The following is a 54930-nucleotide window of genomic DNA, read 5'->3' as shown; positions in this document are numbered from 1 at the left end:
GTCTTGATGAGGCCACCCTTGAGGCCTTTGGTCTGGGCTATGCCCCGGAGCGATGGGATGGTCTGCTGAGCCATCTCCAACAGGTGGAGGGACTCAGTCCTGAGCTATTGGAGGCGGCCGGGCTGGTGGTGCCACGCCGCGGCGGGGATGGCTTCTATGACCGCTTCCGCCATCGGGTGATGGTTCCGATCGCGGATCGCCAGGGCCGAATCATTGGCTTTGGTGGCCGCAGCCTCGATGGCGGTGAGCCGAAGTACCTGAACTCTCCGGAGACGGAGGTGTTTGAGAAGGGCAAACACCTCTTTGGCCTCGATAAGGCTGTCAATGCGATCCGCAAGGCCGATCGCGCGGTCGTGGTGGAGGGCTATTTCGATGTCATCGCCCTCCATGCCGCGGGCATCACCAATGCGGTTGCGGCCCTCGGGACAGCCCTGAGCAATCAGCAGATCACCCAGCTCTGTCGCTGCTGCGACGGCAAACGGCTGATCCTGAACTTTGATGCCGATGGCGCTGGTGTCCGGGCCGCCCAGCGCGCCATTGGCGAGGTGGAGCAGTTGGCCCTGCAGGGGCAGCTGGAGTTGCGGGTTCTCCACCTGCCGAGCGGCAAGGACCCCGATGAATTCCTCAAGCAGCACGGCGCAGGGGACTACCGCTCCCTGCTGGATCAATCCCCCCTCTGGCTCGATTGGCAGATCGACCAGGTCCTGCACGGCTGCGACCTCAGCAAGGCCGACCAGTTCCAAAAGGCGGTCACGGATCTGGTGGCGCTGCTGGGCAAGCTGCCCGCCAGCGCCGTTCGCTCCCGCTACCTCCAGCAGGTGGCCGAGCGCCTCAGTGGTGGCCAGGCGCGGCTCGCTCTGCAGTTGGAGGACGACCTGCGCCAGCAGGTCAAAGGTCAGCGCTGGCATGGGCGCTCCCGCCGCTGGGAGCAGCCCGGTGAGGCGGGCCTGCGGGAGCGGGCCGAGGCCGAGGTCCTGCGCCTCTATCTCCACTGCCCGGCCTATCGCGGTCCGATCCGCGCTGAGTTGCGCCGCCGCGAGCTCGATGACTTCGCCATCGCCCATCACCGTCAGCTCTGGGCGGTGATCAGCTCCCTCGAGGAAGACAACCTCGGTGTTGGCCGGCTGGAGGCGATCAACCGTGGCAGTGAGGCCGGTTCCGATCTCGCGGACCTCGATCTGCCGCGGTTACTGAGCGATCAGCTGCTCTTGGCGGATGATCCCGACTCAGGACTGCCAACGGAATTGCTCGCCCGCCTGACTCCCCTGCTGGAGCCCAGCGACGTTCAGCGACTCGCCCTCAGCAACCCACCCTTGCAATTGCGTGGTGCCACGGCAGCCCTCGAGCGGCAGCGCAGCGTCAAACGCTGTCGTCACCTTCTGGATGCCTGGAGCAGTCAACGACTGGAGACCCTCGAGCGCTGTATCGCCCGTCTGCTCGATGACAGCCAGCAGCCGGATCCTGTTCCCCAGGGCGCCAGCCAGGACATGGAGGCCCGCATTGAGGCCATGTTCGCTGAACTCAACAGCGATGCCCTGCGCTTTCAGGACCTCTATTACAACGAGCGCAAACACATCGATCACCTCGATTCCCAGCGTCGCGCCAGTTTTGAGGACGTGATCGTCCAGGACGCCCAACCGGCCTAGGGCCGCCTGTTCTTTCCCTACAGCTCTGCCATTTCCGCTTCAGCGCTGCTATCACCAATCTGAACCGTTCCGGCTCTTCCCCTGACTGACGCCCGTTTGCTCGTGACACGCGCTGCTGGTGTGGCCGTTTTGAGCGGCAGCACCCTGCTTTTTGCTGCGCCTGCTTCGGCGCAAAACATGGTCGTTCAGATCATTCAGAACCAGTGCGCCAGGGCGATGAATGCGGACTTCAAGGCCGCTGGCAAATCCCCGCCGCCGGGCATGGTTCAAGACACCTGCAACTGTGTGGCCCAACGCATCGAGCAGCGCGATTCCATTGAGGAGGCCAAAGCCTTCTGTGTGAAGCAGAGCACCGCCAAATACGGCGCCGTTTGACGGCCTAGCGAGCCCAGACGGTGGGCAGGTCGCTGAGTCGCGTGGTGGCGGCCCTGGAGAGCTGTTCCCGTCGCATCAGCCAAGCCGGCTGCAGGCCGCAGGCGGCCCATTGCACCGTTCCGCGGCCATGGCGGCGATTGAGCCGATCGATGCTGGCCATGAGCGCCTCCCGCCGCTGTTGCTCGGCGCCACTGAGCGGTTGCAGCAGGTGGTGTTGCAACTGCGCCTCGGGCTGCAGCTCCTGCAGCAAAATTCCCGCCTTGGCGAAGCGCTTGTAGGGCCGGTAGAGGCTGGAGATCATCTGGCTGGCGGCCCGCAGTAGAACCCCGGTGTCGTTGCTGGCGAGGGGCAGGCTGACGCTGGCGGCCTGGCTGTAGAAGCCTGGGGCAAAGGGACTGGTTCGTGCGAAGACCGTGAGCCGTCCGGCCCGTTGCCGTTGCCGCCTCAACTTCTCGGCGCCGCGGCTGACATAACTGGCGATGGCCTGGCGCAGTTCCTCTTCGGTGGTGACGGGCCGGCTGAAGCTGCGGCTGACGCAGGTTTCCTGTTTGTCCGCTGGTTGCTGCTCCAGCGGCAGGCAGCTGATGCCCTGCAGTTCCAATTGCAGGCGCAGACCCACCACCCCGGCTTTGGCCCGCAGTTCTCCGCTGGGCATGTCCCTGAGTTGCTGCGCCGTGCTGACACCCCGTAGCCGGCACCAGCGGCTCAGGCGTCGGCCGACCCCCCAGATCTCCTCCACCGGGGTTTGCTCCAGCCAGGCGGTGGTCTCCTCGGGTGGACTGAGGTCAAAGACACCAGCGTGTTGCCGTTCTCCCTTGGCGATGTGGTTCGCCACTTTCGCCAGCACCTTGCTGTTGGCCAGGCCGATGGCAATGGGCAGCCCCAGGTTGTGGCGGATCCGGCTGCGCAGGGCACTGGCCCAGGGAAGGAGGTCACCGCTTTTGGGCCTCGGCAGACGAACGAAGGCCTCATCGATCGAGTACACCTCCAGCTCGGCGACGAAGGGCTCCAGGCTGCTCATCAGCCGTTGGCTCATGTCGCCGTAGAGGGCGTAGTTGGAACTGCGCACGACCACGCCGTGCTGTTCCAGTTGCTCCGCGATCTGGAAGTAGGGCTTGCCCATGCCAATGCCGAGTTGCCGGGCCTCGCTGCTGCGGGAGACCACGCAGCCGTCGTTGTTGGAGAGCACCACGACGGGGCGCCCCAGGAGCGCGGGATCGAAGGCCTGCTCACAGCTGGCATAGAAGTTGTTGGCATCGATCAGCCCGAGGGCGTCAGCCATGGGTGGCGAGGCTGTGAATGGCGTGGATGGCGACACCCCAGATCTGCACATCGCCGCAGTGGTGCAGCTCCAAGGGGGGGTAGGCGCTGTTGGCGGCTTCGAGCCGCAGCCGCCCTTGGTGGCGGGCCAGGCGCTTCAAGGTGAAGGCGCCGTCGAGCACGGCCACCACGACATGGCCCGGTCGGGCCTCGAGGCTGCGGTCCACCACCAGCAGGTCGCCGTGCTGGATCCCGGCCTCGACCATCGAATCACCGCTCACCCGCAGAAAAAAGGTGCTGCTGGGGTGCCGGATCAGGGTCTCGTTCAGGTCGATGCCGACATCGATGTAGTCGTCGGCGGGGCTGGGGAAGCCGGCGGCCACGGTGCTGCTGGCCAAGGGAAGCGGCCGCCGCGGGCGCTCGTCCCGCAGCCCGCCGATCAGAACAACAGGGACCGACACGCACGCACCCGACACACCCCTGCAGGATAGTTCAGGTGTACCACTGGGGTCGATGTTGCCGTCTCCGTCCGGGATGGTCAGGGTGGTGGTTGTGCCTGTCCCTGGATCGATGGAGCGATGGATTCGCCGCCTGCGCCGGCCGGCTCACTCGCTCGTCGCCGCTCTGGCGGCTGCGGGACTGGGCGGGCTGACGGCTTCGCCTCTGCGGGCGTGCACCAGCTTTGTGCTGCGCGGATCCGATGGCGGTCGGGTCTATGCGCGCACGATGGAATTCGGCCAGCCGCTCAACAGCCAGGCCGTGCTGATTCAGCGGGGTACGCCACTGCGGGGCAATGGCCCCGATGGAGGGCAGGGCAATGGTCTGGCCTGGACCAGCCGCTACGCCGTGGTGGGCCTGAATGCCCTGGGACTCAAGGATGTCGTCCCCGATGGGATGAATGAAAAGGGCCTCGCCGGCGGACTGCTGTATTTCGCGGGCTACGCCAAGTTTCAAACGGTCCCGCCGGGGCAGACCCAGCGCTCAATCAACAGCGCGCAGCTGCTGACCTATGTGCTGACGAACTTCGCGAGCATCGCGGAGGTCAAGCGCGGCTTGCCCAAGATTTTGGTGAACGGCGCCAGCGTCCCGGCTTTCGGTGGACCGCTGCCGATTCACATGACCCTGCACGATCGCAGCGGCCAGAGCCTTTCGGTGGAATACATCGACGGGGCGCTCAACCTGATGGACAACCCCACGGGCACCTATACCAACGATCCGCCCTTCCCGTATCACCTGGCGGCAGCAGGGAACTACGCCAATTTGAGCGCGATGCCACCGCCGGAGATGCGCATCAACGGCTTGGCCTTGCCCCCGGCCAGTACGGGCGCAGGTCTGCATGGCCTACCCGGAGATTTTCTGGCGACCTCCCGCTTCATCCGGGCCCTGACACTGAGTCGTTTCGCGCCCACCAACCTGAGCAGCCAGCAGCAGGTGGGGACGGCCTTCCGAATTCTGGGTCAGTTTGATTTGCCGCCGGGAAGCGTGCAGTTACCGCCCGGGGGCGCCTTTGGGGGCGCCGGTGCCACGAGCACCTATGAGATCACCGAGTGGAGTGTTGCCGCTGATCAGCAGAACCTCGTCTATTACATCCAGACCTACGACAATCCAGATCTGCGCAGCCTTCGCTTTGATCGCCTGCCCTTGGATGGGGGAACGATTCAGGTGATGGCTTTGGATCAGCGCCCTCAGATCACTGAGCTCCGTCCCTGAGTCCCAGGGGTTGGTCTCAGCTCTCCTCGTCCCCTTCCAGCAGAAACTGCTGGAAGGCCACATAGAGATCCTGTTCTTCGCTGTTGGCGGGGCGCCGGCGCTGCTGATTGGGCCGGAGTTCCTGGGGTTTGCCCTGGGCTTGCAGGCCACCAGGGCTGCGGTTGGTTTGGCCTTGTAGGGATTGCAGCTGCTCCCGTTGGGCGGCTTGCCGTTTGCGCTCTTGATCGGCTTCCGCCTGGCGCAGGCGATCCATCAGATGGGGGGGGACCGTCCCGTCTTGGCTGGCCTTCATCAATTCCCCGAATAGCGCCTGGGGATCGGTCTCGGTCTCAACGCGATGGCGTTTGGCGGAGGCCCGCTTCGGCTCGACGCTGGTCTCGGGTTTGGGAAGGGGCTTGGGGAGGGAGCGGCCGAGTTCTTGCAGGCGCTCCAGGCTGCGGGCATCGAAGCTCATCAGCTGCACTCAAGGGTGTCTTTGGTGACGCGACCGGTCACGGGGTTCGTGCCGCTGGCACTGGCGCAGAGGGTTTTCAGGACATCACCGCGGAAGGGCACGTTGGTGAAGTCCGCCCCATCGATCAGGACGTCCTTGAAGCGGGTGTTGAAGGCAAAGGCGTTCTCAAGGACCGCATTGCGCAGGTCCGTTCCCTCGAGGACGGCCGAGTCGAGGGTGGCGTCGCTGAGGTCCGCTCCGGCGAGGTTGGCGTCCTGGAGCTTGGCGCCGTAGAGGCTGGCGCCGCGCAGGTCGGCCCCGTGGAAGTCCGCTTCCCGCAGGTTCGTCAGATTGAAGGTCGCGCCATGCAGGTCGACTCCGGCGAAGTCGTGGCCGATCAACACCTGCTTGGCGTAGTCCATCGCCGCCTGTGCGGGTTGCGCCACAAGGAGGATCAGCGCAAGCAGCGCTGAGGACAGCAGGGACCGGAAGAAGCGACGCATGGAGGAGAGCCGGTGCCTGGCAACCCTAGGCAGGCTGTTTGGGTGGGGACGGTTGGTTGTTCTCCTAACCTCACGACCCTCTCGTTTTTGGTTCACTGAGCGGAACGGGTCGAGCGATCGACCGCCAGTGCAGGCCCATGGGCAACCCGATCGACCGCGATACGTTTTTGGCCCGGGCCAGGGCGCGCTTCGGGGAGCGCTACGACTACAGCGGCATCCAATACAGAAGTTTTAAGTCGCCGATCAAGATCCGCTGCCGGGAGCATCCGGTCCGTCAGATCTCGATCACGCCCGAGCGTCACCTGGTGACCACGGGCGGCTGCAAGTACTGCCTGCGGCAGCTGCGCGGTCAGCTGCCATCCGCAGGGGAATCCTGAGGGGCAGTGCTGGCTGCAGGCGATCGGACGTTCTCCTTCACAACGGCAGGGCCACTGGGCTGAGCAGCGGGCGCTGCGGCTGCTGCAGGCCGCTGGCTGGCGCTTGCTTGAGCAGCGCTGGTGTTGCCGTTGGGGTGAGCTCGATTTGCTGCTCCACAAACCTGGGCGCCTGCTGCTGGTGGAGGTCAAGGGCCGATCCCGCTCGGGTCCGGACGCCTGGGGGATGGCGGCCCTGAAGCGGCCCAAGCGGTTGCGGCTGGAGAGCAGCTTGATGCTCTGGTTGCAGCGGCATCCGCAGTATCAGGACTGCCACTGGGAATGGATCTGTGCCTTGGTCCCACTGCCCCCAAGCCGCCGGCCTGTGCGTTGGTTGCCTTGGCGCTGAGTGAAGCAATGTGGACGTAGGCCTGCGCCCGTCCTCTGATGTCCTTCGCGGCCCATCGCGCCCGCAAACGTTTTGGCCAGCACTGGCTGAAGGACCAGTCCGTGCTCGATCGGATTCTTCAGGCCGCTGCGTTGACCGCCGCTGACACGGTCCTCGAGGTGGGCCCGGGTCGAGGAGCCCTCACCGAGCGGCTCTTGGAGTCCTCCGCCCGCGCGGTCTGCGCCGTTGAGCTGGACCGTGATCTGGTGTCGGGCCTGCAGGAGCGCTTTGGTGCGAATCCGCGCTTCTCGTTGACCGAAGGGGATGTGTTGGCGGTGGAGCTGCCGGAGGCCACCGCCGTGGTCGCCAACATTCCGTACAACATCACAGGGCCCCTGTTGGAGCGCCTGGTCGGACGTCTTGATCGCCCAGCGCTGCAGCCCTATCGCCGTTTGGTGCTGTTGGTGCAGCAGGAGGTGGGTGAGCGGATTCGGGCCCGTCCCGGCAGTAGTGCCTATTCCGCCCTGAGTGTGCGGATGCAGCTCTTGGCGCGCTGCAGCACGGTCTGTCCTGTGCCCCCTCGCTGCTTCCAACCGCCGCCGAAGGTCATGAGTGAGGTGGTGGCCCTGGATCCCTTAGCGCTCGAGCAGCGACTGGATCCAGCCCTGGCCAAAACGGTGGAGATGCTGCTGCGACGCTGTTTCGCTGCCCGCCGCAAGATGCTGCGCAACACCCTCTCGGGCCTGGTGGAGGCTGAGCAGTTGCAGAGCCTGACCGAGGCCGCGGAGATCGGTCTGCAGCAGCGTCCCCAGGAGGTGGCACCAGAGCGTTGGGTGAGCCTGGCGGCGGGCTTGAATCGGCTCATCCCGGACTCGACGCAATCTCGCCATGGCTGAGCTGCAGGTCAGCGCCCCCGCCAAGATCAACCTGCATCTCGAGGTGCTGGGCCTTCGCCCTGACGGCTTTCACGAGCTGGCGATGGTGATGCAGACCCTGGATTTGGCCGACACGATCAGCCTCATCCCGACGGCTGATGGAGCGGTGAGCCTGCGCTGTGATCGCTCGGACCTGCCGACCGATGGCAACAACCTGATCGTCAAGGCGGCTGAGTTGCTGAAGCAGCGGGTGGGGCTGCCCGAGCTCGGTGTGGCAATGCACCTGACCAAACGCATCCCCATTGGGGCAGGGCTGGCGGGGGGCTCGAGCAATGGTGCGGCGGCTCTGGTGGGTCTGAACACGCTTTGGGGCTGTGGGTTCAGCGCTGAGCAGCTCTTGGCGATGGCCGCTGAGCTCGGCTCGGACATGCCGTTCTGCCTGGATGGCGGCACCCAGCTGTGCTTTGGCCGGGGCGAGGTTCTGGAGTCCGCAGGCCTGCCGGAGCCCCCTGCACTGGGGGTGCTGCTGATCAAGCATCCAGAGTCCAGCGTCTCCACCCCCTGGGCCTACAGGCAGTGCCGGGAGCAATTTGGAGCGGACTACCTCTCGACTGAGGCCGACTTTGAGCAGCGGCGCCAGGCCCTACGTGAGGCAGCGTTGTTGCAGGGATTGAGCGGCGGAGCGCCCCTGCCGGCGATCCGCAATGACCTCCAGAGGGTGGTGGAGCCGGAGGTGGCGAGCGTTCGGGAGGGATTGTCGATCCTGCGGCGGGCTGAGGCGGCCGCTGCGGTGGCCATGAGCGGCTCAGGGCCAAGCCTGTTCGCCTTGTTCGTCGACCGGGACGCCGCCGAAGCGGCGCAGCAGCAGTTGGCCGCTCCCCTGGCAGCCGCTGGCTTTGAGTCCTGGGTGTGCCGCTGCACGGGCTCTGGTGCCACGCTGGTCTGAACGCAGCACCATCCACCCCGCGTGAGTGAGACCCAAAGCGACAGCAAAGACCTCGCCAGCGCCAAGCAGAAACCGCGCAAGGGGCCGATCAGCTTCTTGAGCGGCTCCCTGACGAGCTTTGGCTTCGGCTGGCTTGCGCTGCAATTGGCCGGGAAGGTGGTGGGCTACTACGCCGACCATCCGCCCCAGTACGAGGCCCGCTTTGCCCAGAGCATTGCGGTCTTTATGAAGACCCTGGTGGTGGGGATGACCTTTCTGGCCACCTTCACCTTTGCCTTCATTGGATTGGGCCTGTTCCTGACATTTATCCGCAGCCTCTTACCGGGCTGGGAACAGGCGGAAGAAACCCCCTAGCCTTCGGCCACGGGCAGCCTGACGACGACATGACCGGCCACGACCTACAGCTGCTGGTGCTGCTCCTCTCACCCGGAATGCTGTTGTCAGTGTTGTTGTTGCTGACCTTCGCCGCAGGCGGTTGAGATAGGTTGGCCCCACCCCGGTCCAGTGCCGGACCCGCTTTTCAACCGTGGCAGAGACCCTTCTCTTCAACGCCCTGCGTGAGGCCATCGACGAAGAGATGGCGCGTGATCCCCATGTCTGCGTGATGGGGGAAGACGTCGGTCAGTACGGCGGTTCCTACAAGGTCACGAAGGATCTCTACGACAAGTACGGCGAACTGCGGGTCCTGGACACCCCGATTGCTGAGAACGCCTTCACGGGCATGGCCGTTGGTGCGGCGATGACGGGCCTTCGCCCGATCGTTGAGGGCATGAACATGGGCTTCCTGCTGCTCGCCTTCAACCAGATCTCCAACAACATGGGGATGCTCCGCTACACCAGCGGTGGCAACTTCACGATTCCCACCGTGGTGCGCGGCCCTGGTGGTGTGGGCCGTCAGCTGGGCGCGGAGCACAGCCAGCGTCTCGAGGCCTATTTCCACGCGGTTCCCGGCATCAAGATCGTTGCCGTCAGCACCCCGACGAATGCCAAGGGCCTGATGAAGGCGGCGATTCGCGACAACAACCCCGTGCTCTTCTTCGAGCACGTGTTGCTCTACAACCTCTCTGAGGACATCCCCGAGGGCGACTACACCTGCGCCCTGGACCAGGCCGATCTGGTCAAGGAAGGAAGCGATGTCACGATCCTCACCTACTCCCGCATGCGTCACCACTGCCTGAAGGCCGTGGAACAGCTGGAGAAGGAGGGTGTGAGCGTGGAGCTGATCGACCTGATCAGCCTGAAGCCCTTCGACATGGAGACGATCTCCCGCTCCATCCGCAAGACCCACAAGGTCCTGGTGGTTGAGGAGTGCATGAAGACCGGCGGCATTGGCGCCGAGTTGATCGCCTTGATCACCGAGCACTGCTTTGACGACCTGGACGCCCGCCCGATCCGTCTCTCCTCCCAGGACATCCCCACGCCCTACAACGGCACCCTGGAAAACCTGACCATCATTCAGCCGCATCAGATCGTTGAAGCGGCCAAAGCCCTCAAGGCTGGCCAGGTCTGAAATGGCACGTCAACAGGGGTGGTTTGCCCTGATCTTGGCCCTGGCCTTCGCAGCCGGGGCTGTTCTTGCTTCGTTCCCACTGCAGTTGGGTCTCGACCTGCGCGGGGGCAGTCAACTGACCCTTCAAGTCCTGCCGGCTGGTGCGATTCAGCGCGTGCAGAGCGAGCAACTGGAGGCCGTTAAGGACGTCCTGGACCGGCGCATCAATGGCCTGGGGGTGAGTGAATCCACCCTTCAGACCATTGGCGACGATCAACTCCTGCTGCAGCTGCCGGGTGAACAGGACCCCAGCCGTGCCGCCAAGGTCTTGGGCACCACGGCCCTTCTGGAGTTCCGCGCGCAGAAGCCAGGCACTGAACAGCAGATGAGCGGCCTGCTCAAGCTCAAGCGCCAGGCCCAAGCGGTTCTCAACCTGCGCCGCTCCAAGGATCAAGGTCAAACCCAAGCGGTCGACCTTGATGCCGATGGCCTGGCACAGCTCCTCAAGGACGCCGGCGTCAGTGCCCCTGCCGGCAGCACGGAGACCGAGCAGCTGGAGTTGTTGCTGGCGGCGGTCAACACCAAGATCGTCGACCTCTACGAGCCGGCCGCCCTCACCGGTAAGGACCTCACGGGTGCCGGGCGTCAGCAGAACCAGGCCGGCAGCGCCTGGGATGTCACCTTGAGTTTCAACACCGAGGGGGGCCGTAAGTTCGCCCAACTCACCCAGAGCATTGCCGGTAGCGGACGCCTCCTTGGCATCGTTCTCGACGGCCGCTCCATCAGCGAAGCGAGTGTGGGGCCGGAGTTCAAACCCGCCGGCATCAGCGGCGGTGCCGCAAGCATCACGGGCAACTTCAGCGCCGAAGAGGCCCGCGACCTGGAGGTTCAGCTCCGCGGTGGCTCACTGCCCTTGCCGGTGGAGGTGATCGAGCAGCGCACCATTGGCGCCACTCTCGGTAGCGAGAACGTCCAACGCAGCCTTCAGGCTGCCCTGCTGGGCTTGGCCTTGGTCGCCGTCTTCATGGTCGTCGTCTACCGCTTGCCCGGCGTTGTGGCCGTGGTTGCTCTGGCGCTCTATGCCCTGTTCAACCTGGCCATGTATGCCCTGATCCCCGTCACCTTGACCCTGCCAGGGATCGCAGGCTTCATCCTCTCGATCGGGATCGCTGTCGACGCGAACGTTCTGATTTTTGAGCGGGTCAAAGAGGAGTTGCGACGCGGGAACACCCTGATCCGCTCGATTGATGCGGGTTTCTCGCTGGCCTTCTCATCCATCCTTGATGGCCACATCACCGGTTTGATTAGCTGCGTGGCGCTCTTTGCGCTTGGCACTGGCTTGGTGAAGGGCTTTGCCGTCACCTTGGGCATCGGCTTGGTGCTCAGCCTGTTCACGGCTTTGACCTGCACCCGCACCCTGCTGCGTCTCTTGATGGGGTATCCCGCCCTGCGCCGCTCCAGCTACTTCTTGCCCCAGTCCCAGCTGCCAGCCCAGGCCTCCTGATGTCCGATTCCTCGACCTCCGTGGCCGCCACCGCGCCCCGCTTTCGCATCAGCCGCATCCGCCGCCAGGGCTGGCTTGCTTCTGGTTTGGCTGTCCTGCTCAGTCTGGTGGGGATGGCCTTGTGTTGGAGCAACCCCCGCATCGCCGCTCCCTTGAAGCCCGGTTTGGATTTCACCGGTGGAACCCAGGTGGAGATTCAGCGCAGCTGCAGCGGAGCGGACTGTGCGGGACTCAAAGCCGCTGAGGTGCGTCAGCAGTTGCGCATGCTCACGCTGCCGGAGGTCGGTGGTCAAGCGGCTCCCCAGCTGGTCAATGCTGGAGTGCAGGTGCTCGACCGCGGTCGTTCGGTGGATCTGCGCCTGCCGGACCTTGAGCCCGAGCAGACCCGGGCCCTGATCGAAGGTTTGGCCCCGGTGATTGGCACGGTGAATCCCCAACAGGTTGCGATCAACACCATTGGACCCACCCTTGGCTCCCAGCTGCTCAAAGGAAGCCTGATTTCCCTGTTGGTCAGCTTTGCTGCGATCGCGCTCTACATCAGCTTTCGCTACGACGGGGTGTTTGCAGGCTTGGCCCTGCTCTGCCTGGCCCACGACATCGTCATTACTTGCGGGGTCTTCGCCTGGTTGGGACTGATCAGCGGCATTGAGGTCAATTCCCTGTTTGCCGTGGCGTTGATCACCGTCGCGGGTTATTCGGTCAATGACACGGTGGTTGTCTTCGACCGCATTCGCGAGCAAAAAAGGGCTCTTCAGGGCATGAGCTTGCAGGAACAGGTTGATGTGGCGGTGGATGCCACCTTGACCCGCTCGCTCTACACGTCCTTCACCACCCTGCTGCCGTTGGTCTCGTTGCTGCTCTTTGGCGGCAGCAGCTTGTTCTGGTTCGCCGTGGCCCTGACCGTTGGCATTGGCGTTGGCAGCTGGTCCAGCATCGGTATTGCACCCACACTCTTGCCCGTTCTCTCGCGTCGATGACGCGATCCAGGCGGTTCTCTGTGCCATGGGCCCCGGTGGCGTTGGCACTCCTTGCCCTCTGGGATCTGCGCGCTGAGCTTCAGCTCCTAGCCGAGCACTTCACCTGGATCAGCTTGTTGATGATTCCCCGCTATCACTTGCTTGCGGTCACGGTCTTGATCTTGACCCCGAGCTTGATCCGCCAGCGGCGATAGCCCTAGGTCCACCGGTCCATGACCTGCTCCACCAGCACCCGTTGAGAGAAGACCTGGAGGACGACGACAAGCGGTAGGGCCAGCAGTACACCGGGTAGGCCCAGCAGTGCCCCCAGGCTGAGCTGCGCCATCAGCGCGACGGTGGGCAGCAGATTGACCGTTCGACTCAGGAGCAGGGGCGTGAGTAGGAACGCCTCGCCGTTCTGCAGCACCAGGCGAAGCACGATCACCTGAACGGCCAGGGTCGGCGAGATCAACAGCGACACAGCCACCGGTAGCAGGCTCGCCAGGGTGGGGCCGATGGTGGGCACAAAGGTCAGAAGGCCGCAGATCAGTCCGCTCAACAGGGCCAAGGGGACCTTCAAGGCGGCCAGGCCGGCCCAGGTCAGGAGGAACACCACCGAGGCCGAGAGCGTCATTCCCGCCAGCCAGCCCCCGAGGGCTTGGCGGCTTTCTGTCAGGAGGTTCTGCACCAGCGGCCGGCTGTGGGCTGGCGTCAAGGCCAACACCAGGCGTTGGTGACTGCGCGGATCGAGGACCAACAGGATCGCCAGCAGCCCCATCAACAGCAGCAGCACGGTGCCGCTGGCCGCTCCCCCGGCGAACCCAATCAGTTGGGCTCCAATGGGTTGCAACTTGTCGAGTGTGATCAGATCGGCGAGTCGACCTTCCAGACCCTCCAGGACGCTGACACCGCCCAGCAATTCCGAAAGGCGTGCAATCAGCGCCGGCACCAGCTGGGTCAACTGGTTGAGCTGCTCGAGCAATTCAGGCAGGAGTAAGTCCGTGAGTTGCCAGCTCAGAAGAGCCAGCACCATCAGCACCAGCAGGAGTGCCAGTGGCCGGCTGAGCCTCAGGCCTCGGCGCAACCAGCTCACGGGCACGTCGAGGGCGACAGCGAGGACGACGGCACCGAAGAGCACCATCAGGACCCAGCGCAGTTCCCAGGCCAAGAGCCCAAGAACCACAAGGGACAGCAGCAACAGCAAACTGCGTGGTGTCATCAGCGCTCAGCCATCGGGAGTTCCCAGCCGTTCAGAACGTCTTGGATCAGCACCTCGCGAACCAGGACCTGGAGGCAGACCGCCAGTGGCAGCGCCAACAGCAGTCCCAAGGGACCAAAGATCACCGTGAAGAAGAATTGGGCAATCAAGGTCAATCCAGGCAGCAACTTCACCTGGTGATGCATCACCGAAGGGGTGATCAGGTAGCTCTCGATGTGCTGAATCACCACATAAAGCAGCAGCACCAGCAGCGCTTTGACCGGTGAATCGAGCAACGCCACGGACATTGGAAAGACCGTGCTCAAGGTCGGTCCGATGTTGGGAATGATGTTCAGCAGGCCAGCCAATAGCGCGTTGGCGGCCACCAGCTTCACCCCCAGTAGTGACAGGCCGATGGCGGCCAAGACGCCGACGCAGAGCGAGCTGATCAGCACGCCGGCCATCCAACTGCTGAGGGCCTCACCGCAGAGCGTGAGAACGTCCCGGAAGCGTCGCCGATAAAACGATGGGACCAGCAGGATCGCGATTTCCCGGTAGGCCTGGGGTTGGATCGCCACCATCAGGCTGACAGCGACCACAAACAGCAGCTCCACAAGCCCGCTGCCCAGGTTCCCTGCAATCCCAAGCAGCTTCAGGAACCCCTCGGTCGGGTCAAGGCTGCCGGACCCCTGGCTGAGCCAGCTCTTCTGCAACCACTGCAGCGCCTCGCGGCCATAGAGCATCTGACTGCTCTGATCCAGGGTGCGGCGTAGCAGCTGCATCGCCAACTGCAGGGCTGCTGGAAGCTGCCGCAGCAGTTCTTGGAACTGGGCAACAAACGGTGGGACCACGACGGCGGTGGTCAGCACCACCACCACAAGCAAGCCCCCCAGGCTGATGAAGAGCGCCAGCGGACGGTTGCAGCGCAAGCGCTCTTGGGTCACACCCACCAGGGTGCAGATCGCCATGGCGAGCACCACGGCAGCAAAGACGAGGACGAGGACCTCCCGCAGGGACCACAGCAGCACCAGCGCCGCTGCTGTGGCAATCAATCCGAGCCACTGGCCGAATCGCAAAGGGGGAGGCCAACTCGTGTTGTTTTAGCGCCGATTGCGGCGATTGAATTCAGTTGGCGTCCTCTTCGCCAGCTTCGTCCTTTTTGTTCTGGGCAAAGCCGAGGTCATTGGCCTGGGCATAGCGCTCGGCAAAGCGCATGAACCGCTCGAAATCCTCGGTGGTTTTCCAGGTGTAGGTGGCCTCCAGGGCCGAAGGCTTGCCGTTGACGAACTTGGCGTTGACGTCGCGGGTCACCATCTGACCCTCTTCATCGAGCATGTACATGCCGCCGATGTCAGCCATGGTCTCGGGGGAGAGGGCCTGGGGCTGATCGAACACGAAGATCGCCTGACCGGTGCGACCATCCCGCGAACGGGTCATACGGATATCGGGCACGACCGGCTCATCCACACCGGGGAAAAACTGGATCGCGGCCATCGCCCGTTATCGCAAAGGCTGATCCTAGTGATGCTGCCCGGCGGATCTGGTTGCCGCTCCGCTTTCGATCAGTTGCTCGGCGGCTCCCTGCGCAGTGAGCCCCGCACAGTCGAGTCGCTCCCGTGGGCTTGGCTCTTCGGTTTGACCATGGCGCTCGAGCTCGTGGTCGTAGCAGCGGTCGTAGTAGTCCAGCATCTGCGCACAGGCGCCATGCCAATCCGCTTGCTCGATCGCCTCGAGGGCGGTTTTGGTGCGTTGGGGACCCAGGCGTCTGGCGATCCGTTGGGTGGCATCGGCAAGGGCCAGGGGGTCCTGGATCCCGTAGACCGCCACCAGCTGCTCCAGTCGCTCCTCAACCGGTCTTGTGATTTCCAGCAGCGGAGCCCCCTGCATCTGCTGCCAGAGCCCCGAGGGAATCCGGCAGCGGCCCACCTGCACGCTTTCGGCTTCAACCCAAATCTCTTGGGCCGAGCGGTGCTGCTGCAGCACTTCAGCGATTTTGTTTTCGAAGTGCTCCGTGGTCGGCTGGGCCGGCAAACCCAAGCCGCCAAAGCTGCTGCCGCGGTGATTCGCCAGTCCTTCGAGGTCCAGCACCGCCACGCCTTGTTCCGCCAGGGCCACCAGAAGGTCGGTCTTCCCCGTCCCTGTCCGTCCGCCGAGAAGGCGAATGGGCCAGGGCTGCTCCATCAGCGCGAGGACCCACTGGCGATAGCTCTTGTATCCACCCTCCAGCAGCAGAACCTCAAGATCGAGGGTTTCGGCTAGCCAGGCGATGCTCCCCGAGCGCATTCCGCCGCGCCAGCAGTGAATTTTCAGGGGTTGCCCTGGATGGCTTTTGCTGAGTGTCTGCAGCTTTTCCCCTAGGAAGGCCAGCTTTGGCCCCACCAGCGAGAGGCCGAGCTGCACCGCCGCAGTGCGCCCCTGCTGCTTGTAGCTCGTTCCGACCTCTGCACGCTCCTGGTCGCTGAACAGAGGCAAGTTCTGGGCCCCAGGGATATGGCCCTTTTCGAATTCAGCCGGGGCGCGGACATCCACCACCGGACCCGGGCCCTGCAGGAAAGCCTCAATCGATTGGCGCTCAGCCATGGCGATGATCCTGGGTGGGCTTCTTGCCGCTATGGGACTGCAATGCCTGACATAGTGGGCCAACGCTGTCGCACCAGCGTCAGGTCAGCCCGTCTCCATGCTCTCCGGACCACCCGTCACCACCACGGTCAGCGCTGACCAGTTGATCGAGCGCTTTCTGACGAGCGCTCCACGCCAACGGCGCTCCCTTCTGCCGCAAGTGCTGCAGCGCAGCAGTGAGTGCCGTCCTCTGATCGCCGATCAAATCGACCGCTGGGATGCCACTGGAGATGACTGGGCCTGCGGGACCCTGATCCAGTTGTTGGTCTCCGAGGACGACGCGCTCTCCCAGGCTTTTTGGACCCGTTTCCCAGAGGGCTGGCTCGCCGTGACCAGTGGCCAGGGCCTGGATTACGGCCCCCTGCAGTTGGCCTTGATTCGTCAGGACTTCGAGGAAGCCGACCGTCTAACGAGCGAGCACCTGCGCCAGTTGGCCGGACCGGCAGCCGAAAAACGCGGCTACGTCTATTACTCCGAGGTCCCGCCGATGGCCTCCGTGGATCTTGAGAGTCTGGATCGCCTTTGGGTGACCTTCTCCCAGGCTCGTTTTGGTTTCTCCGTTCAACTGCGTTTGCTGCGCAGCCTGGGCAACCGCTGGGAGCAGCTTTGGCCGCGGATTGGCTGGAAGCAAGCGGGGATCTGGACCCGTTACCCCAAGGCCTTCACCTGGACCCTCGAAGCCCCGGAGGGGCACATGCCCCTGGTGAATCAGTTGCGGGGGGTCCGTCTGATGGATGCCTTGCTCTCCCACCCAGGGGTGCAACAACGCGTGGCGTCCTGAAGCACGGCGCTTCACTCGGCGGTAGGGTCAATCCGTTCGCTGTTCCCCTCTCCGGGGCTCTATGGCGCTGCGTTGGGCTGACTACATCACCCCATCGACCCTGCATCTCGCTCCGCTGCTGGAGCTGTTGCTGGAGCCGATTCAATGCGCCGAACAACAGGCCACGCTGCAGTTGGGCCTCCAGGAGGTCCTGGTCAATGCCGTGCGCCACGGCAATGGCAACGACCCCCTGAAGTGCGTTCGGATTCGCCGCATCCTCTCCCCCAGGTGGTGTGTGTTTCAGGTTCAAGATGAGGGACCTGGCCTGCCGGCCCAAGCCCGCGTCGCTGCGCTTCCGGATCGCCTGGATGCTGCGAGTGGCCGGGGCCTGTTCCTGATCCACCAGTGCTTCGAAGATGTGCGCTGGAGCCGCAGGGGCAACCGCGTCCAAGTGGCGATGCGCAGGGCCTAGTGGCCGTGTGTTGGGCAGCCGGGGTCCTTCAGCTCACCCTTGAGCCAGCCGAGGGCATGCTCCACCAGGGCCGTCGCCTGTTGCCTCTGTGCGCTCACGCCGGCTGAGGCCGGGCCGTTGGCTGGATCCAGCAGCAGCACCAGTGCTGCTGTCAGTTGCTCGGCTGCCCGCCGTTGGGGCTGTGCCTTGAGCGCATGCCAGTCCTGGTTGCTGATGGCCAGCTTCTGATGCAATGCCTGCGCCAACTGCTGGCTCTCCAGGGGCCACTCCCGCGGATTTTGCTTCGCCTGTTGAGCCTGCACTGGACGGATCCGTTGGGACCAGGCCATCCTGACGCCATGCAACAGCGACCGCGCTCCCCCTACCAGCCGATCCGCTGGCTGCATCAACTGGCCAACCTGCTGGCCACCGTGTCGGCCGCTGAGCGCCTGGAACCCTCCGACGACAGCCTCCAGGCCCGTCGTTTGCGACAGCGGCTCTCAGCAGCCCAGCGACTGTTGGATCCGCTCCCAAGTCCGCTTCAGGCCACTCTCTGGAGTGAGCGGGTTGTTTGGCAATTCCTGCGTTGGGGCGGCGTGGGCGCCCTCATGGCCGTCCTGTTGAAGCGTTGAACCGTCACGTTCAGGCGGCGACGCGAATCAGCGAACGTCCGGTGGGGCTAGGAGCCTGTTCTTGACTGCTGCCCTCAGGAGTCAGGCCATCTGGACGATTCGCCTTGAGTCGCTCTCCCCTGAGCCAGGCGGCATGCAGGGCACGGCGGCGCCGGTCCTCTGCCAGAACCAGGCGATCAGCGGCTGCCGTCGGGCTCTCGCCAGCTCGCACCGGAGTCCGCAGACAGATTCCGAAGCCTCGTGCTTCCACTTGAACTGCCCCCTCCATCAGCACGGTCTGGAAGGACCAGCCGTTGAGCCAGCGCACGTGAAAGGGGTTGCTCATCAGCAGACCCTATGGAGCGAGCGAGTAGTGGCAAGCCCTGTGTCAGGGCTTGGTGGCAGTCCAGACCCGGGTCATCAGATGGGATTGGGCACGAATTCCGCTGAATCCTGCTGCGCTCAGGCGAGCGTCGATGTCATCGCCGATGTAGTCGCGGTAGTACGGCTCATGGAACATCCGGCGGAAGTTGTCCATGGCGACTTCAAATTGCGGTGAGTCAGCCAGCTGGACGGAATCCGCAAGCACCAGGACACCACCAGGTTCCAGAACCCTGAAGCAGTCTTCGATCACGGCCTGACGCGCTTCGCCTGGCAGTTCGTGCATTAAGAAGACGCAGGTCACCCCCTGCATGCTCCCTTCTGCAAAGGGCATCGACTCGGCGTTGCCCTGGACCAGCTGGGGTAGTTCCGATGGACGTTGCGAGAGCCAGCGATTGGCCTGGCGCAGGTAGGCCGATGACAGATCCAGGCCCACGAGCTGCGCCTGGGGCAGGGCTGCTCGCAGTTGATGCAGGGTCCGGCCCGTACCGGTGGCGACGTCCAGAACCCGAAGGGAGCTGCTGGGTCTGTCACCGAAGGCGCGAAGGCCTTGGACCAACGGCTTGATCACCCGCCGGCGCATGGGATCGGCCGTGCCGTTGAACAGGATCTCGACCTGCAGGTCGTAGAGGGTCGCCGAGTGATCGCTCAGATAGCCATCGGTCTGATGGTGGAAGTTCTGCAGGTAGTAGTCGGGGTAGTTCTCGGTCTCGACGTTGGTGGGAAGGTCACGGACGTTGCGCTCGGAGCGCCTGGTCCAGGTGCTGGGCATGTCCAGCCAGACCAGGGGGTAGCGCGCGGCCCAATCGCCCCAGGGGGCATCAAAGAGCAAGTTGGTGGGATACAGCCCCGCTTCTGCTTCTTGCCAATCCAGGTCCAGCAGGGCCTTGTGGGAGGCCTGCAGGTCCCGCAGCATCTGGGGCGGAATGGGCAGGGTTTTGGGCGCTCCATCGGGCGCCACAAATTCCATCAGGCGTGTGCTGATCTCCTTGTGGGCGACCCCGACCAGGCTCTTGCCCTGCTGTAGGGCCTCGTAGGCGAGCTTGGTGACGGCGTCAGCCATGGGCGGGATGCCACTGATCTCATGTGGCACCTATTTCAGCCGATGGGATGCAGTCGCCGTGGACTTGTATCGGCTTGAACTCTGATCAAGATTGATGGAGATGCGCGCAAATTGGTAGCAACAGCTACAGAATGAATCTGTGAAACAGGAAGGAGGAAGTCAATGATCGATACCACCCCCTCTGCTCGTTTGAATGAGCCGCACTATGTCGCTTGGGTGCGAGAGCGCCAGCGTGCTGCCCGTCGGCTGAGCGGCTGGCTGTCTCAGCGCCGGGCCAAGCCCGACCTGGATCATGAGGAGCGGGTCGACGCTCAGACCTTGGTTTGGGCCCAGCGCCATGCCCATGAGCAACGGCTGCATGACAGCGCCATCGAGCAGCTGCGTCACAGCTGACTCGCCATCAAAAAGCCCCGGCCGAAGCCGGGGCTGCCATGAACGAGACCCTGATCAGGCGTCGTAGTACATGGTGAATTCGTGGGGGTGGGGCCGCTGGCGCAGCTGCTGCACCTCCTCGTACTTCAGGGCGATCCAGTTGTCGATGAAGTCTTCGGTGAAGACGCCACCGGCCAACAGGTATTCGTGATCAGCCTTGAGGGCTTCCAGTGAGCCGTTGAGGGACGCGGGAACGGTCGAGATCTTCGCCAGCTCCTCGGCGGGCAGTTCGAACAGGTCGACGTCGGTGCCATTGCCCGGATCGATCTGGTTCTTGATGCCGTCGATGCCGGCCATGAGCATGGCGGCAAAGCCCAGATAGGGGTTTGCCAGAGCGTCGCCTGAGCGGAATTCCAGGCGCTTGGCCTTGGGATTCATGCCGGTCAGCGGGATGCGGACGGCGGCGGAACGGTTGCCCTGGGAGTACACCAGGTTCACCGGTGCTTCAAAACCGGGCACCAGGCGCTTGTAGCTGTTGGTGGTCGGGTTGGTGAAGGCCAGGAAGCTGGGGGCATGCTTCAGCAGGCCACCGATGTACCAACGGGCCGTTTGGGACAGGTTGGCGTAGGTGCCATCGCCCCACATCAGGGTGTCGCCGTTCTTCCAGATGCTCTGGTGAACGTGCATGCCGCTGCCGTTGTCGGCAAAGATCGGCTTGGGCATGAACGTGGCGGTCTTGCCGTACTTCTTGGCAACGTTGCGCACGACGTATTTGTAGATCATCACGTTGTCCGCCGCGGTGATCAGCTCGGCGAACTTCATGCCCAGCTCATGCTGGGAGGTGGCGACCTCGTGGTGGTGCTTCTCGATGGGCACACCCAGGGAGCCCATGGTGAGGAGCATCTCGGTCCTCATGTCCTGAAGGGTGTCGTTCGGGGCGACGGGGAAGTAGCCCTCCTTCAGTTGAATTTTGTTGGCGAGGTTGCCGCCTTCTTCAACGCGATCGGTATTCCAGGGGTTCTCGATCGAGTCGACGCTGTAGAAGCTCGAGCCATTGGCGCTCTTGTAGCGGACGTCGTCGAAAACGAAGAACTCGGGCTCGGGTCCGAAGTAGGCCGTGTCGGCCAGGCCGCTGGAGCTCAGGTAGTCCAGGGCCTTCTGGGCCAGGGCACGGGGGCAGCGGGAGTAGGGCTTGCCACTACGGGGCTCCTGAATGGAGCAAATCAGGCTGAGGGTTTTGTGGCCGTAGAAGGGGTCGATCCAGGCGGTGTTCGGGTCGGGCACCATGGCCATGTCCGACTCGTTGATGGCCTTCCAGCCGCGGATGGAGGAGCCGTCAAAGGCAACGCCCTCGGTGAAGGCTTCCTCTTCAACCAGATCAGGGGTGACGGTGAGGTGCTGCCACTTGCCGTGGAGGTCAATGAACTTGAGGTCAATCAGTTCAATGCCTTCGTCCTTGATCTGACGGAGGACGTCCTGGGCGGTCTTGGCCATGACGCGTTGAGAATGGCTTGGTGGGTGCCGGCCTGTACCGGACGGCTCAGACCGTAGTGATCGGCGTTGACCCCGCTTTGTATCGCCCGTAACCAAATAGAGGACTGATCGGCCTGTTTTGGACTCCTCCGCTGGTTTGAGTAACCGTTTCTGTCAACTTCTTCAAAACCTCGATCCAGCAAGGGATCTGGACGTTTGCCGGTGCTACGGTCCAACCCAGGTGCGTCGATCTCACACCCCCAATGCGTGATGCCATCACCGGTCTGATCGGCCGTTACGACCAGCTCGGCCGTTATCTCGACGGCTCGGCCATTGACCGAATCGCCACCTATTTCTCTGAATCGTCGTTGCGTCTCGCTGCGGTTGAGCTGATCAACTGCGAAGCCGCTGAAATCGTCCGCGAGGCCAGCCAGCGCCTCTGGCAGTCGGATCCCGAGCTGTTGCTACCCGGCGGCAACGCCTACACCACGCGCCGCTGGGCTGCCTGCCTGCGGGACATGGATTACTTCCTTCGCTACGCCAGCTACGCCTTGGTGGCTGACGACAGCACAATCCTGAACGAGCGGGTCCTGAACGGCCTCGATGACACCTATAAGAGCCTCGGTGTCCCCACTGGTCCCACCGTTCGCAGCATCGCCCTGATGGCCGATGTGATTAGCGAGAAATTGCTCGATTCCGGTGCCGCTAATGCGGAGCTCATCAACAGTGTTGTGCGTGCTCCTTTTGAGCACCTTTGCCGCGGCTTGGCTGATACCAACGTGCGCGCCCGCTGATTCGCTCGCACCTGCGACTGCGTAGTCTCAACCCATCCAGCCCCCTCCCAGGCCTTGGCTTCCATCTCATCAACCGTGTCAGATCGACATCGGCTGTCGCTTGCTCCGATTGATACTCCGGAGCGCTTGCTGCTGGGACCTGGCCCCTCCAATGCCCACCCGACGGTTCTTGAGGCCCTCAGCCGCTCGCCGATCGGCCATTTGGACCCCCTGTATGTCGCCCTGATGGGCGAAGTGCAGGAGCTCCTCCGCTACGTCTGGCAAACCGATAACCGCCTGACCCTGCCGATGAGTGGCACGGGATCGGCGGCCATGGAAGCCACGATCGCCAACATCGTTGAGCCTGGCGACACCGTCCTCGTGGCGGTTAAGGGCTACTTCGGCTTGCGTCTTCAGGACATGGCGGGCCGTTACCGCGCCAATGTCCAGACCATTGAGAAGCCCTGGGGCGAAGCCTTCAGTCTTGCTGAGATCGAAGCGGGCTTGAAGCAGCACAAGCCCAAGGTCCTGGCGATGGTCCATGCCGAGACCTCAACGGGTGTCTGCCAGCCCATGGAGGGCATCGGTGACCTCTGCCGTCAGCACGACTGTCTCCTGCTGCTCGACACGGTGACCTCTTTAGGTGCAGTGCCCCTGTATCTCGATGAATGGAAGGTTGATCTGGCCTACAGCTGCAGCCAAAAGGGCCTGAGCTGCCCTCCCGGCCTCGGTCCCTTCTCGATGGGTCCCCGCGCCGAGGAGAAGCTGGCTGCCCGCAGCGGCAAGGTGCCCAACTGGTACCTCGACGTCAGCTTGCTGAATCAGTACTGGGGCAGTGACCGGGTGTATCACCACACCGCACCGGTCAACATGAACTTCGGCATGCGCGAGGCCCTGCGCCTGATCGCAGAAGAAGGTCTTGCGAACGTCTGGGCGCGCCACCGCCGCAATGCTGAGCGCCTTTGGTCAGGTCTTGAGAGGCTTGGGCTTGAACCCCACGTTCCCCTGGAGCTGCGTCTCCCCACCTTGACCACTGTTCGCATTCCAGAAGGTGTCGATGGCAAGGCCTTCACGACTCACCTGCTGAACAAGCACGGCATTGAAGTGGGCGGAGGCCTGGGTGCCCTCGCAGGCAAGGTCTGGCGCATCGGGCTGATGGGCTACAACAGCCGCGAAGAGAACGTGGATCTCCTGCTCAACCTGCTTGAGCAAGAGCTTCCGGCCTTCCGCTCTTCTGCGCCTGCCGCTGCTGCCGCCGCTGCTTGAACCAGGCCTCGAGCCTGCTCTTGCATTCCAGCTCCAGCACTCCGCCCATCACTGTCATGTGGTGATGGGCGCTCGGATCCGTCGCCAAGTTCAGACAGCCGCCGAGAGCACCGCGCTTGGGGTCATGGGCCCCAAAGATCACCTGTCCCATGCGCGCTTGCACCAGGGCGCCTGCACACATTGGGCAGGGCTCCAGCGTCACGATCAGGCTGCAGTCGTTAAAGCGCCAGTCGCCCCTCAGGCGTGCGGCTTGCTCCAAGGCCATTAACTCCGCATGCCCCAGGGGCCTTTGCTCCCGTTGCCTGCGGTTGACCCCCCAGCCCAGGGCCCGTCCATGGCCATCCAGCACGACGGCCGCCACAGGGATTTCACCCTTCTCTCCAACGGCCTCTGCCCGGCGCAGCAGCCGCCTCATCCAGAGTTCATGGCGCTGAGCTTCGTTCAACCCCGAGGTCGATTCGCAGGCTTCTTCAACCATGCCAGCACGGCGGGTCCGATGACACGGGACAATGGGCGCTGAACGCTCAGGGCCATTGGCTCAAGCCCAACCGAGCCAGCCGCAGCGCAGCGTTGCCTGCTTCCCGGATCCCCTGCGGGAGGATCCCGCGTTGGAAGCCTTCTTGAGCTCGGCCAGCACGCGTCTCTGCCAGTGGTGGTCCAGTGCCGCTGAGCGCTCGCCCTTGCCCCTGCTGAGCGTTCTTCCCGAGCCGGCTCCACTGCAACAGGGCCTGTCTGCTGAGGCGTTGCTTGAGGATCTGCAGCTGGTGATGGATGGGGCCTACAACCCCGTCCACCCCGGTGCGATGGCCCACTTGGATCCCCCACCGCTCACCGCATCGGTGGCGGCTGATCTCGTCTGCGCCGGCCTCAACAACAATTTGTTGGCCGAGGAGCTCTCGCCAAGCCTGTCGCGGCTCGAGCGCAGCTTGACCCACTGGATGGCTGAACAACTGGGCCTCGGAGAGACGGCCGGTGGTGTCGCAGCCAGTGGCGGCAGCCTCAGCAATCTGATGGCCTTGGTCGTGGCTCGCCATCAGCTCGCCCATGGCGAGACCTCCGACTTGACGGTGTTCTGCAGCGCAGATGCCCACGTCTCCATCGGCAAGGCCCTGATGGTGATGGGCTTACCGAAGCAGAGTCTCCAGACCATCCAGACGGACGGCGCCGGCTGTCTCTGCCCCACGGCTCTTGCCGCTGCTTTGCAGTCGGCCGAGCAAGAGGGACGTCCTGTCCTTGCCGTTGTGGCCACCGCCGGAACCACGGTGCGGGGTGCCGTCGATCCCCTGGCGGCCATTTCTGATCTGTGCCACCGCCACGGGGTCTGGCTGCACGTGGACGGCGCGATTGGTGCGGTGTTTGGCCTCAGCCAACGGCACAAACACCTGGTCCCCGATCTGGACCGGGCCGACTCCCTCACGGTGAATCCCCAGAAGCTCCTGGGCATCACCAAGACCTCCTCCCTGCTGCTGCTGAAGCGTCCTGAACTGCTGGCCTCCTGCTTTGGCACTGGCCTGCCCTACATGGAGCCCAGTTGGCTGGATGCCCATGGCGGTGAATGCGGCCTTCAGGGAACGCGGCCGGCCGAGATCCTCAAGCTCTGGCTGGGACTGCGCCAATTGGGTTTGGATGGAATCGATGCGTTGCTCCAGGGGGCCCTCCAACGGCGCGCTGCGCTGGAGCAGCACCTCTGCGGGCTGCCCTTGCAGATGCGCAGCGGCCCATTGCATCTATTGGCCTTCACCCCGAGTGCGATGGGGGCCAGCGAATCGGAGCGATGGTCGAGCCAGACCCGGCAGCAGTTGCTCGAACAGCAGTTGATGCTCTCCCGTCCCTTCTATGCGGGGAGGCATCACCTCAAGGCCGTACTCGGCAATCCCCACACCCGATCCACTGACCTGGCTGCCGTGGCCTCGGTCGTTCAGCGGTCGTTGACTTGCGTTTGAGATGAATCAACCGAACCCCCAAGGCCGCTGGGTCGCCATCGTGACCGGTGCCATCTCGATTCTGATCGCGGTGGCCTATCTGGCCTTCATCACCGTCCTGGATGCCCGTGGACCGATGCAGCCACCGCCGCCGGAGGCCTTCAGCGACGCTCGGGCCGTGGCGGCAGTTGCCCCTGCTTCCCCTGACGCTGCAGCGGTTCCACCACACGCTTCATCGCTGCCGACAGAAATGCATTGAGGGCGGATTCACGGCGGTTCAGGTCGTACTGACGCTGCACGACGTCCTGGATTCCGCCATCCCCCCAATCCTGATCCTGCTGGAAGTAGGTGATGAAACTGCGTCCGGCGATTCGAGTCAGCCAGCCTGCACCCACCGCCTGCACGGCACGGCTCAGCAGCAGCGCCGGAAGGTTCAGGCTGAGCGCGGCCCCGACCAGGCTGATGCCGCCCTTGATCAAGCCCAAGCTGGCCAGGGTTCGTCCAACGGAAACAGCCAGTTCCTGGGCCGAGGTTTTCGACAGGCTGACCCCATAGACGCGGCCGATTTCCATCACCATCTGGGCATTGACGGCGGCGGCCCCGAGCAAATCGATGCCCGGAAGCGGAGTGGCCGCGAGCACCCCGGCGCTGATCCAGCTGTAGCGATCGACGATCGACTCCGCATCCTGTTGCCGCTGCTCCCCCAGCAGACGGCGTCCCGCGTCGCTGAGCCTGCTGCTCTGCATCAGGATGTTGTCGGCAATCAGCTCCTCCCCGTCGCTGTGCAAGACCTGCGCGATCCTCCGCAGGAGCCGATCGATCTCCGGTGCTGGTTGCAGCGGTTGACCACCCGGCATCGGAACCGATTGGGGTGATGCACTGGCCGTCAGCACGTCCTCCAGTGCAATGCGGCCCTGGGTTCTGCGTCGAAGCAGCTCGAGGAGGCGTTTCTCTTCTTCTTCACCCCGCAGATCGCACTTGTTGAGGACCAGCAGCAGCCGTTTGCCCAAGCTGGCGAGCGCCGCAAACACCTCGAGCTCAGCGGCCCGAAGATCCCCATCGACAACAAGCAGTAGGAGATCGGCATTCGAGGCCTGATCGCGGGCAATCTGCTCGCGCTTCTGCCCCTCGATGCCCGCTTCCAAAATCCCCGGCGTGTCAACCAGTCGGATGCCTCGCTGCAGGTTGCGCAGGCGGAGGCGATAGCTCGTGGTTGTCGTCGTTGAACCCATGGCTGCTCCGACCTCGCCCACGACGTCGCGCAGCAGCGCCCGGATTAGGGATGTTTTCCCGGCGGAGCCGGTGCCAAACACCACGATCACTAAATCGCCGCGTTCCAGCTCTGCTGCAACCCTCTCTCGTTCTTGCCTGAGGGCCTCACGTTGGACCTCGTCCCGGATGCCCTGCAGGAGCGTCTCGATCCCTGCAAGGTTCTTTTGAGCTGCTTCCTTGCGGTTGACGGGAGCCTCAATCGGCGCACTGGTGCGCGAACCGGGCTCTTGAAAGACCTTCCAGCCTGAGCGCCGGATGCTGTTGAACCAGGGCCAAGCAAAGCGAGCGATCAGCAGTGCTGCCCCGCCGAAGAGCAGCAGGCTGAAGGGGCCAACAAGCCAGCTCGGAAGCAGGTAGCTCAGCTGCCAGAGCAGATTGTTGACGGCCTGGAGCACGGCGGTGACGACCACCAAGACCCCGAGGGCCAGACCAAGCCAAAGCCAGATTCGACCAGGAGGTTTCACGCCAGCATCCCTTGGTGGAGGTCAAGGGCTCCTTGACCACGCGCTCCGATGATCCCCTTGATTAGTGCCTGCGCCAAGCGGGAAAGAGCGAGAGCGCTAGGCAAAGAACCGCGAGGTTGATGGCGACATCCGCGAGGTTGAAGATCGGGAAGGAGATCGGCACAAACTCCAGGAAGTCCACCACCCGCCCCAAGCGCCAGCGGTCGATTCCATTGCCAACGGCTCCCCCCAGCAAGAACCCCAGGCCCATGGCCTGCCAGCGATCCAGTGGACCGCTCGTCTGGATCCAGAACACAAGCCCCACGGCGACCGCGAGGCTGACCACTCCCAACAGGTTGGCGTTTCCCTCCAGCATGCTGAAGGCCGCACCGCTGTTGAAGACCAGCTGCAGTTGGAGCAGTCCTGGAAGCAGCGGACGAACGCCCACTCCGGCCAGATGGTCCACGGCCCAGGCCTTGCTGATCTGGTCCATCAGCACAACGGCGATGGCGATCCAGTAGCTCCGCTTCATCAACGGTCCAGCAACAACAGGCGTCGGGTCGGCCAGGCGAGAACGGCCACCGCACAACAGAGGAGCAGTTGGGGGAGCAGCGGCCCAAGGCTGTAGGTCAGCACCAACTGGGGCAGCTGTCCGCCCCAGCGCTGGAACAGCCCGCCGAGCAGGAGGTTGGCCAGGCCGCAACCCTGAAGGATCAACAGCCCCAGGACCGCTGCAGCCACAAGATTCAGCAGGTCATCCATGTCCTGCTGCTGGGCGAGGCGGCCGGTCAGCCAGGCAGCTGGTAGGAACCCAGCCAGATAGCCAAAAGCGGGATCGCTGAGGTAGCTCAACCCGCCGCCACCCTGAAAAACCGGGAGCTGGAAGAGCCCCAGGCTGATGTAGGCCATGCCGGCCAACATGGCCGGACGATGTCCGCAGACCAAGGCCGTAAAGAGCAGGGCTGGCACCTGCAAGGTCATGGGCAGGGGCACGAACGAGACGCCCTGGCTGCCTGGCCAAGGGATCGCGGCCTGAATCAACCCTCCACAGAGGATCAGCAGCAATCCAGCGAGGGCACCACTCCAGTTGGCAAGGGCGCGCACAGTTGGCCTCTCAGTGGGACCATCCTGCAGGAGAGTGGTGGTCTTGCAACGACCGATGTCCCAGGAATCCATCAGCGTTGGCACTCAGGTGCGTCTGCTGGCTCAACCCAGCTATCTCAAGACAGCCGACGCGATGTCGATGCTGCGCCCGCCTGATTTGATCGACGCCGACGAGGTTGGCCAGGTGGTAGCCCTCAAGGCCTTGGATCAAGTCGCCGTCCGTTTCCGTCGCGGCACCTTTTTGCTGGAGCTCAAGCAACTGGAACCGGTTTAAGACCGGTTCAGTGGATGCCCCGTCCAGACCGCCGTTGCTGCCTCAATCGCGTCCTGCGGTCCGCAGAGGCTCAAGGACGGTCCCTGCAGCAGCGCCTGCGCTGCTTGGTGGAGATCGCTCGGCGTCAGCGCTTCAGCTTCGAGAAGACAGCGATCGGCAAAGTCGAAGGGCAGGCCATGGCCGAGGACCAGGGCGTGGCGATCGGCCACTTGGCTGCAGGTTTGGCGCCCTAAGGCCTCCTGACCTTTGAACTTCGCCTTGGCCAGCTGGAGTTGTGCATCACTGATGGGCTCCTCGAGCAGGCGCAGCCATTCATTGAGCAGCTCGCGGGTGGCGTCCTCAGCGCGATCGCTCGAGCTGGAGAGATGGAACACGAAGGGGGCATCCCCGAGGCGCGCGGGGTAGTGCACCCCCACGTCGTAGGCCAGGCCGTGTTCCTCCCGTAGGGCCACAAAGAGGCGGCTGGACATGCCGATGCCCAGGTGGCAATGCAGCAGCCGTAGGGCCAGGGCCTGCTCACTGCCAAGGGGAGCTGTGGTGGTCCCCAGCATCAAGACCAACTGCTCAGTCTCATCGACGTTGCTCGCCAGTGAGACCTGCTTGAGCCCGGAGGCGCCGGCCAGGCGCTTTGGTGCCTGGGTCCTCCAGCTCTGGCCCTCGAGCTGATGCAGCAACAGTTGCTCGGGCTCCGCTGGGATCTGGCCCGCCAGGACCATCACGGCACCCTCTTGCCCGAGCTGGTGGGTCATCTGCTCGAGTTGCGGGCGAGCCAGTGCGCAGAGTTCGGCCTCAACACCCAGGGGGTCGTGGCCGTAGGGCCCTGAGCCGTAGAGCTGCTGACGCAGTTGATCGTGGGCGACCTGGAAGGGGTCCTCCTTCTGCCGCTGCAGGGTTTGCAGATTGAGTTGACGCTCGAGGGTCACCTGGTCCTCGACCAGCCACGGGCTGGTGACCATCTGCAGGACCAGCGGCAGCAAGAGAGCCGCGTCATCACTGGCGCACTTCAGGCTGATCAAGGTGCCGTCTTCGGCGGCCTCACAGCGCAGTCCTGCGCCCCGGCCTTCAACGAGATCAGCCAGGGCGTCGCCACTGAACGGCCCGCAGCCCCGGCTCAGCACCCCCGCGAGCAGTTGGGAAGCCCCCCGCTGGCCAGAGGGGTCGGCGCTGCTTCCGCCGCGGATCCAGAGCTTGGCCGAGAGGATGGCTGGACCTGGACGCTCGATGAGCCAGAGCGGACAGCCTCCGCTGAGCTCACGTTGTTGCACGCCGGCGCTGCTCATGCTGGAACCGCCTCCAACACAAAGGCCCGCTCCGGCTGCAGTTGGGGGACGACGTCCTGCACCAGGCGCTGTCCGTCCCATTCCTCGAGCCAGTCGAGCGGGGCTTGGAGGTTGTGCTTGCGATCCCACAGCGCGCTGTTGCCAACCATCGCGGCGACGGCGCTTGGCGCCTCCAGGCTGAAGCGGTAGCCGTTGCCGACCAATCGCCGGGCGCGCTCCACCTCGGCTTCGCTTGGGATCTCCTGCTGCAGTGCCTTCAGGACGCCATTGATTTCCGCTCGAACACGGCTGAGGTGTTCGGGCTCACAGACCGCCTCAAGCAAGACAAGGCAGCCGGACTCCAAGACGTTGAGATCGAGATCGACGCTTTCCACCAGCCGAAGCTGCTCCCGCAGTCGCTCCACCAGGCGACTGCGCCGTCCCTCCGCCAACAGGGTGGTCAGCAGGTCCCCACCAACCACAGACATTTGGTCAGCTGCACCGGGCAGCGGCCAGGCCATTAAGAGCCTGGCGGCCTCCAGCCGGGGCAGTTCCAGTCGCTCTTCACCGGGCATGAACTGCAGTGGAGCAGGCCTTGCGTCGGCTTCGGAGGGGACCAACTCCGCCAAGGCTGAGCGCTGCAGTTGCTCTTCCAGTTGCAACGCCGCCAGCGGCCCTGCCACCGAAAGGCAACAACGATCGGCGCGGTAATGACGGGCATGGAAGCGCGCCATGGCCTCCGGGGTGTGGCCAAGGAGTGCGTCCCGGTCCCCCAGGATCGCTTTGCCATAGGCGTGATCCAGGCAGCTTTGCTTGAGCAGCTGCTGAAAAGCCACTTCTTCCGGTTGGTCCTCACTCTGGGCGAGTTCCTCGAGCACCACCTGACGCTCCATGTCGAAATCGCTCCGGTCCAAGCGCGGTTGAAGCACCAGATCAGTGAGCAGCTCCAGTGCTTCAGCGCAGGCTTCGGGCGGAATCAGGACGTGATAGTGCACGTCGTCGAAGCCGGTGGCTGCATTGCTGTTGCCCCCAAGCGCTTCGATGCGCTGGTCAAATTCACCGGCTTGAAGGCTGTGACTTCCTTTGAAGACCATGTGCTCGAGGAAGTGGGCGATCCCCGCCTCCCCGGGGGCCTCCACTCCACTGCCGGAGCGGCACCAAAAGTCAAGGCAGACCACAGGTGCATTCGGCAGATCGAGTTGCACCAGGGACGTTCCGTTGGCGAGCTGACCACGCTGCGGTTCAGGCAGCGGAGCGGTGTTCAGACCTGACAACGGATTGAGAACCTGTGGTTCGCCCCATTCTGCTGGCAGGATCGCCAGGACGGTCGCCGCTTCAGCCCCGATGAGTTCTGCTGCCCTCGGCATTCATCCGCTCGTTGACGCCCTCGCTGAGCGCATCCGTCAGCAGTGGTCCTCCTTGCCGGAGCTGCAGCCACTGGCGGTAGATCCCCAATTGGAGGCCATTAGCGGCAGCCTCGATGGGGAGGACCTCTTCATCCGCAATGAATTGCGCTCCAGCCGCGGTCTGCGCAAGTTGCACCTGGAAACCGCACGGCTTGGAGCCGGCCTGCAGATCCTCCACTGCGTCTTTTTCCCCGACCCCCGCTATGACCTGCCCGTCTTTGGGGCGGACATCGTTGCCGGCCGTGGCGTGGTCTCTGCTGCAATCGTTGATCTCTCGCCCGTGGATGGCGCCCTGCCGCAGGCGGTCCTTCAGCGTCTGGAGGCCCTGCCGAAGCGCGCGTTCAGCCAGGAGCGTGAGCTGCCTGAGTGGGGGACGATCTTTTCTCCCTATGTCCGCTTTGTCCGTCCTGCGGATGCAGCGGAAGAGCAACGCTTTATCGAGCTCGTCAGTGATTTTCTGCGGGTGTTGGGTGAGGCCAGTGCAGAGGCCGTTCCTCAGCCCATCGATCACCCAGATACGGTGAGGCGACATAGCGGCCAGCTCTCGTATTGCCAGCAACAGAAGCGCAACGACAAGACCCGCCGCGTGCTCGAGAAAGCCTTCAATCCCGAGTGGGCCGATCGCTACATCGAGGAGTTGCTCTTCGACGATCCACTGCCCCTGCAGTGATGCTGCAGTGGCTGAAGCGATATCCCTGGCGAAGTGGCGGTGGAGCAGTGGCTCTGCTGCTGCTCGCCGTGGTGATTGGTCGTGCCCTGGACCGGCCCGCCCCGGTGCCTCCGGCCCCGGTTGTTCAACCCAGAATTGAATCCGTTTCGGCCCTGGGTCGACTGGAACCCGCCGGCGATGTCCGCAAGCTGGCCGCTCCCATGGGGTCGATGGGCGGCAGCCCCCGCATCAGCAGCCTTTCGGTCCAAGAAGGTGACCGGGTCAAGCGCGGTCAGATCCTGGCCACCTTTGATAACCGCCCCGGACTCTTGGCTGATCTCGCGGCGATCAATGCCCGTATTGGCACCCTGGATCGCTCGATCGCGATGCAGCGTCGTGAGGTGAGTCGCTACCGCGAAGCCTCCAGGGAAGGTGCCGCCAGCATGGTGCTCCTGGAGGAGAAGCAAGACGAGCTGGTGACCTTCGAAGGACAACGGCGTCAAGCCCTCGCTGAGAAGCGAGGCATTGAAGTGGACCTCAAGGACAGCCAACTCCGCTCACCCATTGATGGGACGGTATTGCGGGTCTATGCCCGTCCTGGGGAGCGTCCTGGTTCGGACGGCATCCTGTCGGTTGGCGCCAGTGACCGCATGGAGGCGATCGCCGAGGTCTACGAAAGCGACATCGGTCGGATTCGCCTGGGCCAGAGTGCTTCGTTGATCAGTGAAAACGGAGGCTTCAGCGGCAAGCTGAAGGCTGAAGTGCTGCGGATTTCACCGCAGATCCGGCAGCGAGATGTGCTCTCCACCGATCCCACGGGCGATGCGGACGCTCGCATCGTCGAAGTGCGACTCGCCCTGGATCCCGCCGATGCCAAGCGTGTGCAGCAGCTCTCGGGCCTGAAGGTCATCGCGCGCTTTGAGCCGTGAGTCTTCAGCGTTGGTTTGAGGGGATCTGGCAACGCCGGCGCATTCCCCTGGCCCTGCTGCTCTTAACCCGGCAGCCAGTGCGTCTGGCTGTAGCGCTTGCGGGCATCAGTTTCGCCGGGATCCTGATGTTCATGCAGCTGGGCTTCCGTGACGGGCTGTTTGATGCCAGCGTCACGATTCACCGGCTGTTTGACGCCGATCTGGTGCTGATCAGTCCCCGGTCCACCAGTTCGGTGAGCATGGCGGGCTTCCCCAAGCGCCGTTTGGTCCAGACCATGGCGGCCCCAGAGGTGGAGGGGATCACGCCGGTTCACTGGAATTTGTTGCTCTGGCGCAACCCCGAAACGCGGGGCACACGCTCCATCTTGACCCTGGGCTTTGAGCCCAATGATCCCCTCTTCACCGATCCTTCGCTGGCCCCAAAGGCGCGGGCTCTGACTCAAAAGGGGCGGGTTCTTTTTGATGAGCAGTCCCGACCGGAATTTGGACCGGTGGCCGAGTGGTTCCGTGAGGGGCGCACGGTGGAGAGTGAAATTGCCGGCAAGCGCGTCCGCGTGGCTGGTTTGGTGGGCTTGGGAACCTCCTTTGGAGCGGATGGAAATCTGCTGACCAGCTCGGAGACCTTCATCGATCTGCTTCCCAACACCCCGCCCGGGAGCATCGAGGTCGGCTTGGTTCGCCTGAAACCCGGAAGCGATCCCATCGCCGTCGCCCAACGTCTGCAGGCTCAACTGCCCAGCGACGTCAAGGTGCTCACCAAGCAGGGCTTTATTGATTTCGAGCAGAACTACTGGCGCACCAGCACCTCCATCGGCTTCATCTTCACGCTCGGGGCCGCCATGGGATTCGTCGTTGGCTGCGTGATCGTTTATCAGGTGCTCTATTCCGATGTCAGTGACCACCTGCCGGAGTACGCGACCTTGATGGCGATGGGCTACAAGCTGCCCAGCCTGCTTGGGGTCGTTGCCCGCGAAGGACTGCTGCTGGCCGCCTTTGGCTATCTCCCGGCCTATGCCGCAGGCCAGGGCCTCTACCTCATGGTGCGCTCTGCCACCCAACTGCCGGTGTTCATGGACTCCGCCCGCGCCATCACCGTGTTCAGCATGATTTTGGTGATGTGCATGGCGTCAGCAGGGCTGGCCATGCGTCGCCTGGCCGACGCCGATCCCGCAGAGATTTTCTGAACCGATGGCCATCTCCGCTGCAGTTGATCTTCGGGAGCTCTCCCATTTCTATGGATCGGGGACCATGCGCCGCCAGGTCCTCCAGGGCGTCAACCTGACCGTTGCGGCCGGCGAGGTCGTGCTGCTGACGGGACCCTCCGGCTGCGGCAAGACCACCCTGCTGACCCTTGTCGGCGCCCTGCGCTCCGTTCAAGAAGGATCCGTAGAGGTGTTGGGCCAACAGCTGGCCGGTGCCAGTCGCCGCGATCGTCAGCGGCTGCGCCGCTCGATCGGCATGATTTTTCAAGGACACAATCTGCTGCGCTGCCTGACGGCGGAGCAAAACGTGCAGATGGGATCGGACCTGCTGCCTGGCCTGAGCTACCGCGCCCGGCGTGATCAATCCAGGGAGTGGCTTCGGGCCGTGGGCCTCGGGGACGAACTGCATAAGTTGCCCCATGACCTCTCCGGCGGTCAGAAGCAGCGCGTGGCGATTGCCCGTGCCCTCGCAGCCCACCCGCGCTTGCTGCTCGCCGATGAACCCACCGCAGCGTTGGATTCGCAAACGGGTCGTGAGGTGGTGGAACTTTTAAGGCGTTTGGCCCGGGATCAGGGCTGTGCGGTCCTGATGGTCACCCATGATCCGCGGATCTTGGATATCGCTGATCGCCTGGTGCGCATGGAGGATGGCCGTCTGCTGGAGGCAGGAAAGCCCGCGTTATCCGTTCAGCACTGAGGGCGATTCAGTACTGTGGGGACTAACCCGAACTTCACGCCGTTTCGATGGCCAAACGCCGCAACCTCAAGAAGGAAAAGCAAGAGCGCAACCGCGCGTACGCCCGCAAGTTCAAAAAGCGGAAGATGCGTAACGACGGTCGCGGCGAAGGCGCAGGTAATGGCGTGACCGGCACCGCCAACAACGGCGGCGCTGCTGACTGATCAGCTCTCGCAATTTGACTGCTCTGGGATCCTGAGGGATCCCTTTTTTTTGCTCGAATCGTCGACCTGGCCATGTTCCTCAGCGTCGTCATCCCCACCTACAACCGTCTTCCGATTCTCGAGAAGTGCCTGCGTGCCCTCGAGAGCCAGCGACTGGCTGCACCGATCAGCAACTACGAGGTGGTGGTGGTGGATGACGGGTCCACCGACGACACAGTGGCTTGGTTGGGCCGCCATCAGGCCGATCTCCCCCATGTCCGCCTGGTCCAACAGGACCACGGTGGACCGGCTGAGGGGCGCAACCGCGGGGTGGATCACGCCCGTGGTGACGTGATTGTTTTTATTGACAGCGACCTGGTGGTGACGGAGGACTTTCTCCTGAGTCACGCCAGCCAGCTGAACCAGAGCTGGCAGGAGCGGGGCGACCGCCTCTGCTTCACCTATGGAGCGGTGATCAACACCGCCAATTTTGAAGATCCGACCAGCGAACCCCACAAGCTCCGCGATCTTTCCTGGGCCTATTTCGCCACCGGGAATGTCGCGATTGACCGTGAGGTTCTTGAGCGCAGTGGCCTGTTTGACACCCGCTTCCGGCTCTATGGCTGGGAAGACCTGGAGTTGGGCGAGCGGCTGCGGCAGATGGGCGTCGTCCTGGTCCGTTGTCCAGCTGCGGTTGGCTATCACTGGCACCCGCCCCTGAGCTTGGAGCAGGTCCCCCGCCTGATCGCCGTCGAGGGGGAGCGGGCCAAGATGGGTCTGGTCTTCTACAAAAAACACCCCACCCGGCGGGTGCGGTTCATCATTCAATTCACCATCCTCCACAGGGTGCTCTGGGAGCTACTGACCCTGGGTGGTCTCTTGAATGAGCGCAGCCTTCTGCCGCTGCTGGCTTGGCTCATTCGTCAGGGCCAAGCGGCATGGGCCATGGAGCTACTCCGGCTTCCTCTCAATCGCATCGGTGTCAGGGCGCTTTATGCCGAGGCTCGGGCCGCCGGTCTGCGCTGAGCAGAAGGCCCGTTTGGTAGTGTTTCCAGGCACTTTCAAACCGCACACCTGCGCGTTTCGGGTGATCAACCGGTGATTCAGGTTCGTCCTGTTCGGTGGATCCCTGGCAGGTGGAGGCAAACCCGAAACCTCAACACAACATGGCTGTCGTCACTCTCGCCGAAATGATGGAGGCGGGTGCTCACTTTGGGCACCAAACTCGCCGTTGGAACCCCAAGATGTCGCGCTACATCTATTGCGCGCGCAACGGCGTCCACATCATTGACCTCGTGCAAACCGCGGTTTGCATGAACAACGCCTACAAGTGGGTTCGCAGTGCCGCACGCAGCGGCAAGCGCTTCCTGTTTGTGGGAACCAAAAAGCAGGCCTCTGAGGTGATTGCCCTCGAAGCCAGCCGCTGTGGTGCTGCCTACGTGAACCAGCGCTGGCTGGGCGGCATGCTCACCAACTGGACCACGATGCGTGCCCGCATCGACCGCCTGAAGGACCTCGAGCGGATGGAGTCCTCCGGCGCCATCGCCATGCGTCCTAAGAAGGAAGCCGCAGTCCTGCGCCGCGAGCTGGACCGCCTGCAGAAGTACCTGGGTGGTCTCAAGAACATGCGTCGCCTCCCCGACGTGGTGGTCCTGGTGGACCAGCGCCGCGAGACGAACGCCGTGCTCGAAGCCCGCAAGCTGGACATTCCCCTGGTGTCCATGCTCGACACCAACTGCGACCCCGACCTCTGCGACGTGCCCATCCCCTGCAACGACGACGCAGTGCGCTCCGTTCAACTGGTGCTCGGCCGTCTGGCGGATGCCATCAACGAAGGTCGCCACGGCTCCAACGAGCAAGCTGCCTACGACGACGTTCAGGCCTGATTCGTTCCTGACCCCAGTGGTTGATGCCAGGAGCTTCCCCCCGGGGAGGCTCTTCGGTGTTGAGCCCCTGTTTTGATTTTTCCCCTCTTCATCACCGCAACGCACCATGGCTGAGATCTCCGCCAAGCTCGTCAAAGAACTGCGCGACATGACCGGCGCAGGGATGATGGACTGCAAGAAGGCCCTCAACGAAACGAAGGGCGACAAGGACAAGGCCGTCGAGTGGCTGCGTCAGAAGGGCATTGCCTCCGCCGAGAAGAAGGCTGGCCGTGCCGCCGCTGAGGGCGCGATCGGTAGCTACATCCACACCGGTGCCCGCGTCGGCGTTCTGGTTGAAGTGAACTGCGAAACCGATTTCGTCGCCCGTGGCGAGATCTTCCAGGAGCTCGTGCGCAACGTGGCCATGCAGGTCGCTGCATGCCCCAACGTTGACTACGTCAAGGTCGAGGACATCCCCGCTGAAGTCGCCGAGCGCGAGAAGCAGATCGAGATGGGCCGCGATGACCTCGCCGGCAAGAAGGAGGAGATGAAGGAGAAGATCGTGGCCGGCCGTATCGGCAAGCGCCTCAAGGAGATGTCCCTCCTCGATCAGGCCTACATCAAGGACAGCGCCCTGACCGTCGACGAACTGGTTAAGCAGGTCTCCGGCAAGGTCGGCGAGAACATCCAGGTGCGCCGCTTCGTTCGCTTCAACCTGGGCGAGGGCATCGAAGTCGAGAAGATGGACTTCGCGGCTGAAGTGGCTGCCATGCAGGCTGCTTGATCGGGACTCGTCCCTTCAGCGCTCTGGTCCCGTGAGTCGTCCTCTGGATCCCAACACACGATCCCTGGACGAGGCCAAGGCACAACTCCTCTCGCTGCTTCAGCAGCAAGAGGAGTTCACTCCGGCCCTCTACCGCGACCTCGCCCTGTACCTGCAGGTTCTGCGGGATGGCCTGTTGCACAGCGTGCAGCAGGCCTGTTTTCATTTGGCGACCCAGGTGGTTCCTGAGCGCTACAACCAGCTGACACCAGAGCGCCGTCAGACGTTTCAGCGGCGTCTCCAAAGTTTGGTGAAACGCTCCTGTTCCCTGCTCACCGTCGAGCAGGTGATGGGTCTGGCCGCCCAGCAGGCCCGCAAGCAACAGCGCCGGCAGCTGCAGGAGCAGCAAAAAATTCTGCAAAGCATGCTGGAGGGCCAAGAAGAAGCCACCCCGAGCTCTCCGCCCGTTGAACGGCCTGCTGAGGCTCCATTGCCCCAGTCGATCAATCTCAGCCTGGATCTCCCCCTGGGGGCCGATCTGTTTGACCGAGGTGTGCCGGGATTGCCAGCATTGAACCAGCGTCCTCGTGTAGCCGAGGAAGACGAGGTTCCGTCTGCCGAGCCAGCTCCGCCTGAGGGGGATTTAGCCCTGCTTCAGTCCCTGTTCTCGATGGCCTCCGAGACCCTGTCAGCACGGTCCTCCGAGTCCGAGACCCCTGAGGTTGAGGAGTCTGGGGACGAGGTGGGCGATTCCGAAGGCCTTCCGTTCGAGAGCTTCGACTCGGACGTCGTCAGTTCGCATCTGCCTCGCGATCCCCTGCTTCAGGTGCGCTGGTGGGCCCATTTCGATCGTGCTCTGCGCCGACGTCTGCGCAACCTCTCCCATGCCATCAATGTGGAGATGATGCGCGTGGGTCTGGCGCAGGGCTTGCTCCCTTTGAATCTCCTGGATGCGGTCTTGGATGGACAGGTCGAGGCCCTGCCTGCGCCAGCCAATGTCCTGCGGATGGCTCTGCCTCTCACCCTGAATCCAGCGGCGCCCTCCCTCGCCCCGACCGAGGTCTTGACCCTGCTGTTGCGTGGTCCGGATCTGGAGTTTGAACAACCCCGTTTGCGCACCTGCCGTCAGCGCTTGGAACAGAGGCGCCGCACATTGCGCACAATGGCCAAGCGGTATCGCACCTGGCAGCGCCGGGTCAGTGCCCTCGAGGCAGAGCAGCAGTGGTTTCAGGACAGCGCCCCCACCCAGAATCCAGCAACGGATCGCAGCTAGCGCTCCAGGCTTGGTTGCGTCCGCTGCAACAGGCGCTCCAGCTCGAGGCTGAGCGTGGTTTTGAGGACCTGCTCGGCCGCAAGGAGCGCTTCAGCAGCTTTCTGCAGCGAGCCCTGGCGGCGCCACCGGAGGAGCTCGATCGCCAGCGCTTCTCTGGCTTGGGGGAGCTGGCCGGTGACTTTGCTCGGTATGGCGAACTGAGCCAGTCCCGCCGCCAGAGCCTGGTGCGCCGCAGCCGCCAGTATCTGTTTGAACTGCAGAAGGCCCTTCAGCCGGTTCAGCCGGTCTCTCCCCCTCGACTGCGCCTGCTCTCCAGTGAGTCCCCAGGCGCTCCCCGTTCCCAGACGATCCAACCGGATACCCCCTTGAGCGAGGTCCGCGGTGTGGGCCCAAAAAGTGCCACGCGCCTCGCTGCCTTGGATCTTTGGCTTGCCCGAGACCTGGTTCGCTACTACCCCCGCGACTACCTCGACTACGCCAACTTGGTGCGCATCGCCGGCCTCGAGCCCGGCAAGACGGCCACGATCGTCGCCACGGTTCGCCGCAGTCACAGCTTCACCAGCCCGCGCAACCCGAACCTCTCGATCCTCGAGCTGCATTTGGCCGATATCACCGGCCGGATTCGCGTCTCGAAGTTCTTTGCGGGGAAGCGGTTCAGCTCACCGGCTTGGCTTAAGGCCCAACAGCGCAACTATCCCGTCGGGGCCTCTGTTGCCATTAGCGGCTTGGTGAAGGAGACCCCCTACGGACCGGCGTTCCAGGACCCCTTGATGGAGGTCCTGGAGAGTCCCAATGCCTCGGTTCGCAGTGACCAGATTGGCCGCCTGTTGCCTGTCTACGGCCTGACCGAGGGGCTGACGGCCGACCGCCTGCGCAATCTGATCCGTCCCGTGGTGGCGGCTGCAGGCCAATGGGGTGATCCGCTGCCGGCTTCGCTGCAGGCGCGGGAGGGCTTGGTCCCGCTGCCGGAGGCCCTGGTCCAGATCCATGGTCCGACGAGCCAGGCGTCTCTGAGCGAGGCTCGCCACCGTCTGGTCTTTGACGAGTTCCTTCTGCTGCAGCTGGGTTTGCTGCAGCGGCGCCGCCAGCTCACCAGTCGTCCCGCCCCTGCCCTGGCGGTTGAGGGTGACGCATTGCTCCAGGCGTTTTTGCAGCTGCTCCCCTTCCCCCTCACCGGAGCCCAGCAGCGCGTCTTGGCGGAGATCCGGGCTGACCTGCGGCGGGACCAGCCGATGGCCCGTCTGGTGCAGGGGGATGTCGGTAGCGGCAAGACCGTGGTCGCGATCGCTGCTCTGCTGACCGCGATTGATTCCGGCTGCCAGGGGGCCCTGATGGCACCGACGGAGGTGTTGGCTGAACAGCACTACCGCAAGCTCTGCGAGTGGCTGCCCCAACTGCATGTCACCTGCGCCCTACTGACCGGATCGACACCCCTGCGCCGGCGGCGAGAGTTGTTGGCGGACCTGGCCAATGGAACCCTGAAGATGCTGGTGGGGACCCATGCCCTTCTGGAGGATCCCGTTCAGTTCCAGCGCTTGGGTCTGGTGGTCGTCGATGAGCAGCATCGCTTTGGCGTCCACCAGCGCAACCGCCTGCTGGACAAGGGCCTGCAGCCTCACCTGTTGACCATGACGGCGACGCCGATCCCAAGGACCTTGGCCCTCTCCATTCACGGTGATCTGGAGGTCAGCCAAATCGACGAGTTGCCGCCTGGCCGCACCCCCATTCGCACGAGCCTTTTGGCAAGCGCCGATCGCGACGAGGCCTACAGCTTGATTCGAGAGCAGGTGGCCCTCGGCCAGCGGGCCTATGTCGTCCTGCCCCTGGTGGAGGAGTCCGAGAAGTTGGACCTGCGCTCTGCCGTCGATGTGCATCAGCAGCTCAGCGAGCAGGTCTTCCCGAACCTCCAGGTCGGTCTGCTGCATGGACGCATGCCCAGTGCTGAGAAGCAGGCGGCAATCACAGCCTTTGCGAGCGGCGAGACCCAGGTGCTGGTCAGTACGACCGTGGTCGAGGTGGGCGTGGATGTGCCCGAGGCCAGCGTGATGGTGATTGACCACGCCGATCGCTTCGGGTTGGCCCAGTTGCACCAGTTGCGCGGACGCGTTGGCCGAGGGGCTGCGGCGTCCTACTGCCTGCTGGTGAACGACAGCCGCAATGTGCTCGCACGGCAGCGCCTGGAGGTGCTGGTGCGCTCCAACGACGGCTTTGAGATCGCGGAAATGGACCTGCGCCTGCGGGGTCCCGGTCAGGTCCTGGGCACCCGCCAGAGTGGGCTGCCAGATCTGGCCCTCGCCAGCCTCACCGACGACGGGGAGGTGCTGGAGCAGGCCCGCCGCGTTGCCCAGGAGATCGTGGCGGAGGATCCTGACCTGGATCAACACCCGGGCCTTGCCAAAGTGCTGAGCGACCAGCGTCATCGGGTCGCCCAAGCTGCCCGCCTGAACTGATGCCCCTGCGGCCCTGGAGTGACATCGTCATCCGCGACTGCGCCGAGTCGCTTGCCCCCTTGCCTGCGGCTCTCTTTCGGATCGAACCCCACCCCTATGTCGCCGTTGGTGCCCCCTATGGCGAGGGTGCCTGTCCCTTTCGCCTCCGCACCGGAGTCATCCAGCGCCTCCTCCAGGCCCAGACGGTTTTAAGCACGGCTGAACCCGGCTACCGCCTGGCGATCTTTGACGCTTGGCGTCCGATTGCTGTCCAGCGCTTCATGGTGGACTACGCCATCGCCCAGGAGTGCAGCACCCGAGGCCTAAACCCCAGCTCGGCCAGCCCAGCCGTGGCGGCTGTCATTGACGAGGTGAGTCGCTTTTGGGCTCCGCCCAGCCTGGATCCTGCGACACCACCTCCCCACAGCACCGGAGCGGCGGTTGACCTCACCCTGCTGGATGGGGCGGGCGAACTCGTCGACATGGGTTCTGACATCGACGCGATCGGTGCTGTATCAGAGCCGCACCACTACCGCGCCGTTGCCGATACGACGCCTGACGGTGTGGAGCGCCAACAGGCCCTCGAATGGGATCGACGGCGCCGACTCCTCGCTGATGCGATGGAATCGCAGGGCTTCGCCCAACACCCCAACGAGTGGTGGCACTTCAGCTACGGCGACCAGCTCTGGGCCTGGCAGCGGAGCCAGAGCGAGGCGATCTATGGCCGTGCGTCAGACGGCTGAGCGGACCAGCTCTTCAACGGACTGGCGGCCGAGCTTGGCGACATAGTCACCGAAGCTGCGGCGGCCGCCTGCGGCCTTCCAGCCCTTCAGCAGCGGTTCAATCGTGCTCTCGAGTTTCTCCAGCGGCATCCGCTCGAGGTAGGGCTCAGCCAGACGACTCAAGTTCGGTGTTCCACCAAGCCAGAGTTGGTACTGATTGACGCCATCACCCACCAGGCCCAGTTCAGCCATGTAGGGACGGGCGCATCCATTTGGACAGCCGGTCATGCGCACCAGGATTGATTTCTCAATCTCGAGGCGCCGCAGTTGTGCATCCAGCCGCGCCAGCACATCGGGAAGAATCCGCTCGGCCTCGGTCACCGCTAGCCCGCAGAGGGGGAGCGCAGGACAGGCAATGGCGTGACGCGCCAGTTGGTCCGGTGTTTCGGGCGTCTCAACGCCAAGAGCGGCGAGGGCTTCTTTGACTGCAGCCCGCTGGGCCGTGCCGATGTTGCAGAGCAGCAGATCCTGGTTGGGGGTGAGACGAATCTCCAATTGATAGGTCTCCACCAGCTGGCGAAGGCCCCGCTTGAGATCGCCCGAGAGACGGCCACACAACAGCGGGATGCCGACGAACCACTTGCCGGCGCTGATGCGATGCCAACCCAGATAGTCCTCAAGCTTGGCTTTGGGCTCAAGTCGTAGACCCTTGATCGGGTGCGAGAAGTACTTCGCCTTGAGTTCGTCTTTGAACCAGCGAATGCCTTGATCGTGGATCAGGTACTTGAGCCGTGCGTGACGACGGTTGTTGCGGTCACCGTGGTCCCGTTGCAGGGCCAGGATCGCCTGCACCAGATCAAAAATGTGTTCAGCTTCCACATAGCCGAGGGGATCAGCTGTGCGGGCAAACGTCTCCTCCTTGTTGTGGGTGCGGCCCATGCCACCACCCACATAAACGTTGCAGCCACGGAGTTCGCCGTTGGCATCAGCAAAGGCCACCAGGCCGATGTCCTGGGTCAGCAGATCGACGGAGTTGTCCCCAGGCACCGTCACGGCCACCTTGAATTTCCGGGGTAGGTAGGTGCCGCCGTACAGAGGCTCCTTGGCGTCCCCGCTAAAGACACCCCCTTCCTGTTGCCGCTCGCGTGCCTTCTTCACGGGGCGGCTGGGTTTGATCCGGTAACTCAGATCGCCATCGACCCAGAGGTCCAGGTAGCTGCCCTCAGCGGCCTGCGGGCTGAGGACGTCAGCGATGTCGTTGGCTAATTGGCGGGCCGCTGGATAACCGCCTTTTTCGAAGGGGGCCGCCGGCGCCATGACGTTGCGGTTGATGTCGCCGCAGGCCGCCAAGGTCGAACCCATCGAGCGAACGATGGTGCCGATCACCTCCTTGAGATGTCCCTTACGGATGCCGTGCATCTGGAAGGCCTGACGGGTGGTAGCCCGCAGCGTTCCATTGCCGAGGCGATCGGCCAGCTCATCCATCGCCAGATACAGGCCGGCCGGGATCCGTCCAGCGGGGCTGCGCAGGCGCAGCATCATCTGCCAGTCCTTGTCTTGACCCTTCTGCCTGTTTTCGCGGTTGTCCTGTTGATAGCTGCCGTGGAATTTCAGCAACTGAACGGCCCCGTCACTGAAGTGACTCAGGTCGTTCTGCAGCTCTGCAGCGAGAGGGTCCTTCAGGTAGTCGCTGTCGGCCTTGAGTTGCTCAAACTTGGTGCGCTCTGCGCCTGTGGCGATGGAAGGGGAAAACGTCCGTTCCTCGGGGCTCTTCTGCTCCACTTGCCCCACGGACTGCCCTTCGGCCACGCTCACGCACCACAAACAGTGATCTTTGAACGTAGCGAAGCGTCGACCAGGCTTGGCTTCGGAGCCGTTTCAATAAGCTGAGCGGCTGCTGAGGCTGCCTGCTCCGTGTCCACCTTTCTGCTTGAGATCGGGACTGAGGAGTTGCCCGCGGATTTTGCGCGCCTGGCGCTGCCGCAGCTGGAGCAGGCGGTGAAGCGTGATCTGAGTGCAGCGCGACTGAGCTACGGCCAGGTTGAGACCACCAGCACTCCCCGTCGCCTGGTGGTCCAGGTGAGTGATCTGTCTGAATCAGCCCCCGATCTGCGCGATGAGCGCAAGGGGCCACCCGCAGCACAGGCGTTCAAAGACGGTGTCCCGACCCAGGCCGCCATAGGTTTTGCCAAGCGCTGCGGTGTTGATCCCGCTGCCCTTGAGGTGCGTGACACCCCCAAGGGTCCGTTTGTCTTTGCGGAAGTCCTGGAAGCCGGGCGCCCCGCCCGTGAGCTCCTGGCGGAGGCCATTCCCCAGTGGATTGCAGCCCTCCAGGGCCGTCGTTTTATGCGTTGGGGCGTGGGAGAAAGCCGCTTTTCCAGGCCCGTGCGGTGGCTGGTGGCGCTGCTGGGTTCCGAGCTGATCCCCGTCACCCTCTCCGGTAGCGACCCCGTCGTGCAGTCCGGCCAGACCAGCCGTGGCCACCGTCTCTACAGCGACGCCGTGGCGATCCCGTCGGCCGATGCCTACGCCGCTGCCCTGGCCGACGCCGGGGTGGTGGTCAATCGCTCTGATCGGGCTTCATTCATTCGCACCAGCGTTGAACGCAGTGCCGCCGCCTTGGATGCGGTTCCCGATTTACCCAGTGACCTCTTTGAGGAACTGACCGATCTCGTTGAGACCCCCCTGTTGATCGAGGGAAGCGTTGCGGACCATTACCTGGCTCTGCCCGCGGAGGTCTTGAGCACCGTGATGCGTGCCCATCAGCGTTACGTGCCTCTGTATCGCAAGGACGCGGATTCCGACCCCCTGGCCTTGGACGCCCGCAAGAGTTTGCTGGCGCGGTTCCTCTGCATTGGCAATGGCCTTGCCGAGGCCAGCGACACCGTCCGCCGGGGTAACGAACGGGTCCTGAAGGCCCGGCTGGCTGACGCTGAGTTCTTTGTCCAGGCCGACCGCGCCGTCGCCAGCGCTGAGCGGCGCGAGCAGCTCAAGCGGGTGACCTTTGCTGAGGGCCTGGGTTCACTCCTCGATCGCGTTGAGCGGCTCGAGTGGCTCACTGCCCTACTGGCCGAGCAGCTCGAGCTGCCGAACCAGGTGGCCGACCACGCCACCCGCGCGGCTCACCTGTGCAAGCACGATCTCGTCAGCCAGATGGTTGGTGAGTTCCCAGAGCTGCAGGGCGTCATGGGCGGCAAATATCTGCTCGCCGAGGGTGAACCCCGCGAGGTGGCCCTGGCTGTGCTGGAGCACTACCAACCCAAGGGGGCCGGTGATGCCCTGCCGAGTTCGGTGGCAGGTGCTGTGGTGGCCCTCGCGGAGCGCTTTGAACTGCTTCTGAGCATTTACGCCAAGGGTGAGCGTCCCACCGGTTCCTCGGACCCCTATGCCCTGCGCCGGGCTGGCAACGGCATCCTCCAGATCCTTTGGGATCAAGGTTGGAGCCTCAACATCAAGACGCTCCTGGAACGTGCGACGCAGCATTGGGCCAAGCTGCTGCCCCATTTCAAGGTCGATGCAGCGGCATTAGCTCAGGAACTCTCCGAGCTCATGGGGCAACGCCTGCAGAGCCTGCTGGAAGAGGCCGCCATTGATTCCGATCTGGTTCAAGCCGTCGCTGGTGAAACGGTTTCTCTCGAGAGGCTCCTGGCCGACCCGGGTGATGCGCGTCAACGGGCTTCTCTCCTCCAGAGCCTGCGCTCTGGCGGCGAGCTCACCGCTGTCCAGGCCGTGGTCACCCGTGCTGCGAAGTTGGCCACCAAAGGGGATCTGCCTCAGACGGTTCTCTCGGCCAGCGCTGTTGTCGATGCAAGCCTCTTTGAGAAGTCCAGCGAAGCCGGGATGCTTTCGGTTTTGAACAGTCTGGAGCCCGTCGCCACCGGCAGTGATCCCGATCGCTACGCCCAACTGGCCCAGGGACTGATCGCTGGTGCGTCGGCCCTTGCGAATTTCTTTGATGGAGAGGACAGCGTGATGGTGATGGCTGAGGACGCATCGATCCGCGCCAACCGCCTCAATCTGTTGGGTGTTCTCAACAACCAGGCATCGGTTCTGGCTGACTTCAGCCGGATCAGTGGCTAACGCTCTGTAACAAGAGGTCTTAGCCTGTTTGCAACAAAGAGGCTGATCCGCTGACGACTTCCATCCGCTCAGCAGAGCTCGACAGGCCACTGAGTCGCGGCGATTTCTCCCTCGCTTCTTTTCGCCAGTCCAGCAACGCCAGAGCGCTCTGGCAGGTCCTCGTGACCGTTCTTCCCATTGCCTGTCTCTGGGCCGTCATTCCCGTTTGCGCGGCTGATCCTGGTTTGCGCTGGCTTTTGGTGCCGGTGCTGCTGGCACTGGTGTTGTTCTCTGCCCGCAGCTTCTCGCTGATGCATGACTGCGGCCACGACACGCTCTGGTCAACGCGATGGTGCAACCGACTGACGGGCTTTGGCTTGGGTTGCTTGAACGCCATTCCGCAGTTCCCCTGGTCCCGGGGTCATGCCTTTCACCACAAGCACAACGGCAATTGGGATGTCTATCGGGGGCCGTCGTCCCTTTTGACGGTGGAGCAGTTTCTCCAGTTGTCCCCTTCTGCCCAGTGGCGCTATCGCCTGATCCGCCACCCCCTGATGCTCTTTCCCGGTGGCTTCTTTTACCTGGTGATCCGTCCCAGGCTTCAGCTACTACTCGGCTCAGCTGAATTCGCGGGCGCAGCACTGAAGCAGGCCATTCGCTTCCCTAGGACGGGACCCTCCGGTTGGAAGCGCTTTGTTCTGGACTTTAAGTCCAGCCACTGGTACACCACAGGTGAATGGATGGACCTGGTCGCCAACAACGTCGTGGTTCTGACCAGTTGGGTTCTCATGGCTTCCTGGTTGGGCCTTGGGCTTTTTCTGAGCTGCTATTCCTTCGTGATGGCCTGCTCAGCGGCCATGTTTATCTGTGTCTTCTTTGTTCAGCACAATTTCCAGGGTTCTTACACCAGTGGAACCTCCGGTTGGAGTTATTTCAAGGGTGCCATTGAAGGCAGCAGCAACCTTGTGCTGCCAGCCATCTTGAACTGGTTCACGGCTGATATTGCTTTTCATTCTGTCCATCACCTTTGTGAACGCATTCCCAATTACAGACTCCGGGACTGCCACCGCTTCCATTCGCATTTACTGCAGAACTGCACCTATCTGACCCTGAAGGACATTCCCCATTGCTTTGACCTCATTCTTTGGGATTCCAAGGCCCTGGAGTTGGTCAGCATTGATCAAGCACTGAGCACCGCCTCGGCTTAAGCACAAAAAAAGGCAGTGGAGTAATCCACTGCCTTTTTTGACCAACCAGGTCCTTATTTGCCGCTCAACGCCGGCTCACGATCGGCTTTGGCTTTGGCCTTCTGGTTCCCGACGCGAATACCACCTTTGATGGTGCTCACGGCCAGCATGGCGTTGACCTCGCCGTCCTCGCGGACGGCGCTGGGAACGGGCTTGTAACCCTGCGGTGCCAGGGCGTTACCGCGGAGAACGGAGCCGAGGGTCAGCAGGGTCAGCTTGAGTTGCTGCCAGGGGTTCATCGCTACCACGCGCTTGTAGAGGTAGCTGTCGAACGTCAGGCGCTGAACGTCCTTGTCGTCGCACATCTCGACGAAGGCTTCACGGGCCGCGTCGTTGCGATAGAAGACGTTCTGGAGAATTTCGAGCACCTTGTAGGTGGCGCCGTACTGGCGATCCCACTTCTTGAGGTACTTCTTGAGGTCGGCTTCAGTCGGAACCCGCTTGCCGCCTTGGCTGGCCTCAACGATCTGCTCGGCGCACATCCGACCACTCTTGGCGGCGAAGTAGATGCCCTCACCGGAGCTCTTGGTCACATAGCCGGCGGCATCACCAACAAGCGCCATCCGGCCGACGACGCGGCGGGGACGGGGGTGCTCAGGAATCGGGTGGGCCTCAACCTTGATGACTTCGCCATTCACCAGACGCTTCTTGGCGCGCTCGCGAATGCCCTCCTGCAGGCTCTTAATCAGCGCCTGGTTTTCCTGCATGGTCCCGGTGCCGACCGCGACGTGGTCGTACTTCGGGAACACCCAGGCGTAGAAGTCGGGGGACACATCCGTGCCCACGTACATCTCGGCCAGGCTCTCGTAGTACTTCATCTCCTCAGCAGGCAGCTTGATGCGCTCCTGGAAGGCGATGGCCACGTTGTAGTCACCAGCATCCATGGCCTTGGCCACGCGGCTGTTGGCACCGTCGGCGCCAATGATCAGGTCCACCTCGAGACTCTTGGTCTCACCAGTGGCCTCACCCTCGCTGTAGTCGGAGTAGGTGAGGGTGTAGGGCCCCTGGCGGTTGGCGCCGGTGTCGATCTTGGTCACCAGACCGTTGACCAAGTTGGCGCCGAGTTCAGCGGCGCGGTCGCGCATGAAGGCATCCATGACCTCCCGGCGGCACATACCGATGTATTCGTTCTCGTTTTCGAGATTGATGTCCACCTCACGGTTGGAGGGGGAGATCATCTTCATGTTGCGGACCTTGCGGTCGATGATCGACTCGGGCAGGTCGAACTCCTCGACCATGCACAGAGGGATGGCCCCACCACAGGGCTTGGCGTTATCCAGCTTCCGCTCGAAGATCCAGGTCTCAATTCCCGCCTTAGCCAGAATTTCAGCAGCACAGGAACCACTCGGGCCGCCGCCCACCACCGCGACTCGCAACATCTTGAAACCCGCTCCGCCAGAAGGATGTTGACGCGAAGCTAACACCGCTTGATAGGCAACCGCTGGCAACTCCAGCGCGAGCTCGTAACATCACATAACCCCAGTTCCAACGGGAGTTCTCGCTTGCCTAGCCCCGGTCGTCAGACCAGCCAGTACCGGGCGGGCGCAAGCAAGGGCGGCGCTGAACCCTCCGGCATGGATGACATTCCTCTCGCCAGGCGCACCCTCTCCCCCAGCCTGCAGCGCAAACGTCGGACTCCCGTTGCCGTAGCCAGCGCCTCTGCAGCACTCGTTCTCGTTGCAGCTGTGGCCTATGCGTTGCGGGCTCCACTGCTGCAACGGTTGGCTCCCGTTCCCGTTGCCGGGCTGAGTGCCCGTCTGAGTTCCGACGGCCGCCTGCTCGGTCACTTCCCCTATCCCGAGGCGGAGGATTCCCAACTGATCAGTATTGGCCCAGGCGTGGCACTCAATGCCCAGGCGGCCGAGGCTCTGCGTCAGATGCGCCGCGCTGCTGATGCCGAGGGTGTGGACCTGCGGGTGCTCAGTGCCTTCCGCTCGATCTCCCTTCAAAAGCAGATCTTTTTTGAAGTCAAATCAGAGCGCAATCAAAGTGCTCGGGAACGAGCGCAGGTCAGTGCACCGCCCGGATTCTCTGAGCACAGCACGGGCTACGCCGTTGACTTTGGCGATGGTCGACGCCCCGAGACCCATCTTTCCCAGAGTTTCGATCGCACCGAGTCCTTTGCCTGGCTTGAGCGCAACGCCAATCGCTTTCATTTCGTCCTCTCCTTTCCGAAGGACAACCGTCAGGGCGTGAGCTACGAGCCCTGGCACTGGCGTTTTGAGGGATCCGCCGATGCGCTGAAGACCTTCGATGCCGCCGGCCGCTTCTCGGAGTAATCCATGGAACTGATGCATGGCTGAGGCCCCATTGCCGGAATTGCTGGCGCCGGCGGGTTGCTGGGAATCCCTCAAAGCGGCCGCCGTCAACGGAGCTGACGCGGTTTATTTCGGGGTCGAGACCTTCAACGCACGGCTGCGGGCCGAAAACTTCAAGGCGTCTGATCTCCCCGAGGTGATGGATTGGCTCCATCGCCGCGGCCTGAAGGGTTTCCTGACCTTCAACGTCTTGGTCTTCACCGACGAGCTCAGCCGAGCGGCGGAGTTACTGCTGGCCGCTGACGCTGCCGGAGTCGACGCCCTCATCGTCCAGGACATTGGCCTTGCCGCATTGGCCCAGCAGCTCACCCCGGAGCTGGCTATCCACGGCTCGACCCAGATGTCCATCACCAGCGCTGCCGGTGTGGCCATGGCCCAAGAGTTGGGCTGCCAGCGCGTGGTCCTGGCGAGGGAGTTGAGCCTCAAGGATCTGCAGCGGATTCAGCAGCAGCTGGTGAAGCGTCAGCTGGAGATGCCCCTTGAGGTCTTCGTTCACGGCGCCCTTTGTGTGGCCTATTCCGGCCAGTGCCTCACCAGTGAGGCCCTTGGCCAGCGCAGTGCCAACCGCGGCGAATGCGCCCAGGCCTGCCGGCTTCCCTATGAACTGATTGTTGATGGAGAAGAGCTGGACCTCGGCGAGCAGCGCTATCTGCTCTCACCCCAGGACCTAGCCGCCTGGGACCTGTTGCCGGAGCTGGTGGATGCCGGCGTGGCCAGCTTGAAGATCGAGGGCAGGCTCAAAGACCCCACCTATGTGGCCGCGGTCACCGACGCCTACCGCCAGGGTCTCGACCAGCTCTTTGGTGAGCGCACGCCTTTGGAGCAGTTAGAGCAGCGGGAGCTCCGGCGAAACCTGGAGTTGAGTTTCTCGCGCGGGCTCAGCACCGGTTGGCTCGCAGGCATTGATCACCGTCAGCTGGTCCATGGGCGCTGGAGCAAAAAGCGCGGCCCCTGGCTTGGGCGCTTGGAGCGTGTTGATGGGGACTGGCTGCTTTTCAAGGGACGTCTGGATTGCAAAGCCGGTGACGGACTCGTGCTGGAGGTCCCCCATTCCGATCCCCTGTTGCCCCCTAAGGAAGTCGGGGGACGGGTGATGGCGATCGAGCCCAGGCCGAAGGGGGGATGCGCCGTGCGACTGGGTCCCAGGCGTGTTGATTTGCGTGGCTTGCGCCGGGGCAGTCCCTGCTGGCTGACCAGCGATCCCCAGCGGGAGAGCCGCTTTCAGCGCATGGCCGAGCGCTCCCTGGAGGAGCAGCGGCGCCCTTTGGTGTTGAAGGCCTCGGGCTCGTGCGGGACCGCCCTTCGGCTTGAGGTCGTGAGGGCGGCCGGTCTGTCGATCGAGGGATGCTTCGTTCTCAGTGAGCAGCCCCTCGCACCTGCGCAGGGTCAAGCCTTGAACCGTGAACGCCTGGAGCAGCAACTCGGACGACTTGGCGGCACCCCTTGGCGTCTAGAGCAGCTGGAGCTGGAGCTTGAACCGGATCTCTTTCTTCCGCTTGCCCAGTTGAACCAACTGAGACGGCAACTGGTGGATCAGCTCGCACAGCAGGCCACTCCAGTCCCCCCAACGATCCGGGAGCAGCGCCCAGCGGCTGACCTCCTGGAGGCCTTGATTCCTCCCATTGCTGAGGCCGAACGGCTGGAGCCCCAGTTGAGCGTTCTGGTGCGTGACCTCGACCAGCTCGATGCCCTGAAGGATCTTCCAGTCGATCGGGTGATCGTTGATCTTGAGCATCCTGCGCAGCTGCGGGAGGCCGTCAAACGCGGCAAGGGGTATTGGCCCGGCGGCCTCTGGTTGGCGGGTCAGCGGATCTGCAGGCCCGATGAGTCCTGGAGTCTGGAACCGCTGATTCGCGCTGAGCCGGACGGCTATTTGGTTCGGAATGTGGATCAGCTGGAGCGGCTCACGCCCCTGGCCCCCTGCCAGGGCGATTTCTCCTTGAACGTCGCCAACCCCATCACTGCCCGCTGGTTGCTTGAGCGCTGGGGCCTGGAACGGCTGACGGCGAGCTACGACCTGGCGTTGGATCAGCTGTTGGCCCTTGTCAGGACCTGTCCTCGCGAGGCCCTCGAGCTGACCCTGCACCAGCACATGCCGCTCTTTCATATGGAGCACTGCCTGTTTTGTGCCTTCCTCTCTGAGGGGCACGACCACACCGACTGCGGCCGTCCCTGTGAGCAGCATCAGGTTCTCCTGCGGGACCGCAGCGGCGCAGAGCATCCCCTGCGCGCTGATCTGGGTTGCCGCAATACCTTGTTCAATGCCCGTGCGCAGACCGCCGCTGAGGCCATTCCCCAATTCCTGGAGGCTGGCGTTCGCCACTTCAGGCTCGAACTGCTGCAGGAAACCGCCGCGGATACCCAGCGCCGTGTCGCCCTCTACCGCCAGGCCCTCAACGGAGAGATCAGTGGTCAGATGGTCTGGCAGAGCGAACAGTTGGAAAGCCGCCTGGGGGTGACCCGCGGAACCCTGTCCGAGCGCCACTAGAGCGGTTTGTTGCTGGGATAGATTGCGTTAACGCACCGAAGGGTTCTTTGGTTTTGGTGTGTGGTCGTTCGTCACGAACGCTCCAGACACATCAGCCACGCTGCAAGAGATACCGGCTTTGTTCGATCAGGTTCATTCCTGCGACGTTGCCCATGGGTTTCAGCCACCGTTCCCAAGCCAACGCCTGCTCTTGAGTTGAGCGTTGCGGCCGTTAGCTGCGGCGTGCTCCAGCCAGACCATCCCTGACCTCCTCCCTCGAGCCCCATCCATGAGCGGCGAGCATCCCGGAACACCGATCCGCAATATCGCGATCATTGCCCACGTCGACCACGGCAAAACCACCCTGGTGGATGCCCTGCTGGCCCAGTCGGGCATCTTCCGCGACAACGAGGCCGTCCCCACCTGCGTGATGGACTCCAACGACCTGGAGCGTGAGCGGGGTATCACGATCCTCTCCAAGAACACTGCGGTGGACTTCGAAGGGATCCGGATCAACATCGTTGACACCCCTGGTCACGCTGACTTCGGTGGCGAAGTGGAGCGCGTGCTCGGCATGGTCGACGGCTGTCTGTTGATCGTGGACGCCAACGAGGGGCCGATGCCCCAGACCCGTTTCGTGCTGAAGAAGGCGCTCGAGAAGGGCCTGCGTCCGATCGTTTTCGTCAACAAGATCGACCGCGCCCGCGTTGATCCTGAGCAGGCCGTCGACAAGGTTCTGGATCTGTTCCTGGAGCTGGGTGCCGACGACGATCAGTGCGACTTTCCCTACCTCTTTGGTAGTGGCATGGGTGGCTACGCCAAGCCCGACATGGCCACGGAGAGCGACAACATGCGTCCGCTCTTCGATGCCATCCTTCGCCACGTTCCGCCCCCGGTTGGCGACCCCGAGAAGCCCCTGCAGCTTCAGGTCACAACCCTCGACTACAGCGATTTCCTCGGCCGAATCATGATCGGCCGGATTCACAACGGCACGATCAAGGGCAACCAGCCGGTCGCACTGTTGCGTGACGACGGCAGCGTCAAGCGCGGCCGCATCAGCAAGTTGCTCGGCTTCCAGGGCCTTCAGCGCGTTGAGATTGAACAGGCTCGCGCCGGTGACCTGGTGGCCGTCTGCGGCTTTGACGAGGTCAACATCGGCGAAACCATTGCCTGCCCTGACGAGCCCAAGGCGCTGCCCCTGATCAAGGTGGACGAGCCGACCCTGCAGATGACCTTTGTGGTCAACGACTCGCCCTTCGCGGGCAAGGAGGGCAAGTTCGTCACCAGCCGTCAGGTGCGTGACCGTCTGAATAAAGAGCTGCTGACCAACGTCGCCCTGCGGGTTGAGGACACCGACTCCCCCGATCGCTGGGCCGTCAGTGGCCGCGGTGAGCTGCACCTGGGCATCCTGATCGAGACCATGCGCCGTGAGGGCTATGAGTTCCAGGTCTCCCAGCCTCAGGTGATCTTCCGCACCATCGATGGCACCCCTTCGGAGCCCTTCGAAACCCTGGTGCTGGATGTGCCCGAGGAATCGGTGGGTGCCTGCATCGAGAAGCTCGGCGTCCGCAAGGCCGAGATGCAGAACATGGAGAACACCAACGACGGCCGCACCCAGCTGGAGTTCGTGGTGCCCTCCCGAGGCCTGATCGGCTTCCGTGGTGACTTCATCCGCGCCACCCGCGGCGAGGGGATCATGAGCCACTCCTTCCTCGACTACCGCCCGATGCAGGGCGATTTCGACACCCGTCGCAACGGCGTGTTGATCGCCTTCGAGGAAGGGACCGCGACCTTCTATGCCCTGAAGAACGCCGAGGACCGCGGTCAGTTCTTCATCACCCCTGGCACGAAGGTTTACAAGGGCATGCTCGTGGGCGAAAACAACCGTCCCCAAGACCTCGAGCTCAACGTCTGCAAGACCAAGCAGCTCACCAACATGCGCTCGGCCGGTGCAGAGGAACTCGATACCCTCCAAGCCCCGATGCAGATGACCCTGGAGCGGGCGCTGGAGTACATCGGTCCCGATGAAATGCTCGAGGTCACCCCTGAGTCGATTCGCCTGCGCAAACTGCCCGCGAAGAAGCCCGCGAAACGTTGAATCAGCCCCTCGACCCTGAGGAAACCAGCCTGACGCGCGATCCCCGTTTCGGGGAGGCCGTCAGGCTTTTCAATGCGGGTGAGTGGTACGCCTGCCACGACGGCTTTGAGGAGCTCTGGCACGAGACCCAGGGACCTTGCCGCCGCACGCTGCAGGGGATCCTCCAGATTGCGGTTGCCCACCACCATCTCGACCGCGGCAATCAACGCGGTGCCATGGTTCTCCTGGGCGAAGGCCTCGGCCGTCTACAGGGGGCAGGGCCGATCCAGTTCGAGCTGGCCCTCGACCCCCTGAGGCAGGTTGCCCGTGAACGCCTCTTGGCCCTGCACGAGAACCGCTCGCTTGAGGGCATCCCCTTGCCCGAACTCACACCCATTGATGCCGATTCCTGAAGGAACGCAGCGGTGCTCGGCGATACGATGGATGTCACCGCGTTGCTGGAGTGGGTTTGGCCGCAGATCGCAGCACTGCCCGTCTCTGGTGCAGTGCCCTCGCTAGTCGCGCGGCAAGCCTTGGACTCTTGATCGGCGTCTGCGCCCCAGGTTGGGCTCAGCAGACCGTTCCGGCGGCTGAAGTCATCAGCGTTGAAGAGGTCGTCAGCGCAGAAGCGGGCGATGGTTCTGCTCCCATTCCCACCAAGCCCCTGCGGTTGAACACCGGCCTGGTGACGATTGAGTCGGACCAACAGCAAGCGGATCAACAGACCGGTGTGATCACCGCCAGTGGCAACGTCCGCATCGTCTATCCAGATGAGCGGGTCGTGGCCACCGCCCGCCAAGCTCAGTACTTCAGCAATGAGGGCCGGGTTGTCCTCAGTGGTGACGTCGACATCCTTCAGGACGGCGGCAATTGGCTGCGTGCTGAACAGGTGATTTACCTGGTGGATAGCGAGCGCATGCAGGCCATCCCAGCCCGCGGTCAGCAGGTTTTTAGCCGTGTCGTTCT

The 54930-nt window shown here is 63.4% G+C and carries 58 protein-coding genes (1 of these 58 only partly in view); 38 read left to right on the top strand and 20 right to left on the bottom strand.

What is annotated here, in order from left to right; genetic code table 11:
- Nucleotides 1-1646 carry the 3' portion of a DNA primase gene (gene dnaG / locus QZ189_RS00290; RefSeq protein ID WP_296417667.1) on the top strand. 451 nt of this gene lie to the left of the window's left edge, so the window shows 1646 of its 2097 coding nt (coding positions 452-2097); its start codon lies beyond the left edge, outside the window; its stop codon occupies nucleotides 1644-1646.
- A gap of 102 nt (nucleotides 1647-1748) precedes the next feature.
- Nucleotides 1749-2021, top strand: a complete 273-nt coding sequence (locus QZ189_RS00285) for a hypothetical protein (protein ID WP_296415851.1) — start codon at nucleotides 1749-1751, stop codon at nucleotides 2019-2021.
- Between the two features lie 4 nt (nucleotides 2022-2025).
- Here QZ189_RS00285 and QZ189_RS00280 read toward each other — a convergent pair whose 3' ends face one another.
- Together QZ189_RS00280 and umuD are read right to left on the bottom strand one after the other, a co-directional pair.
- The gene (locus QZ189_RS00280; protein WP_296417670.1) at nucleotides 2026-3303 is read right to left on the bottom strand and encodes a Y-family DNA polymerase; all 1278 of its coding nucleotides are present in this window, start codon (nucleotides 3301-3303) and stop codon (nucleotides 2026-2028) included.
- Nucleotides 3296-3742: a translesion error-prone DNA polymerase V autoproteolytic subunit gene (gene umuD / locus QZ189_RS00275; RefSeq protein ID WP_296415849.1), complete on the bottom strand. Its 447-nt coding sequence runs from the start codon at nucleotides 3740-3742 to the stop codon at nucleotides 3296-3298. The genes QZ189_RS00280 and umuD overlap by 8 nt, the downstream gene beginning before the upstream one ends.
- A 109-nt stretch (nucleotides 3743-3851) precedes the next feature.
- On the opposite strand from umuD, the gene QZ189_RS00270 reads away from it, so the two are divergent.
- Complete coding sequence (locus QZ189_RS00270; RefSeq protein ID WP_296420491.1) at nucleotides 3852-4991, top strand: choloylglycine hydrolase family protein; 1140 nt, start codon at nucleotides 3852-3854, stop codon at nucleotides 4989-4991.
- A gap of 16 nt (nucleotides 4992-5007) precedes the next feature.
- Here QZ189_RS00270 and QZ189_RS00265 read toward each other — a convergent pair whose 3' ends face one another.
- Nucleotides 5008-5445, bottom strand: a complete 438-nt coding sequence (locus tag QZ189_RS00265) for a hypothetical protein (RefSeq protein ID WP_296417672.1) — start codon at nucleotides 5443-5445, stop codon at nucleotides 5008-5010.
- Entirely contained in the window at nucleotides 5445-5927 is a 483-nt protein-coding gene (locus QZ189_RS00260) for a pentapeptide repeat-containing protein (protein ID WP_296415846.1), read from the bottom strand. The genes QZ189_RS00265 and QZ189_RS00260 overlap by 1 nt, the downstream gene beginning before the upstream one ends.
- Before the next feature lie 137 nt (nucleotides 5928-6064).
- Here QZ189_RS00260 and QZ189_RS00255 point away from each other — a divergent pair, with 137 nt between their 5' ends.
- The 9 genes from QZ189_RS00255 to QZ189_RS00215 all read left to right on the top strand — a co-directional run bounded on the left by QZ189_RS00255 (nucleotide 6065) and on the right by QZ189_RS00215 (nucleotide 12653).
- Nucleotides 6065-6304 carry a hypothetical protein gene (locus QZ189_RS00255; RefSeq protein WP_296415845.1) on the top strand — a complete coding sequence of 80 codons (240 nt, stop codon included), beginning with the start codon at nucleotides 6065-6067 and terminating at the stop codon, nucleotides 6302-6304.
- A gap of 13 nt (nucleotides 6305-6317) precedes the next feature.
- Entirely contained in the window at nucleotides 6318-6689 is a 372-nt protein-coding gene (locus QZ189_RS00250) for a YraN family protein (RefSeq protein WP_363155073.1), read from the top strand.
- Nucleotides 6690-6727: 38 nt separating this feature from the next.
- On the top strand, nucleotides 6728-7564 hold the full coding sequence (rsmA, locus tag QZ189_RS00245; protein ID WP_296420488.1) for a 16S rRNA (adenine(1518)-N(6)/adenine(1519)-N(6))-dimethyltransferase RsmA: 837 nt from the start codon (nucleotides 6728-6730) through the stop codon (nucleotides 7562-7564).
- Entirely contained in the window at nucleotides 7557-8489 is a 933-nt protein-coding gene (gene ispE, locus QZ189_RS00240) for a 4-(cytidine 5'-diphospho)-2-C-methyl-D-erythritol kinase (protein WP_296420486.1), read from the top strand. The genes rsmA and ispE overlap by 8 nt, the downstream gene beginning before the upstream one ends.
- Nucleotides 8490-8510: 21 nt before the next feature.
- Entirely contained in the window at nucleotides 8511-8843 is a 333-nt protein-coding gene (locus QZ189_RS00235; protein WP_296415842.1) for a DUF3082 domain-containing protein, read from the top strand.
- A 172-nt stretch (nucleotides 8844-9015) separates the two neighbouring features.
- Complete coding sequence (locus QZ189_RS00230) at nucleotides 9016-9999, top strand: pyruvate dehydrogenase complex E1 component subunit beta (RefSeq protein ID WP_010316850.1); 984 nt, start codon at nucleotides 9016-9018, stop codon at nucleotides 9997-9999.
- 1 nt (nucleotide 10000) lies between these two features.
- A complete protein-coding gene (gene secD, locus QZ189_RS00225; RefSeq protein WP_296415841.1) occupies nucleotides 10001-11482 on the top strand; it encodes a protein translocase subunit SecD in 1482 nt (493 codons plus the stop codon).
- Nucleotides 11482-12459 (top strand): protein translocase subunit SecF, encoded by a 978-nt coding sequence (secF, locus tag QZ189_RS00220; protein ID WP_247478262.1) that lies wholly within the window; start codon nucleotides 11482-11484, stop codon nucleotides 12457-12459. Before secD ends, secF begins: the two co-directional genes overlap by 1 nt.
- Nucleotides 12460-12500: 41 nt before the next feature.
- The gene (locus tag QZ189_RS00215) at nucleotides 12501-12653 is read left to right on the top strand and encodes a hypothetical protein (RefSeq protein ID WP_232197291.1); all 153 of its coding nucleotides are present in this window, start codon (nucleotides 12501-12503) and stop codon (nucleotides 12651-12653) included.
- A gap of 2 nt (nucleotides 12654-12655) precedes the next feature.
- On the opposite strand, the gene QZ189_RS00210 is transcribed toward QZ189_RS00215, so the two are convergent.
- The 4 genes from QZ189_RS00210 to mnmH are packed head-to-tail and all read right to left on the bottom strand — an operon-like array spanning nucleotide 12656 to nucleotide 16216.
- Nucleotides 12656-13657, bottom strand: coding sequence for an AI-2E family transporter (locus tag QZ189_RS00210; RefSeq protein WP_010316859.1), 1002 nt, complete (start codon nucleotides 13655-13657; stop codon nucleotides 12656-12658).
- Nucleotides 13657-14712 carry an AI-2E family transporter gene (locus QZ189_RS00205; protein ID WP_296415840.1) on the bottom strand — a complete coding sequence of 352 codons (1056 nt, stop codon included), beginning with the start codon at nucleotides 14710-14712 and terminating at the stop codon, nucleotides 13657-13659. Before QZ189_RS00205 ends, QZ189_RS00210 begins: the two co-directional genes overlap by 1 nt.
- Nucleotides 14713-14761: 49 nt before the next feature.
- Nucleotides 14762-15130: a photosystem II reaction center protein Psb28 gene (psb28, locus tag QZ189_RS00200; RefSeq protein WP_247478268.1), complete on the bottom strand. Its 369-nt coding sequence runs from the start codon at nucleotides 15128-15130 to the stop codon at nucleotides 14762-14764.
- Between the two features lie 24 nt (nucleotides 15131-15154).
- Nucleotides 15155-16216, bottom strand: coding sequence for a tRNA 2-selenouridine(34) synthase MnmH (mnmH, locus tag QZ189_RS00195; protein WP_296417681.1), 1062 nt, complete (start codon nucleotides 16214-16216; stop codon nucleotides 15155-15157).
- A 97-nt stretch (nucleotides 16217-16313) separates the two neighbouring features.
- Between mnmH and QZ189_RS00190 the strand changes: the two genes are divergently transcribed.
- Complete coding sequence (locus tag QZ189_RS00190; protein WP_296415837.1) at nucleotides 16314-17036, top strand: GUN4 domain-containing protein; 723 nt, start codon at nucleotides 16314-16316, stop codon at nucleotides 17034-17036.
- 61 nt (nucleotides 17037-17097) lie between these two features.
- A complete protein-coding gene (locus QZ189_RS00185) occupies nucleotides 17098-17487 on the top strand; it encodes an ATP-binding protein (RefSeq protein WP_010316868.1) in 390 nt (129 codons plus the stop codon).
- Here QZ189_RS00185 and QZ189_RS00180 read toward each other — a convergent pair.
- Nucleotides 17484-17816, bottom strand: coding sequence for a DUF6439 family protein (locus QZ189_RS00180; protein ID WP_296415835.1), 333 nt, complete (start codon nucleotides 17814-17816; stop codon nucleotides 17484-17486). The two genes, QZ189_RS00185 and QZ189_RS00180, sit on opposite strands and share 4 nt — an antisense overlap.
- 9 nt (nucleotides 17817-17825) lie before the next feature.
- Here QZ189_RS00180 and QZ189_RS00175 point away from each other — a divergent pair, with 9 nt between their 5' ends.
- Nucleotides 17826-18098, top strand: a complete 273-nt coding sequence (locus QZ189_RS00175; RefSeq protein ID WP_010316870.1) for a hypothetical protein — start codon at nucleotides 17826-17828, stop codon at nucleotides 18096-18098.
- A gap of 10 nt (nucleotides 18099-18108) precedes the next feature.
- Here QZ189_RS00175 and QZ189_RS00170 read toward each other — a convergent pair whose 3' ends face one another.
- Both QZ189_RS00170 and QZ189_RS00165 read right to left on the bottom strand, forming a co-directional pair.
- Nucleotides 18109-18423: a copper-binding protein gene (locus QZ189_RS00170; protein WP_247478276.1), complete on the bottom strand. Its 315-nt coding sequence runs from the start codon at nucleotides 18421-18423 to the stop codon at nucleotides 18109-18111.
- Nucleotides 18424-18465: 42 nt separating this feature from the next.
- The gene (locus QZ189_RS00165) at nucleotides 18466-19521 is read right to left on the bottom strand and encodes a class I SAM-dependent methyltransferase (RefSeq protein ID WP_029626287.1); all 1056 of its coding nucleotides are present in this window, start codon (nucleotides 19519-19521) and stop codon (nucleotides 18466-18468) included.
- Between the two features lie 216 nt (nucleotides 19522-19737).
- On the opposite strand from QZ189_RS00165, the gene QZ189_RS00160 reads away from it, so the two are divergent.
- Nucleotides 19738-19914 carry a hypothetical protein gene (locus QZ189_RS00160; protein ID WP_232197292.1) on the top strand — a complete coding sequence of 59 codons (177 nt, stop codon included), beginning with the start codon at nucleotides 19738-19740 and terminating at the stop codon, nucleotides 19912-19914.
- A 54-nt stretch (nucleotides 19915-19968) separates the two neighbouring features.
- Here the strand turns inward: QZ189_RS00160 and glnA are convergent, their stop codons facing one another.
- Nucleotides 19969-21387: a type I glutamate--ammonia ligase gene (gene glnA, locus QZ189_RS00155; protein ID WP_010316874.1), complete on the bottom strand. Its 1419-nt coding sequence runs from the start codon at nucleotides 21385-21387 to the stop codon at nucleotides 19969-19971.
- Nucleotides 21388-21629: 242 nt separating this feature from the next.
- Here glnA and QZ189_RS00150 point away from each other — a divergent pair, with 242 nt between their 5' ends.
- Nucleotides 21630-22160, top strand: a complete 531-nt coding sequence (locus tag QZ189_RS00150) for an allophycocyanin subunit beta (RefSeq protein WP_010316875.1) — start codon at nucleotides 21630-21632, stop codon at nucleotides 22158-22160.
- A 75-nt stretch (nucleotides 22161-22235) separates the two neighbouring features.
- Nucleotides 22236-23405 carry an alanine--glyoxylate aminotransferase family protein gene (locus QZ189_RS00145; RefSeq protein ID WP_296420484.1) on the top strand — a complete coding sequence of 390 codons (1170 nt, stop codon included), beginning with the start codon at nucleotides 22236-22238 and terminating at the stop codon, nucleotides 23403-23405.
- Here the strand turns inward: QZ189_RS00145 and QZ189_RS00140 are convergent.
- A complete protein-coding gene (locus QZ189_RS00140) occupies nucleotides 23335-23883 on the bottom strand; it encodes a nucleoside deaminase (protein ID WP_247478291.1) in 549 nt (182 codons plus the stop codon). The two genes, QZ189_RS00145 and QZ189_RS00140, sit on opposite strands and share 71 nt — an antisense overlap.
- 55 nt (nucleotides 23884-23938) lie before the next feature.
- Here QZ189_RS00140 and QZ189_RS00135 point away from each other — a divergent pair, with 55 nt between their 5' ends.
- Nucleotides 23939-25348, top strand: a complete 1410-nt coding sequence (locus QZ189_RS00135; protein WP_296415830.1) for a pyridoxal-dependent decarboxylase — start codon at nucleotides 23939-23941, stop codon at nucleotides 25346-25348.
- Nucleotides 25349-25488: 140 nt separating this feature from the next.
- On the opposite strand, the gene QZ189_RS00130 is transcribed toward QZ189_RS00135, so the two are convergent.
- The 3 genes from QZ189_RS00130 to QZ189_RS00120 form a co-directional block, all read right to left on the bottom strand.
- Nucleotides 25489-27063, bottom strand: a complete 1575-nt coding sequence (locus QZ189_RS00130; RefSeq protein WP_296415829.1) for a GTP-binding protein — start codon at nucleotides 27061-27063, stop codon at nucleotides 25489-25491.
- Nucleotides 27064-27124: 61 nt separating this feature from the next.
- Entirely contained in the window at nucleotides 27125-27574 is a 450-nt protein-coding gene (gene lspA, locus QZ189_RS00125; RefSeq protein WP_010316882.1) for a signal peptidase II, read from the bottom strand.
- Nucleotides 27574-28146, bottom strand: a complete 573-nt coding sequence (locus QZ189_RS00120) for a biotin transporter BioY (RefSeq protein ID WP_247478301.1) — start codon at nucleotides 28144-28146, stop codon at nucleotides 27574-27576. The genes lspA and QZ189_RS00120 overlap by 1 nt, the downstream gene beginning before the upstream one ends.
- Nucleotides 28147-28201: 55 nt before the next feature.
- Between QZ189_RS00120 and QZ189_RS00115 the strand changes: the two genes are divergently transcribed.
- Entirely contained in the window at nucleotides 28202-28420 is a 219-nt protein-coding gene (locus QZ189_RS00115) for a DUF3148 domain-containing protein (protein ID WP_010316884.1), read from the top strand.
- Here the strand turns inward: QZ189_RS00115 and QZ189_RS00110 are convergent.
- Nucleotides 28417-29700 (bottom strand): pitrilysin family protein, encoded by a 1284-nt coding sequence (locus QZ189_RS00110; protein ID WP_296420481.1) that lies wholly within the window; start codon nucleotides 29698-29700, stop codon nucleotides 28417-28419. The genes QZ189_RS00115 and QZ189_RS00110 overlap by 4 nt on opposite strands.
- The gene (locus tag QZ189_RS00105; protein ID WP_296420479.1) at nucleotides 29697-30953 is read right to left on the bottom strand and encodes a pitrilysin family protein; all 1257 of its coding nucleotides are present in this window, start codon (nucleotides 30951-30953) and stop codon (nucleotides 29697-29699) included. Before QZ189_RS00105 ends, QZ189_RS00110 begins: the two co-directional genes overlap by 4 nt.
- A 70-nt stretch (nucleotides 30954-31023) precedes the next feature.
- On the opposite strand from QZ189_RS00105, the gene QZ189_RS00100 reads away from it, so the two are divergent.
- From QZ189_RS00100 to QZ189_RS00050, 11 genes are all read left to right on the top strand, one after another.
- On the top strand, nucleotides 31024-31755 hold the full coding sequence (locus QZ189_RS00100) for a phycocyanobilin:ferredoxin oxidoreductase (protein WP_247478306.1): 732 nt from the start codon (nucleotides 31024-31026) through the stop codon (nucleotides 31753-31755).
- Nucleotides 31755-32663, top strand: coding sequence for an HlyD family efflux transporter periplasmic adaptor subunit (locus tag QZ189_RS00095; protein WP_296415821.1), 909 nt, complete (start codon nucleotides 31755-31757; stop codon nucleotides 32661-32663). Before QZ189_RS00100 ends, QZ189_RS00095 begins: the two co-directional genes overlap by 1 nt.
- Complete coding sequence (gene devC, locus QZ189_RS00090) at nucleotides 32660-33847, top strand: ABC transporter permease DevC (RefSeq protein ID WP_010316893.1); 1188 nt, start codon at nucleotides 32660-32662, stop codon at nucleotides 33845-33847. Before QZ189_RS00095 ends, devC begins: the two co-directional genes overlap by 4 nt.
- A gap of 4 nt (nucleotides 33848-33851) precedes the next feature.
- The gene (locus QZ189_RS00085) at nucleotides 33852-34562 is read left to right on the top strand and encodes a DevA family ABC transporter ATP-binding protein (protein ID WP_296415817.1); all 711 of its coding nucleotides are present in this window, start codon (nucleotides 33852-33854) and stop codon (nucleotides 34560-34562) included.
- A gap of 47 nt (nucleotides 34563-34609) precedes the next feature.
- Nucleotides 34610-34765: a hypothetical protein gene (locus tag QZ189_RS00080; RefSeq protein ID WP_006850288.1), complete on the top strand. Its 156-nt coding sequence runs from the start codon at nucleotides 34610-34612 to the stop codon at nucleotides 34763-34765.
- 72 nt (nucleotides 34766-34837) lie between these two features.
- Nucleotides 34838-35770 carry a glycosyltransferase family A protein gene (locus QZ189_RS00075; protein WP_296420476.1) on the top strand — a complete coding sequence of 311 codons (933 nt, stop codon included), beginning with the start codon at nucleotides 34838-34840 and terminating at the stop codon, nucleotides 35768-35770.
- Nucleotides 35771-35910: 140 nt separating this feature from the next.
- A complete protein-coding gene (gene rpsB / locus QZ189_RS00070; RefSeq protein ID WP_010316910.1) occupies nucleotides 35911-36630 on the top strand; it encodes a 30S ribosomal protein S2 in 720 nt (239 codons plus the stop codon).
- Nucleotides 36631-36736: 106 nt separating this feature from the next.
- A complete protein-coding gene (gene tsf, locus QZ189_RS00065) occupies nucleotides 36737-37393 on the top strand; it encodes a translation elongation factor Ts (protein WP_010316911.1) in 657 nt (218 codons plus the stop codon).
- A gap of 31 nt (nucleotides 37394-37424) precedes the next feature.
- Nucleotides 37425-38645, top strand: coding sequence for a hypothetical protein (locus QZ189_RS00060; protein WP_296420474.1), 1221 nt, complete (start codon nucleotides 37425-37427; stop codon nucleotides 38643-38645).
- Nucleotides 38646-38659: 14 nt separating this feature from the next.
- A complete protein-coding gene (gene recG, locus QZ189_RS00055; protein WP_296420472.1) occupies nucleotides 38660-41095 on the top strand; it encodes an ATP-dependent DNA helicase RecG in 2436 nt (811 codons plus the stop codon).
- Nucleotides 41095-41817 carry a M15 family metallopeptidase gene (locus QZ189_RS00050; RefSeq protein WP_296417698.1) on the top strand — a complete coding sequence of 241 codons (723 nt, stop codon included), beginning with the start codon at nucleotides 41095-41097 and terminating at the stop codon, nucleotides 41815-41817. Before recG ends, QZ189_RS00050 begins: the two co-directional genes overlap by 1 nt.
- Here the strand turns inward: QZ189_RS00050 and sir are convergent.
- The gene (gene sir / locus QZ189_RS00045; RefSeq protein WP_296420512.1) at nucleotides 41806-43536 is read right to left on the bottom strand and encodes a sulfite reductase, ferredoxin dependent; all 1731 of its coding nucleotides are present in this window, start codon (nucleotides 43534-43536) and stop codon (nucleotides 41806-41808) included. The two genes, QZ189_RS00050 and sir, sit on opposite strands and share 12 nt — an antisense overlap.
- Nucleotides 43537-43710: 174 nt before the next feature.
- On the opposite strand from sir, the gene glyS reads away from it, so the two are divergent.
- Together glyS and QZ189_RS00035 are read left to right on the top strand one after the other, a co-directional pair.
- Nucleotides 43711-45876 carry a glycine--tRNA ligase subunit beta gene (gene glyS / locus QZ189_RS00040; protein WP_296420469.1) on the top strand — a complete coding sequence of 722 codons (2166 nt, stop codon included), beginning with the start codon at nucleotides 43711-43713 and terminating at the stop codon, nucleotides 45874-45876.
- Between the two features lie 161 nt (nucleotides 45877-46037).
- Nucleotides 46038-47063 (top strand): fatty acid desaturase, encoded by a 1026-nt coding sequence (locus QZ189_RS00035; RefSeq protein WP_296415802.1) that lies wholly within the window; start codon nucleotides 46038-46040, stop codon nucleotides 47061-47063.
- 53 nt (nucleotides 47064-47116) lie between these two features.
- Here the strand turns inward: QZ189_RS00035 and chlP are convergent, their stop codons facing one another.
- Complete coding sequence (gene chlP, locus QZ189_RS00030; protein WP_247478322.1) at nucleotides 47117-48481, bottom strand: geranylgeranyl reductase; 1365 nt, start codon at nucleotides 48479-48481, stop codon at nucleotides 47117-47119.
- 195 nt (nucleotides 48482-48676) lie between these two features.
- Between chlP and QZ189_RS00025 the strand changes: the two genes are divergently transcribed.
- The 5 genes from QZ189_RS00025 to QZ189_RS00005 form a co-directional block, all read left to right on the top strand.
- Nucleotides 48677-49381, top strand: coding sequence for a M15 family metallopeptidase (locus tag QZ189_RS00025; RefSeq protein WP_247478325.1), 705 nt, complete (start codon nucleotides 48677-48679; stop codon nucleotides 49379-49381).
- 16 nt (nucleotides 49382-49397) lie between these two features.
- Nucleotides 49398-51908, top strand: coding sequence for a U32 family peptidase (locus QZ189_RS00020; protein WP_296420467.1), 2511 nt, complete (start codon nucleotides 49398-49400; stop codon nucleotides 51906-51908).
- 268 nt (nucleotides 51909-52176) lie between these two features.
- On the top strand, nucleotides 52177-53985 hold the full coding sequence (typA, locus tag QZ189_RS00015) for a translational GTPase TypA (RefSeq protein ID WP_247478336.1): 1809 nt from the start codon (nucleotides 52177-52179) through the stop codon (nucleotides 53983-53985).
- Nucleotides 53982-54377: a DUF309 domain-containing protein gene (locus QZ189_RS00010; RefSeq protein ID WP_296420465.1), complete on the top strand. Its 396-nt coding sequence runs from the start codon at nucleotides 53982-53984 to the stop codon at nucleotides 54375-54377. Before typA ends, QZ189_RS00010 begins: the two co-directional genes overlap by 4 nt.
- 50 nt (nucleotides 54378-54427) lie before the next feature.
- Nucleotides 54428-54930, top strand: a 503-nt coding sequence (locus QZ189_RS00005) for a hypothetical protein (protein WP_296417705.1), incomplete at its 3' end; no start/stop codon positions are given.

It is taken from the genome of Vulcanococcus sp. CPBay_Sum15L08_68 (genome assembly GCF_017855895.1).
GTDB lineage: Bacteria > Cyanobacteriota > Cyanobacteriia > PCC-6307 > Cyanobiaceae > Vulcanococcus.
The sequence above is the reverse complement of the archived record's forward strand: the minus strand, read 5'-3'. Positions and strand labels throughout refer to the sequence as shown.

Excerpts from the sequence above, each read along its gene's own strand:
- QZ189_RS00180 (WP_296415835.1), bottom strand. The coding sequence starts at position 17,816 with ATGGCCTGGTCCCAACGGATCCGTCCAGTGCAGGCTCAACAGGCGAAG.
- QZ189_RS00165 (WP_029626287.1), bottom strand. The coding sequence starts at position 19,521 with ATGGCTGACGCCGTCACCAAGCTCGCCTACGAGGCCCTACAGCAGGGC.
- QZ189_RS00280 (WP_296417670.1), bottom strand. The coding sequence starts at position 3,303 with ATGGCTGACGCCCTCGGGCTGATCGATGCCAACAACTTCTATGCCAGC.
- typA (WP_247478336.1), top strand. The coding sequence starts at position 52,177 with ATGAGCGGCGAGCATCCCGGAACACCGATCCGCAATATCGCGATCATT.
- glnA (WP_010316874.1), bottom strand. The coding sequence starts at position 21,387 with ATGGCCAAGACCGCCCAGGACGTCCTCCGTCAGATCAAGGACGAAGGC.
- ispE (WP_296420486.1), top strand. The coding sequence starts at position 7,557 with ATGGCTGAGCTGCAGGTCAGCGCCCCCGCCAAGATCAACCTGCATCTC.
- QZ189_RS00210 (WP_010316859.1), bottom strand. The coding sequence starts at position 13,657 with ATGACACCACGCAGTTTGCTGTTGCTGCTGTCCCTTGTGGTTCTTGGG.
- secF (WP_247478262.1), top strand. The coding sequence starts at position 11,482 with ATGTCCGATTCCTCGACCTCCGTGGCCGCCACCGCGCCCCGCTTTCGC.
- mnmH (WP_296417681.1), bottom strand. The coding sequence starts at position 16,216 with ATGGCTGAGCGCCAATCGATTGAGGCTTTCCTGCAGGGCCCGGGTCCG.
- lspA (WP_010316882.1), bottom strand. The coding sequence starts at position 27,574 with ATGAAGCGGAGCTACTGGATCGCCATCGCCGTTGTGCTGATGGACCAG.
- QZ189_RS00020 (WP_296420467.1), top strand. The coding sequence starts at position 49,398 with ATGGCTGAGGCCCCATTGCCGGAATTGCTGGCGCCGGCGGGTTGCTGG.
- chlP (WP_247478322.1), bottom strand. The coding sequence starts at position 48,481 with ATGTTGCGAGTCGCGGTGGTGGGCGGCGGCCCGAGTGGTTCCTGTGCT.
- rsmA (WP_296420488.1), top strand. The coding sequence starts at position 6,728 with ATGTCCTTCGCGGCCCATCGCGCCCGCAAACGTTTTGGCCAGCACTGG.
- QZ189_RS00265 (WP_296417672.1), bottom strand. The coding sequence starts at position 5,445 with ATGAGCTTCGATGCCCGCAGCCTGGAGCGCCTGCAAGAACTCGGCCGC.
- QZ189_RS00150 (WP_010316875.1), top strand. The coding sequence starts at position 21,630 with ATGCGTGATGCCATCACCGGTCTGATCGGCCGTTACGACCAGCTCGGC.
- QZ189_RS00170 (WP_247478276.1), bottom strand. The coding sequence starts at position 18,423 with ATGAGCAACCCCTTTCACGTGCGCTGGCTCAACGGCTGGTCCTTCCAG.
- psb28 (WP_247478268.1), bottom strand. The coding sequence starts at position 15,130 with ATGGCCGCGATCCAGTTTTTCCCCGGTGTGGATGAGCCGGTCGTGCCC.
- secD (WP_296415841.1), top strand. The coding sequence starts at position 10,001 with ATGGCACGTCAACAGGGGTGGTTTGCCCTGATCTTGGCCCTGGCCTTC.
- rpsB (WP_010316910.1), top strand. The coding sequence starts at position 35,911 with ATGGCTGTCGTCACTCTCGCCGAAATGATGGAGGCGGGTGCTCACTTT.
- QZ189_RS00100 (WP_247478306.1), top strand. The coding sequence starts at position 31,024 with ATGAGTTCTGCTGCCCTCGGCATTCATCCGCTCGTTGACGCCCTCGCT.
- QZ189_RS00175 (WP_010316870.1), top strand. The coding sequence starts at position 17,826 with ATGCAACAGCGACCGCGCTCCCCCTACCAGCCGATCCGCTGGCTGCAT.
- QZ189_RS00270 (WP_296420491.1), top strand. The coding sequence starts at position 3,852 with ATGGAGCGATGGATTCGCCGCCTGCGCCGGCCGGCTCACTCGCTCGTC.
- QZ189_RS00085 (WP_296415817.1), top strand. The coding sequence starts at position 33,852 with ATGGCCATCTCCGCTGCAGTTGATCTTCGGGAGCTCTCCCATTTCTAT.
- QZ189_RS00260 (WP_296415846.1), bottom strand. The coding sequence starts at position 5,927 with ATGCGTCGCTTCTTCCGGTCCCTGCTGTCCTCAGCGCTGCTTGCGCTG.
- QZ189_RS00050 (WP_296417698.1), top strand. The coding sequence starts at position 41,095 with ATGCCCCTGCGGCCCTGGAGTGACATCGTCATCCGCGACTGCGCCGAG.
- QZ189_RS00095 (WP_296415821.1), top strand. The coding sequence starts at position 31,755 with ATGCTGCAGTGGCTGAAGCGATATCCCTGGCGAAGTGGCGGTGGAGCA.
- QZ189_RS00025 (WP_247478325.1), top strand. The coding sequence starts at position 48,677 with ATGGATGACATTCCTCTCGCCAGGCGCACCCTCTCCCCCAGCCTGCAG.
- QZ189_RS00075 (WP_296420476.1), top strand. The coding sequence starts at position 34,838 with ATGTTCCTCAGCGTCGTCATCCCCACCTACAACCGTCTTCCGATTCTC.
- QZ189_RS00255 (WP_296415845.1), top strand. The coding sequence starts at position 6,065 with ATGGGCAACCCGATCGACCGCGATACGTTTTTGGCCCGGGCCAGGGCG.
- QZ189_RS00190 (WP_296415837.1), top strand. The coding sequence starts at position 16,314 with ATGCTCTCCGGACCACCCGTCACCACCACGGTCAGCGCTGACCAGTTG.
- tsf (WP_010316911.1), top strand. The coding sequence starts at position 36,737 with ATGGCTGAGATCTCCGCCAAGCTCGTCAAAGAACTGCGCGACATGACC.
- QZ189_RS00140 (WP_247478291.1), bottom strand. The coding sequence starts at position 23,883 with ATGGTTGAAGAAGCCTGCGAATCGACCTCGGGGTTGAACGAAGCTCAG.
- QZ189_RS00115 (WP_010316884.1), top strand. The coding sequence starts at position 28,202 with ATGTCCCAGGAATCCATCAGCGTTGGCACTCAGGTGCGTCTGCTGGCT.
- QZ189_RS00080 (WP_006850288.1), top strand. The coding sequence starts at position 34,610 with ATGGCCAAACGCCGCAACCTCAAGAAGGAAAAGCAAGAGCGCAACCGC.
- QZ189_RS00185 (WP_010316868.1), top strand. The coding sequence starts at position 17,098 with ATGGCGCTGCGTTGGGCTGACTACATCACCCCATCGACCCTGCATCTC.
- QZ189_RS00110 (WP_296420481.1), bottom strand. The coding sequence starts at position 29,700 with ATGAGCAGCGCCGGCGTGCAACAACGTGAGCTCAGCGGAGGCTGTCCG.